The sequence below is a fragment of the Mycoplasmopsis primatum ATCC 25948 genome (assembly GCF_000702785.1).
GTDB lineage: Bacteria > Bacillota_I > Bacilli_A > Mycoplasmatales > Metamycoplasmataceae > Mycoplasmopsis > Mycoplasmopsis primatum.
This window is the reverse complement of the sequence record NZ_JNJV01000002.1, coordinates 1-48568: the sequence shown is the minus strand read 5'-3', so window position 1 is coordinate 48568 and position 48568 is coordinate 1. Positions and strand designations below refer to the sequence as shown.

At 27.8% G+C, this 48568-nt stretch carries 40 protein-coding genes, 1 tRNA gene and 1 pseudogene; 29 read left to right on the top strand and 13 right to left on the bottom strand.

Annotated features, from left to right (window positions below; genetic code table 4):
• Positions 1-344: 344 nt before the first annotated feature.
• Positions 345-1247 (bottom strand): MAGa3780 family membrane protein, encoded by a 903-nt coding sequence (locus T386_RS0100530; RefSeq protein WP_029513229.1) that lies wholly within the window; start codon positions 1245-1247, stop codon positions 345-347.
• 185 nt (positions 1248-1432) lie between these two features.
• Positions 1433-2803 carry a phosphopyruvate hydratase gene (gene eno / locus T386_RS0100525; RefSeq protein ID WP_029513228.1) on the bottom strand — a complete coding sequence of 457 codons (1371 nt, stop codon included), beginning with the start codon at positions 2801-2803 and terminating at the stop codon, positions 1433-1435.
• A gap of 411 nt (positions 2804-3214) precedes the next feature.
• On the opposite strand from eno, the gene tuf reads away from it, so the two are divergent.
• The 5 genes from tuf to T386_RS0100500 all read left to right on the top strand — a co-directional run bounded on the left by tuf (position 3215) and on the right by T386_RS0100500 (position 8678).
• On the top strand, positions 3215-4405 hold the full coding sequence (gene tuf / locus T386_RS0100520) for an elongation factor Tu (protein ID WP_029513227.1): 1191 nt from the start codon (positions 3215-3217) through the stop codon (positions 4403-4405).
• A 415-nt stretch (positions 4406-4820) separates the two neighbouring features.
• A complete protein-coding gene (gene tsaE / locus T386_RS0100515; protein WP_029513226.1) occupies positions 4821-5225 on the top strand; it encodes a tRNA (adenosine(37)-N6)-threonylcarbamoyltransferase complex ATPase subunit type 1 TsaE in 405 nt (134 codons plus the stop codon).
• Positions 5226-5783, top strand: coding sequence for a tRNA (adenosine(37)-N6)-threonylcarbamoyltransferase complex dimerization subunit type 1 TsaB (gene tsaB / locus T386_RS0100510; protein WP_029513225.1), 558 nt, complete (start codon positions 5226-5228; stop codon positions 5781-5783). It begins immediately after the preceding gene.
• On the top strand, positions 5783-6721 hold the full coding sequence (gene tsaD / locus T386_RS0100505; RefSeq protein WP_029513224.1) for a tRNA (adenosine(37)-N6)-threonylcarbamoyltransferase complex transferase subunit TsaD: 939 nt from the start codon (positions 5783-5785) through the stop codon (positions 6719-6721). Before tsaB ends, tsaD begins: the two co-directional genes overlap by 1 nt.
• Before the next feature lie 49 nt (positions 6722-6770).
• Positions 6771-8678, top strand: a complete 1908-nt coding sequence (locus tag T386_RS0100500) for an MAG3240 family lipoprotein (protein WP_029513223.1) — start codon at positions 6771-6773, stop codon at positions 8676-8678.
• 46 nt (positions 8679-8724) lie between these two features.
• Here T386_RS0100500 and T386_RS0100495 read toward each other — a convergent pair whose 3' ends face one another.
• Entirely contained in the window at positions 8725-9099 is a 375-nt protein-coding gene (locus tag T386_RS0100495; protein ID WP_029513222.1) for a PTS sugar transporter subunit IIA, read from the bottom strand.
• Positions 9100-9247: 148 nt separating this feature from the next.
• Here T386_RS0100495 and trpS point away from each other — a divergent pair, with 148 nt between their 5' ends.
• From trpS to hpt, 9 genes are all read left to right on the top strand, one after another.
• Positions 9248-10246 (top strand): tryptophan--tRNA ligase, encoded by a 999-nt coding sequence (gene trpS, locus T386_RS0100490; protein WP_029513221.1) that lies wholly within the window; start codon positions 9248-9250, stop codon positions 10244-10246.
• Between the two features lie 20 nt (positions 10247-10266).
• The gene (thrS, locus tag T386_RS0100485) at positions 10267-12015 is read left to right on the top strand and encodes a threonine--tRNA ligase (protein WP_029513220.1); all 1749 of its coding nucleotides are present in this window, start codon (positions 10267-10269) and stop codon (positions 12013-12015) included.
• Positions 12008-12517: an MAG3450 family membrane protein gene (locus tag T386_RS0100480; protein ID WP_051622756.1), complete on the top strand. Its 510-nt coding sequence runs from the start codon at positions 12008-12010 to the stop codon at positions 12515-12517. The genes thrS and T386_RS0100480 overlap by 8 nt, the downstream gene beginning before the upstream one ends.
• A 112-nt stretch (positions 12518-12629) precedes the next feature.
• Complete coding sequence (gene mnmA, locus T386_RS0100475) at positions 12630-13757, top strand: tRNA 2-thiouridine(34) synthase MnmA (protein WP_029513218.1); 1128 nt, start codon at positions 12630-12632, stop codon at positions 13755-13757.
• 11 nt (positions 13758-13768) lie between these two features.
• On the top strand, positions 13769-16411 hold the full coding sequence (gene alaS, locus T386_RS0100470) for an alanine--tRNA ligase (protein ID WP_029513217.1): 2643 nt from the start codon (positions 13769-13771) through the stop codon (positions 16409-16411).
• Positions 16404-16844 (top strand): Holliday junction resolvase RuvX, encoded by a 441-nt coding sequence (gene ruvX, locus T386_RS0100465; protein ID WP_029513216.1) that lies wholly within the window; start codon positions 16404-16406, stop codon positions 16842-16844. Before alaS ends, ruvX begins: the two co-directional genes overlap by 8 nt.
• Positions 16834-17535, top strand: coding sequence for a BC85_0335 family putative methyltransferase (locus T386_RS0100460; protein WP_029513215.1), 702 nt, complete (start codon positions 16834-16836; stop codon positions 17533-17535). Before ruvX ends, T386_RS0100460 begins: the two co-directional genes overlap by 11 nt.
• A gap of 75 nt (positions 17536-17610) precedes the next feature.
• A complete protein-coding gene (gene greA / locus T386_RS0100455) occupies positions 17611-18099 on the top strand; it encodes a transcription elongation factor GreA (protein ID WP_029513214.1) in 489 nt (162 codons plus the stop codon).
• Complete coding sequence (hpt, locus tag T386_RS0100450) at positions 18089-18649, top strand: hypoxanthine phosphoribosyltransferase (protein WP_029513213.1); 561 nt, start codon at positions 18089-18091, stop codon at positions 18647-18649. The genes greA and hpt overlap by 11 nt, the downstream gene beginning before the upstream one ends.
• A 26-nt stretch (positions 18650-18675) precedes the next feature.
• Here hpt and T386_RS0100445 read toward each other — a convergent pair whose 3' ends face one another.
• From T386_RS0100445 to T386_RS0100400, 10 genes are all read right to left on the bottom strand, one after another.
• Positions 18676-19335 carry a hypothetical protein gene (locus T386_RS0100445; RefSeq protein ID WP_029513212.1) on the bottom strand — a complete coding sequence of 220 codons (660 nt, stop codon included), beginning with the start codon at positions 19333-19335 and terminating at the stop codon, positions 18676-18678.
• A 211-nt stretch (positions 19336-19546) separates the two neighbouring features.
• A tRNA-Trp gene (locus T386_RS0100440) sits at positions 19547-19620 on the bottom strand.
• Between the two features lie 14 nt (positions 19621-19634).
• Positions 19635-20738, bottom strand: coding sequence for a redox-regulated ATPase YchF (ychF, locus tag T386_RS0100435; protein ID WP_029513211.1), 1104 nt, complete (start codon positions 20736-20738; stop codon positions 19635-19637).
• A gap of 53 nt (positions 20739-20791) precedes the next feature.
• Positions 20792-21574: a YgjP-like metallopeptidase domain-containing protein gene (locus T386_RS0100430; protein WP_029513210.1), complete on the bottom strand. Its 783-nt coding sequence runs from the start codon at positions 21572-21574 to the stop codon at positions 20792-20794.
• A complete protein-coding gene (locus tag T386_RS0100425) occupies positions 21564-22229 on the bottom strand; it encodes a nuclease-related domain-containing protein (protein ID WP_029513209.1) in 666 nt (221 codons plus the stop codon). Before T386_RS0100425 ends, T386_RS0100430 begins: the two co-directional genes overlap by 11 nt.
• Positions 22230-22246: 17 nt before the next feature.
• Positions 22247-25078, bottom strand: coding sequence for an excinuclease ABC subunit UvrA (gene uvrA / locus T386_RS0100420; protein ID WP_029513208.1), 2832 nt, complete (start codon positions 25076-25078; stop codon positions 22247-22249).
• Between the two features lies 1 nt (position 25079).
• Complete coding sequence (gene uvrB, locus T386_RS0100415; RefSeq protein WP_029513207.1) at positions 25080-27098, bottom strand: excinuclease ABC subunit UvrB; 2019 nt, start codon at positions 27096-27098, stop codon at positions 25080-25082.
• Between the two features lie 90 nt (positions 27099-27188).
• Positions 27189-28064 carry a putative PEP-binding protein gene (locus tag T386_RS0100410; RefSeq protein ID WP_029513206.1) on the bottom strand — a complete coding sequence of 292 codons (876 nt, stop codon included), beginning with the start codon at positions 28062-28064 and terminating at the stop codon, positions 27189-27191.
• A gap of 10 nt (positions 28065-28074) precedes the next feature.
• Positions 28075-28542 (bottom strand): MAG0130/MAG3770 family membrane protein, encoded by a 468-nt coding sequence (locus T386_RS0100405; RefSeq protein WP_029513205.1) that lies wholly within the window; start codon positions 28540-28542, stop codon positions 28075-28077.
• A gap of 10 nt (positions 28543-28552) precedes the next feature.
• Entirely contained in the window at positions 28553-30109 is a 1557-nt protein-coding gene (locus tag T386_RS0100400) for a TrkH family potassium uptake protein (RefSeq protein WP_029513204.1), read from the bottom strand.
• A gap of 363 nt (positions 30110-30472) precedes the next feature.
• On the opposite strand from T386_RS0100400, the gene T386_RS0100395 reads away from it, so the two are divergent.
• From T386_RS0100395 to T386_RS0100325, 15 genes and pseudogenes are all read left to right on the top strand, one after another.
• Positions 30473-32131: a glycosyltransferase gene (locus T386_RS0100395; RefSeq protein WP_029513203.1), complete on the top strand. Its 1659-nt coding sequence runs from the start codon at positions 30473-30475 to the stop codon at positions 32129-32131.
• A 3-nt stretch (positions 32132-32134) separates the two neighbouring features.
• Positions 32135-32794: a hypothetical protein gene (locus T386_RS0100390; protein WP_029513202.1), complete on the top strand. Its 660-nt coding sequence runs from the start codon at positions 32135-32137 to the stop codon at positions 32792-32794.
• Between the two features lie 154 nt (positions 32795-32948).
• Positions 32949-33617, top strand: a complete 669-nt coding sequence (locus T386_RS0100385; protein WP_029513201.1) for a potassium channel family protein — start codon at positions 32949-32951, stop codon at positions 33615-33617.
• Positions 33618-34080: 463 nt separating this feature from the next.
• Positions 34081-34509 carry a division/cell wall cluster transcriptional repressor MraZ gene (gene mraZ, locus T386_RS0100380; protein ID WP_029513200.1) on the top strand — a complete coding sequence of 143 codons (429 nt, stop codon included), beginning with the start codon at positions 34081-34083 and terminating at the stop codon, positions 34507-34509.
• A 2-nt stretch (positions 34510-34511) separates the two neighbouring features.
• Positions 34512-35414, top strand: coding sequence for a 16S rRNA (cytosine(1402)-N(4))-methyltransferase RsmH (gene rsmH / locus T386_RS0100375; RefSeq protein WP_029513199.1), 903 nt, complete (start codon positions 34512-34514; stop codon positions 35412-35414).
• Between the two features lie 46 nt (positions 35415-35460).
• Entirely contained in the window at positions 35461-36675 is a 1215-nt protein-coding gene (locus T386_RS0100370) for an MAG3720 family protein (RefSeq protein ID WP_029513198.1), read from the top strand.
• Between the two features lie 35 nt (positions 36676-36710).
• On the top strand, positions 36711-37877 hold the full coding sequence (locus T386_RS0100365) for an FtsZ/tubulin family protein (protein ID WP_029513197.1): 1167 nt from the start codon (positions 36711-36713) through the stop codon (positions 37875-37877).
• A 106-nt stretch (positions 37878-37983) separates the two neighbouring features.
• On the top strand, positions 37984-38694 hold the full coding sequence (locus tag T386_RS0100360; protein ID WP_029513196.1) for a 16S rRNA (uracil(1498)-N(3))-methyltransferase: 711 nt from the start codon (positions 37984-37986) through the stop codon (positions 38692-38694).
• Entirely contained in the window at positions 38676-40625 is a 1950-nt protein-coding gene (locus T386_RS0100355) for a M13-type metalloendopeptidase (RefSeq protein ID WP_029513195.1), read from the top strand. Before T386_RS0100360 ends, T386_RS0100355 begins: the two co-directional genes overlap by 19 nt.
• A gap of 16 nt (positions 40626-40641) precedes the next feature.
• A complete protein-coding gene (locus T386_RS0100350) occupies positions 40642-41148 on the top strand; it encodes a single-stranded DNA-binding protein (protein ID WP_029513194.1) in 507 nt (168 codons plus the stop codon).
• 124 nt (positions 41149-41272) lie between these two features.
• Positions 41273-41899 (top strand): uracil phosphoribosyltransferase, encoded by a 627-nt coding sequence (upp, locus tag T386_RS0100345; protein WP_029513193.1) that lies wholly within the window; start codon positions 41273-41275, stop codon positions 41897-41899.
• On the top strand, positions 41886-42584 hold the full coding sequence (locus tag T386_RS0100340) for an MPN527 family putative ECF transporter permease subunit (RefSeq protein WP_235732231.1): 699 nt from the start codon (positions 41886-41888) through the stop codon (positions 42582-42584). Before upp ends, T386_RS0100340 begins: the two co-directional genes overlap by 14 nt.
• Positions 42585-42617: 33 nt before the next feature.
• Positions 42618-44960 (top strand): class I tRNA ligase family protein, encoded by a 2343-nt coding sequence (locus T386_RS0100335; protein ID WP_029513191.1) that lies wholly within the window; start codon positions 42618-42620, stop codon positions 44958-44960.
• Positions 44961-45175: 215 nt separating this feature from the next.
• On the top strand, positions 45176-48175 hold the full coding sequence (gene lon, locus T386_RS0100330) for an endopeptidase La (protein ID WP_029513190.1): 3000 nt from the start codon (positions 45176-45178) through the stop codon (positions 48173-48175).
• A gap of 157 nt (positions 48176-48332) precedes the next feature.
• A pseudogene (locus tag T386_RS0100325) lies at positions 48333-48568 on the top strand (hypothetical protein); the annotation flags it as partial.

The following is a 48568-nucleotide window of genomic DNA, read 5'->3' as shown; positions in this document are numbered from 1 at the left end:
TTTAATAAACTTTTTGACATTTGGTTTATATCATCGATATAACTTTTTAATTCTTTCATATTGTTCCTCTTTATTATTAAATAATATTAATATTTTAATTATAAATATTTAATCTCAAATCAAGTCTATAAAGTTGCTGATTGGCAAAGTAGTATATACATCATTAGTATAAAAAAATAGTTATTTGATTAAATGGCATTTCACTTATGCTATGTTTGTTAGATGAATCATAGTTTCACTTGCCACCAGTATACTAATAACTTTTAGCAAATAAAAACTTGTTATTATAAACAAGTCAATATTTTTGTTTAATTTGTAAAAAGAATTTATCATCCTTACTAAAATTAGTTTTCATAAATAGTTTGAGACACTGCCTCACTCAGTTTTTGGTTTATATTTTGTTTGATTTCTGGATTTTTAATTTTAAGACTATATTTTCAAATAAAACCTATTGTTGGTGCAATTAAAATACCCACAGAAAGCGCTAATAGGTCGAGTATAACAACAATTGCAACATTTCCGCCTTTATAAAAGAATGGGTGTCTAAAATTCAAAAAGGTATAAATCACAATATTATATTTAGAATATAACTTAGCATTAGATTTATCATCCACGAGTTGATCACCAATGAAAAAAGTTATAAAACCAAATAAAAAATAACCTGAAATAACAAGAGACATCATTCAAATTTGCTTGTTTGAAATACTAATTTGTTTTCTTAACAATATTAATGCAACAATTCCAAACAATGGATTAATTGCGTGTAATATAAAACTAGGCAATGCTGATTTTAAATCATTTCAAATGCCTTTTTTTAATGAAACAAAAAATATAAGTGTTCAATAAATTAAAAAAGTTATTGAGATATAAACAACAGTAGCCATAAATCAAGCTTGTGTTTTTTGATTGTCTTTTTTAAAAGGCAAAACAACCATAGTTATAGCAAGCATTCAGTTACTAATCATTGTAAAAGTCATTGTTTGAGATCAAATTGCTTGTAAAGCATTTGGATATACAACATTGTTAAAGACGATTGTACCTTTATCAATAGCTTCTTTGAATTCTGGCCTGTTGTATATTTTTTTAAGCGGACCAATCCCATGATACTTAAAAGAATGAATAAGGATTATAAAGTCTGCTAATAAAATAATAAGTCCAAAAATGAAGACTAATTTATATGTTAGGTTTCAATTTTTAAATGTTTGTGCAAATTTACATTGTTTTTTTGCTAATTCTTTGTTTTCCATAATGAAATTTATTTTACTCCTTTACAAAATACTGATTTTTCAAGTAAATCCTAAACAAAATATATTCATTAAAAAGGCGTTTTTGCGAGATGAGCCTAATTTAAATAGTTAAATTTTACCAAATGCCCTATTAATAAACAAATTAAAAACTGTGTTTGAATAACACAGTTAATTTATATTTATTATTATTTATTATTAATGTTGTAAAAAGCTTTTTCACCTTCAAATTCACTTTGAAAATCGAGTTCTTCTTCAATAACTAATAATCTATTATATTTAGCAATTCTGTCAGTTCTTGACATTGATCCTGTTTTAATTTGGCTTGTATTTAAAGCTACGGCTAAATCAGCAAGTGTTGTGTCTTCGGTTTCACCTGAACGGTGTGAAACTACACAAGCCATATTTGCTTTTTGTGCTTTATTTATAGTATCAAGAGTTTCGGTCAAGGTTCCAATTTGATTAAGTTTAATTAAAATAGCATTCATAGATTTTTCGTTGATTGCTTTTTCAAGTAGTTTTGGATTTGTAACAGTTAAGTCATCACCAACAATTTGAATTCTATCGCCGAATTTTTTAGTCATTTTAGCAAATCCAGCTCAATCGCTTTCTGCTAAACCGTCTTCGATTGAAATAATTGGATATTTATTAATTAATTTTTCAAAGTAATCAATTAACTCATCAGTCGTATATTCTAATTTAACATTGCCTAGATGGTCAAAGCCAGCACGTTTTTCACTAATAGCATTTTTTAATTTTTTAAATGTATAAACCTTTTTCTTTTCATCGTAAAGTTCACTACATGCAGCATCCATAGCAATAGCAACTGCATCTTCCCCTTTTGTAGCAGGTTTATAGCCGGCAGCTTTAATAGCAGCTACAAGGTAGTCAAGGACTTCTTCATGACTCTTGCAATTAGGCGCAAAACCACCTTCATCCCCCACTTGTGTACCGTGTCCATCTTTATGTAATAATTTAGCTAGATTGTGAAATACTTTATTAGCCATTTGCAATGCACTTCTTAACGATTTTGCCCCAACAGGCATAATCATAAATTCTTGAAAGTCAACAGTATTTGAAGCATGTTCACCACCATTCATAACATTAAGCATTGGTAATGGTAATATATGAGCATTTGGGCCACCTAAATATTTATATAGTGGCAATCCAACTTCTTGTGCTGCGGCTCTTGCAACAGCTAATGAAACACCTAAAATAGCATTTGCACCAAATTTTGATTTTGATGCAGTTCCATCTAATTTAATCATTGTTAAATCGATAGCTCTTTGGTCAAAAACTGAAAAACCAATCAATTTTGGGGCAATGTGTTTATTAACATTATCTACTGCAGTCATAACACCTTTACCACCAAATCAGTTATTTTCGTATTTCGTACCTTTATCTCTTAATTCTAATGCTTCACGGCTTCCGGTGCTAGCTCCAGATGGAACATTAGCTATTCCACATACGCCATAATCAGTTCACACTTCAACTTGAACAGTTGGATTTCCACGTGAATCTAATATTTCACGTGCATGAATTTTTTCAATAATTGGCATTTATCCTCCTAAAAATTTTTATATAAAAAATATTATATATTATTAAAAATTAATAATTTAAGCCAACTATTTTAATAAGCCATATAAATATGGAAATATAAACATAAATAATAATTATTTATACAAATAAAAATTCCATTTTAGTCTATAAATCAGTGTTTTTTAAGTAAATGATTAATCAAATTTTTATGATAACAAACTAAATTATTTTTAATAGTAGGTTTGCTAAAACTTCGCATTCATTGGGTGAGGCAAAAATTCATTTATTAAATATTTGTATTATGTTAAAATAACTATTGCTATTTAGTATTTTAAATATTTAGATAGCATGGATAGGACATGGTTGAAAGGCCATGCTTAGGTTGGTTTTAGCGCTAAAATTACAACAATATTTTACGAAAGGATTTTAATATGGCAAAATTAGATTTTGACCGTAGCAAAGAACACGTTAATATTGGAACCATTGGCCACGTTGACCATGGTAAAACCACATTAACTGCTGCTATTGCTACTGTTTTAGCAAAAAAAGGATTGTCAGAAGCTAAATCATATGATGCTATTGACAATGCACCAGAAGAAAAAGCACGTGGTATAACAATTAATACCTCACATATCGAATATAACACAGAAAAACGTCACTATGCACACGTTGACTGTCCAGGTCACGCTGACTACATTAAGAACATGATTACCGGTGCTGCTCAAATGGATGGTTCTATTCTTGTTGTTGCTGCAACAGATGGTGCCATGCCTCAAACAAAAGAACACGTTCTTCTTGCAAAACAAGTTGGTGTTCCAAAAATGGTTGTTTTCTTAAACAAATGTGACATGATTAAAGCAGAAGACGCTGAAATGATTGATCTTGTTGAAATGGAAGTTCGTGAATTACTTTCAAAATATGGTTTTGATGGTGACAATACACCTATTATTCGTGGTTCAGCTTTACAAGCTCTTCAAGGAAAACCAGAATATGAAGAAAACATTCTTGAATTAATGAATGCTGTTGATACATGAATCGAAACTCCTGTTAAAGATTTTGATAAACCATTCTTAATGGCTATTGAAGATGTTTTCACAATTTCAGGTCGTGGTACAGTTGCTACTGGACGTGTTGAACGTGGTAAATTAAACCTTAACGAAGAAGTTGAAATTGTTGGTCTTAAACCAACTAAGAAAACAGTTGTTACTGGTATTGAAATGTTTAGAAAGAACCTAAAAGAAGCTCAAGCTGGTGACAATGCTGGTCTATTACTTCGTGGTGTTGAAAGATCAGCTATTGAACGTGGTCAAGTTCTTGCAAAACCTGGTTCAATTATTCCTCACACAGAATTCACAGCTGCAATCTATGTTCTAACAAAAGAAGAAGGTGGTCGTCACACTCCATTCTTCCAACACTATAAACCTCAATTCTACTTCCGTACAACAGACGTTACTGGTGGTTTAGAATTTGAAAAAGGTCGTGAATTCGTACAACCTGGCGAAAATGTTAACTTAACTGTTAAACTTATCGCTCCTATCGCCGTTGAAGAAGGAACAAAGTTCTCAATTCGTGAAGGCGGTAGAACTGTTGGTTATGGTTCTGTAACCAAAATTATTAAATAATTTCAAATTTTTATATCTCCCCCTTTTCTTATATATTTAGAGATTTATTTTTGTTTATCAATTGTTAAATAATTTCAAAGTTTTATATATATCTATCCCTTACTCAATCTATTTTTTAAAGTTCATTTTATAATTTTTGCTATCAAATTATTAAATGATTTCAAAGTTTTATACCTTTCTACTCCATTTAGTTTAAAGTTCATTTTATATGTTTGAATTTCATATTATATTTTTATATGTTTACTCCTTTCTTTTCTAATAATCAAAAAAGATTATTAATAAATAATAAAAATAAATAATAAATAATACAAATTCCAAATAAATAATACAAGAGCAAGCTTATGCTTGCTTTTTGTTTGATTTATAAATACTAGTTTATGTCTAAATGGTAAAATATAAAACAGATTGGATTTAAATGAAAATAAATAAAATTTTTGCAACAAAAGAAAACGAGAATATTTGCCATATAGCACAGTTTATATTGCAAAATTTGACTAATAGTAAAGTCATTTTATTAAATGGTGAATTAGGTTCTGGCAAAACCACACTTTTAAAGCAAATTGCATTGCTAATTAATATCACTGAACCAATAACTTCGCCAACTTTTAACTATATGAAAACATATAAAGGCTTAGTGCACATCGACGCATATAATTTAAGCGGTGAAATCGATGAATTTGTAGATTATAAAAGCGATGATGATATTTTAGCAGTTGAATGACCTAACAAAGTCAATCTATACTATACAGACTATGTCTTAGTTAATATTTCATTATCAGATAATAATGAACATATTTTTGAAATTAAGGTGGTAAATTAAATGAAATTATATTTAGATACAACTTATGATGATTTTATAATAGCTGCCTATAACAATAATTTTGATCTTGTGTACAAAGAAGTACTTCCTAATTATCAAAAAAAGGTTGAACTTATTCCATTGTCAGTAAGCAAAATGCTTGAGAATTTAAAGTTAAACATTAGCGATTTTGATGAATTTTATACTAATTTGGGACCTGGTTATTTTACTGGCGTTCGCATTTCATTAGTATATTTACGCACAATAGCAACCGTTAATAAAATACCTATTTTTACAATAAGTTCAATGCAAATTTTACAACAGCAAAATCCAAATGCTAAGGCATTTTATTTAAATGCTAAGGGTGAAAAATACTTTGAATTTATTAATAGTAAAAGTGTCTTCGATTTATCACAAATTACCTGTAAAACAGGTAAATTAGATAAATTTGATAGAATTAATTATGATGAATTTTTAAATAATTTTAAATCATATAAAACATTGTTTAAATCATACAAAGATCTTAATGATATTGAGCCATACTATATTAAAATGCCACAAATAGGAGCTAAGAAATAATGAAGATTTTAGGTATAGAAACTAGTCATGATGATACTTCAATAGCTATTTTGGATGATAACAAAGTAATAGTGCAAGAAACTATTAGCCAAATTGATATTTTTAAGGAATTTGGGGGAACAATTCCTGAATTATCATCACGTGAACATGTAAAAAACATTAATTTAATTTTAGAAATTTTGCTTAAAAAACATGATTTAAAGACAGTGGATTACATTGCTTATACAAAGGAACCGGGATTGGTAGGAACATTGCAAATAGGTTATTTATTTGCCAATGCACTTTCGCTAGTTTATAACAAGCCACTTATTCCAATCAATCACCTTCAAGGGCATTTTTATTCATGTGCTATTGAAAATACTATTGCATATCCATCATTATGCCTATTAGTTTCTGGCGGACATACACAATTAATGCTTGTAAATAATCCTTTTGATTTTAAAATTATTGGTCAAACATTAGATGATGCCGTAGGCGAAGCATTTGATAAAGTAAGTTCAAAATTAAACCTTGGCTTTCCTGGTGGCCCTATTATTGATAAAATTTATCAAAATTATAGTGGTGAATATATTAAATTCACTGAACCTAAAACTGATGGCGAATTTAACTTTTCATTTAGTGGATTAAAGTCACAAGTTATTAATTATTATCATAATATGATTCAAAAAAATATTTCAATAGATGAGAAAAAAATAGCAGCCAGCTTTCAAGAATGCGCTATTTCATATTTGATTAATCAAACTAAAAAAGCAATGAAAAAATATAAAGTAAATTCGCTGGTTTTAGCAGGTGGTGTTAGCGCTAATACTGAATTAAGAAAAAGATTTTTATCTCTAAGTTCGAAAGCCATGATTCCAAATTTAAAATATGCTACTGATAACGGTGCTATGATTGCATCTTGTGCTTATCAGATGATGAAATATAAAAATAAAGATTAACTATAAAATATATGTATGTAAATAATATTTATGTAGAAATTAATAAATAATGAAAAAGAAAATACTAATTAACAATCTTATATCATTAACATCTTTACCAATTGCATTTGCACCAGTTGTTTTGTCGGCGCAATGTAATTCAACTGAGGATGATATTTTTAATTTAAAAAACAATGATAAAGTCAAAACAAGCAATATATTTTATAAGACTTATTTAAGCCAACTTCAACAACATACTTTAACAAGTTTATATGAATCTTTGCAAAACAAAATAATCACATTAAACCTTGATGAAAAGGTATCTGAATTTAAAATCAGTAATAATAAAAACGACATTGAATTTAAATATAAGAGTAAGTGATATTCACTTAAAACATATGCTAATAAAATAGCAAATTTTAATTTTGATGAAATTTTAAAACCTTTTACATATATAACTAAAAACAATAAATTTTCTGTTATTAGAGCAAATAGAATAAATAATCCTACTGATATAGATATACTATTTGCATTTTCATTAGATGATAATCATAATTTGTTAGCTTATGAATACAAAAAATTGATATTTCAAAAAGTATTCGACAAGGGAATTCTTGGCGATTATAGTATTCCTAACTTACAGTACTTAATTTATAAGGCTATAACTTTACCAAGCCAGAAATTTAAATTATTAACATCGATCAAAAACATTAGAGCAAAAGGTTTCTTTAATGCACAATATCAACATAGACTATTAGAAAAAAGATTACTTGATGAGTTATCAATTTATAACTTCGAAAAAAACGGTAAAAAAATAAAAGATGTAAAAATCAAGAATCTTAAAATAAAAAATTCGCAGGTAAGTTTCAATGTGGATTTATTAAGCGAAGATGGGAATTCACTATTAAGCGAAGAACAAAAAAAACAATTTTTTGCAATTAATGGTTTTAGCAATGGTGAATATAGTAATTATAAAAATTTACACGATGGCAAAAATTTAATGATTGATCCAAATAAAACATTATTCAGTGAATTGCTAAATATGCCTGAATTATTATTCAAATCCAACCCTTTAAATTATCATACAATTGATGATTTAATGCACCCAACAAAAGAATATGAAAAATATAATCTTAATAGTTTAAATATGCTTATTTCAGAACTAAAAGATGAAATTGAAATTATTAATAGTGAAGACAAATTTAACTTTAAAATAGGCACTTTTGAAAAAACAAATTTATTAAATAATTCGTATTCTATTGGTAAATTAGAAATTAAAGATCCAAACACTAATTCAAAATACGACTGATATTCAATTAATTTCACAAAACATAATCATATAATGACACAAGGTTTTTATTTGGTCAATGAATTAGGTAAAATTGATCAATCAAATAAAAATTCATATTTTAGTTATTACAACAATAATGGAGCGTTTGATGCTAACCACAATTTAGCATTACCAACTGGAACTAAGGCTATTAATGCTAATGATTTTGTTAAAAAATCATTTAATGATATTGTAAATTTTTTAATTTACCAACATATTGATAATTTGCAATTATGAGACAACAATTCAATGTTCAACTGCTCAGTTTATAATATTTTGAAAAATAAAACCTTTTACGAAAAGTGATTATCGATCATAATTTCACAATATGTTTTGTTATATAACATTAATAATGATAGCAATGAAAGCGGTTTAATAAAAAAAGTGACTGTAAATATAATTAGTCCTGATAAATATGATGCCGCTGTTCATGGCTTAGGCAATTTGCCAATTGAAATTGATTTTATCAATAACAATAATAAGTCTATGCTCAATAAAAAACACAAATTCATTCTAACTGGTTTCAAAGGCTATGATAAAAATGAAATAGAAAAAGCTAAAGCACTATTTACAAATGACGAATATAAATCATCACTCCCATTAGAAAATAAGACATTGCCTTTTTTAATCTCACATGAGTGGCAATAAGGAAAATAATATTTAAAAATGAGGTCTTCTAACCTCATTTTTCTAATTATTTATTCATGAATTCTTGATTCATAATTTCATTTATTTTTTTAGCATAGTCGCCGACAACTAATGATATTCTGCTAGTTGACACCATAATTCCTGTTACATATTTTAAACTTTTAATTTTCTCCACATTAATTAGATCTTTATTCTTTACAGTACATTTTAGTGTTGAAATTGAGCTTTCTACAGCAGTTATATTATCGCTTGAACCAAGCAACGAAATTAATTCATCAATTTTTATAGAAGGATCTAATTTTTTAATTTCACCTTTTTTAATTTGTTGAATTTTTTTGTTTTTTATGTGTCAATGTAATCAACAAAATCCTAATGTAATTATAGTAAGTAAAACTATTATGAATTTATCTTTTTTAGTCATTGATAACCACCTTAATAAAATATTTTACCTTAGAATTTTAAATTGCTAATATATGAAATCTTTATATAAAATTTTAATTAATTAAAATTAATTTTTACTCTAAGTCTATAATATTATAATAATTAATTTATAAATAATAGGAGAAACAATGAACAAAAAAAGATTAATAAGTGGTATAAAACCTACTGGTGATTTAACACTAGGAAATTATATCGGTGCTCTTAAAAACTTCGTTCAACTTCAAGATGAATATGAAGCATACTATTTTGTTGCTGATTTGCACTCATTAACTATGGGTGATAGCGATCCCAAAGAATTAGAACAAAGAAGAAAAGAAATTGTGGCCACATATTTAGCATGTGGACTAAATCCAGATAAATGTACAATTTTTTATCAATCAGATGTACCAGAACACACACTTGTTCAATGACTCCTAACATGTGAAACAACAATGGGCGAATTAAGCCGTATGACTCAATTTAAAGACAAAAGTCAAAGTTTAGCTAAACAAGCAAACGGAACTGAAAAAATACCTGTGGGGCTTTTTATGTATCCAGTACTTATGGCAGCAGATATTCTTATTTACAATGCTGACTACGTGCCAATAGGTGAAGATCAAATTCAACATCTTGAATTAGCCAGAACAATAGCCGAAAGAATCAATAAAAAATATGGCATGAGTTTCAAATTGCCTGCTGGCATTGTTCCTAAAGTGGGTGCTAGAATAAAATCATTAACTGATCCAAACTCTAAAATGTCTAAAAGCGATAAGAGTTTAAAATCAACCATTTATTTAAAAGATAACCCAGATGATGCTTATCAAAAGGTAATGAAAGCTGTCACAGATTCTGAAAATAAAGTGTATATATCTGAAAATAAACCAGGCATTTTAAACCTATTGAACATTTATGCTTCATTAAAAAATATTTCTTTACAAGAAGCAGAAGAAAAGTTTAAAGATGCTAATTATGCTATTTTCAAAAAAGAAGTTGCCCAAACAGTTAAAGACGAACTTATAAAAATACAAACAAATTACCAAAAAGCCTTAAAAATAGTTGAAAAGGTCACAACAAATGGAGCACAACAAGCAAAAAAAATATGTGATCCGATTGTTATGGAATTAATTAAAAAATTTGGTTTTAAATAATTATTTATAAAAGAGGAATTATGAAAATACAAGTAAATAAACAATTAAATCATACAACAAGTCATTTATTAGGAGCCGCTGTTGAAATGCTTTATCCTAACGTTAAATTAGGTTTTGGGCCTGCTACTGATGAAGGTTTTTATTATGACTTTGATTTCGACGAGCCATTTAGTGAAACTGAATTAGCAAAAATTGAAAAGCTCATGAAAAAATTAGCTAGTAGAAATTTAGTCACAATTCAAATCGATGAAAGCGACTATGATTTTAACAATAAGCCTTATAAAAAAGAATTATATGACGAATTAAAATCTCAAAATAAAAATATTACATTCTACGCCCTGCAAGATCCATTAAGTAAGGAAATTATTTTTAGAGACTTATGTGCTGGCGATCATGTTGAAAACACAAAAGCTATTAGGAATTTTAAACTTTTAAATATTGCGGGTGCATATTGACGAGGCGATAGCAACAATAAACAACTCACCAGAATTTATGGAACTTCATGACAATCAAAAGATGAATTAGAAAATTATTTAGCTATTTTAGCTGATAGAAAAGAAAGAGACCACAGAAAAATTGGCAAAGAAATGAAAATTTTTACATTCAGTTCATTATGCGGTCAAGGCTTTCCTATTTGACTTGAAAATGGTATGTATATTCATAATGAAATCCACAATTTAGTTCTTAAATTAGATAGAAAATACGGTTTTACAGAGGTTCTCACTCCACATTTTGGTGCCGAAGAATTATACAAAACAAGTGGGCACCTAGCGCACTATAAAGAAGATATGTTTAAGCCTCTTTTAGTTGAAGGTGAAGTATTAATTCCTCGTCCTATGACTTGCCCTCATCATATTGTAGTTTATAATACTGAAAAAAGATCATATAGAGACTTACCTATTAGATATTCAGAACAGTCTCAACTTTATCGCTATGAAAAATCTGGGGCTTTAACTGGTCTTGAAAGAGTTAGAGGCATGCTTTTGACCGAAGCACATTTATTTGTTAGAGAAGATCAAATAGAAGATGAAGTTAAAAGAATGTATAGCCAAGTTAAAGAAATTTTAAATATTTTTAATATCAATATTAGTTATATATCACTTTCATTGAGAGATCCACAAAATAAAGAAAAATACTTCAATGATGATGTGATATGAAACCGTGCTGAAGCAATGCTTGAAAAGGCACTAAAAGATATTAATGTTGAATATAAAAAAGTTGAAGGCGAAGCGGCATTTTATGGCCCAAAAATTGATATTCAAATCGATACAGCACTAGGGCATGAAATCACAGTTTCTACAATACAATTAGACTTTTTACAACCAGAAAGATTCAACCTTTCGTACATAGATAAGAATAATCAAGAAGTGCGTCCAGTTATGATTCACAGAGGTTTAATCGGCACATATGAAAGATTTGTAGCTATTTTACTTGAACAAACAAAAGGTAATTTACCATTTTGAATCGCTCCAAAACAAGTAACTATTATTCCGGTTAATAATGATGAAAATCTTGAATATTGTAAAAAAATTGCTAAGAAACTTTTTGATAATGAATTTAGAGTTAAGATTGATGATTCTGATGAAAGACTAAATAAAAAAATTAGAAATGCTCAAATTTCAAAATCTAAATATCAATTAATTTTAGGTGCTAATGAAATGAACAATAACACTATTTCATACCGTGAATATGGCAAGGAAGATACCACAACAGTTCCATTAGTTGAATTTATTAAAATGCTTAAAAAATTAAGAAAAAATTATGAATAAAAAGCAAAAAAGACGCGAAAAAAACAATAATTTTATTGCCTATGGTCCATTTTTAACCATTTTATTTAACTCTATTTTCGTAATTATTCCAATGGCTTCTATTTGAGTTTTGGTTTCTCCAGAGTTTAATAATGTCAAAATTCATCAAGCAACATGGATTATTTTAGTCCCACTATTGATTTCTATTTTTGCATTGCTTATTAATTTTTTATTTGTTTATTTTAAAATAATAAGTATTAGAAGCTTTAATTTTACCATTCCGTCTATTTTTATTTTTTATACAATAATTTGATTCAATTTAGCTCCAATAGAGTATTGAATTAAATATATTATTGCGCCAATTTTAGGAATAATTAGTGCAATAATAATCAATATTATTATTGGCAAAATAGAAGATTATTTAGAATATAAAACTAAGGCAAATCTTGCAAAAGCAAAACAGAAGGAAATTGTTGAACTTAAAAAACAAATTGACAGACCTAATGAAAACGAAATTAATTAATAACGCTGTTTTGCAATAATATTAGACAAGTTTAATTATTTTAATCATAGACAACATTAATCAGGCTAATGCCTTATTTTGTTTGCTTTTAGTGGTAAAATTAAACAATATTATGAATGATAATAGAAAAAAGGTTATTTTAGGCTTATCAGGCGGTGTAGATTCATCTGTCTGCGCTTATTTATTACTTCAACAAGGGTATAATGTTGAAGGCCTTTTTATGCGCAATTGAGACTCAATGCTTAATAATGATTTTTTAGGAAATGAGAACATTTCACAGGACATATGTCCACAAGAACAAGACTACCAAGATGCTCTTAAAGTCGCAAATAAATTAAATATAAAACTTCATAGAGTTGATTTTGTTAAAGAATATTGAAATGATGTATTTAAAGTTTTTGTTGATGAATACCAAAAAGGCAGAACTCCTAATCCTGATATTTTATGTAATAAATTTATTAAGTTTAAGGCATTTAGTGACTATGCTTTTAAAAATTTAGGTGCTGACTATATAGCTATGGGACATTATGCCAAAGTAATCGATGGAAGACTATATAGAGCTAAGGATCAAAATAAAGATCAAACTTATTTTTTAGCACAATTAAACCATCAGCAATTATCTAAAGTAATTATGCCATTGTCTGATGTATATTCAAAGGATGAAGTGAGACAAATAGCTAAAAAAATAGGTTTAGCAACTGCTAATAAAAAAGATTCTACTGGAATATGTTTCATCGGTGAACGAAGATTTACGGAATTTTTAAAAAACTATATACCAATGCAACCAGGCAATATTGTCGATATAAAAACAAATAAAATTATTGGAAAACATGATGGATGTTATTATTATACAATTGGTCAACGTAAGGGTTTAAATCTTGGTGGGCAAACGGAGCCTTATTATGTTTGTGGTCATAATGTTAAGGATAATATTATTTATGTATCTCCAGCAAGTGATCAAAGTTATTTAATTTCGGATTCTTTATTAGCATCTTCTGTTATGTTAAATCATGAAGATTTTGATATAAATCATCTAAGCGCTAAGTTTCGTTATAGACAAAAAGATATAAAGGTTAATGTTGAATTTTTGCCGAATAATACTATGAAAGTGTATTATCCAAGTGGTGCACAAGCTATTACACCAGGTCAACAAGTTGTTTTATATGATGGTGAAAAATGTCTTGGCGGTGGCATTATTGATAAGGTATATTATCAAGGAATAGAAAAAACATATTTATAAAGGAAACAGTTATGGAAAAATTATTATCAAGTGATATTAGACGTAAATGATTAGATTTTTTTAAATCAAAAGGTCATACCGAAATTGAAAGTAAGTCATTGATTCCAGTTAATGATTTATCTTTATTATGAATTAATTCAGGTGTAGCTACTTTAAAAGATTTTTTTTCAGGTAAAAAAATACCGCCTTCAAAAAGATTAACTAATAGTCAAAAAGCTATTAGAACTAATGATATTGAAAACGTGGGAGTGACATCAAGACATCATACATTTTTTGAAATGCTAGGTAACTTTTCAATAGGAGATTATTTTAAAAAGGAAGCAATTGATTTTGCAAAAGAATTTTTGATTGATGTTTTAAAAATGGATATTGAAAAGCTTTATATCACATACTATGAAGATGATATCGAAACCAAAAATTTCTGAATTAATAAAGGCATCAAGGAGTCACACCTAATTAAAGGAAATAGAGAAACCAATTTTTGAGACTTAGGTTCAGGCCCTTGTGGACCATGTACTGAAATTTATTATGATCGTGGTGAAAAATACGACAAAAGAGGCATTCAATTATTACAAGATGATATCGAAAATGATAGATATATTGAAATTTGAAATATTGTTTTTTCTCAATTTAATAATGATGGCGAAGGAAACTATACTGAATTAAAACAAAAAAATATTGATACTGGTGCAGGACTTGAAAGATTAGCAAGCATTATGCAAGATGTGCCTACTAATTACGATTCTGATTTATTTATGAATATCATTCATGAAATTGAGAAATACTCACCTTATAAATATAAAATGGATAATTACTTTATTAAAGATAAAGAACAAACTGAAATTAATACAAATTTTAAAATTATCGCTGACCATATTAGAACTGCTACTAATGCTATTGCTGATGGTGCAAAAATTTCTAATGTGGGTAGAGGATATATTATTAGAAGGTTAATAAGAAGAGCTTGTTATAAAGCCATGCAATTAAAAATTAATGGTTTATTTTTATATAAACTTGTTAAAGTTGTAAAGGATAATTTACCATATGACTATGATGAAAAAGATGTAGCTAAACAAATTAAGGAAGAAGAAAAATTATTCAATAAAACAGTTGAAAATGGAAAATTATTGCTTGAGTCACAATTAAAAACAAATAGTAAAGTTTTTGATGGATCAATTGCTTTTAATTTATTAGAAACATATGGTTTTCCAATTGAATTAACAGAGGAAATACTAGCTCAAAAAAACATCAAAATTGATATGCAATCTTTTAATGAAGCTAAGGAAAAACATATCTTAGTTTCCAAAGGTAATAAAGCTTCCGGAATGGAAAAAGTGATTAATTCACTAGCATTAATTAAGCGTAAAATGGATACATTTGTAGGTTATGAACATTTATCATATCAATCAAAAATTCGCAAAATTTTTGATGAAGAAAAAGAAGTAAAAACATTAAATGGTAAAGGCTATATAGTTCTTAATTACACGCCTTTCTACGCCACTGGTGGTGGTCAAAGACACGATAAAGGTTATATGACACAGGATGATAATAGAATTGAAATTCTTGATGTATTTAAGGATAAATTTGGTAATCATATACATGTTGTTAAAGGAAAGATTGATATTTCTAAACCTATAAATTGTTTTGTTGATACTGGGGTTAGAATGGGGCTCGCTCGTAATCACACAGGGACTCACTTATTATTTTGTGCACTAAGAAAAGTACTAGGCCCACATATTGAGCAATTAGGTTCTGATATTACAGAAGACAGACTGACTTTTGACTTTCCATCTGATGAAAAGCCAACTGATAAGCAAATAAAGGAAATTGAAAATCTGATGCATGAATATATTCAAAGTCATACAAAAGGCGAATTTATGCATACTACGATTGAAAAAGCTAAAGAGTTAGGCGCTATTATGACACTTGATGAAGAAGAGTATATGGATCCAAAATGCGTAAGAGTTGTTCGTTTTGGAAATATTACAAGTGATTTATGTGGTGGTACGCACTTAGATAATACATCAATGCTTGAAGATTTCAAAATCACACATGTTGAAAGAAAACAGGCAGGTGTTTATAGAATTAGAGCTGTTAGTTCTTACAAGTTAGTTAATGACTTTTTAATCGAAAATAATAAGAAAAACTGAGAAGAATTAAAAATTGCAATAAATAAAGTTAAGGAAATTAATCCTCAATATGAATTTAAATATAATGGTAAAAAGTTTGATTCATTGGAGCAAGAAAGCAAATATGTGATTGAAGCCATTAATCAAGTTAGAAACGATTTTAAAAACGAATTAAAAAATAGTTCAATAGTTGAATTTGACTATAATACAGTAAAATTTGAAAAAATTGGCAAATATAATGTTTATATTAATCTAAATGTTAAGCCTTCACAGGTGAAGATAATTACTGCAACAATTAGAGATAAATTCACAGAACCAAATAACATTGTCTTAATTGGCGCTAAAAATGATAAACAACTACTTATTGGAATAGCATCACGAGCTATTGATTCAAATATATTATTCAAAGCTATAGCTAATAAATTAAACGGAAAAGGTGGTGGCTCATCTATTTTAGTGATGGGTAAGGTTGATTATGATGAAAATATTGAATCAATTATTAAGGAAGCGTTAATTAATGCGTAAGTTGGCTTTTGATTTAGGCACTAAAACATGTGGTTTTGCAATTACAGATATTTTAGGAATTAGTGTCAACCCGCTTGAAACTATTTATTTCGAAGAAAATAATTTTATGGACGTTATTGAAAAGGTTCGTTTTTATTTAGAAGAATATCAGAATTCAATAGATGCTTTTGTACTTGGTTATCCATTAAGAAGCAATGGCTCAAAAAGCGAAAGAACTCTTATGGTTGAAAATTTTTCTTCCATATTACGCAATCACTTTAGTGATATAAACATCTATTTTACAGAAGAATATGGTTCAACAATCAAGGCTGAAAGAATTTTAAAAGATGCTAAAATGTCTAATAAAAAAACAAGAAAAAACAAAGACACATTAAGTGCTGTAATTATACTAAGCGATTTTTTAAACTATGGAGGAAGAAAATATGAGCTTTAAAGAAAAATTAGTTATAGATAATCATCCAACAGCACTTGGTTGAGGTTTAATTGCTTCTGTAATTGTTCTTACAATAATCAGTGTTATTGTTTCAATTGTTATTTTTGTAAAAATTAGAAAAATTAAAAAAGAAATTGACGCCGATTATAACAAAAAAGCTAATGACGCTATTTTAGCTATTAAAGGTTCGCCGTTAGAAACTAAACCCGATTATATTAATCAGGCGTTTAAGACAAATATTGATGAATTAGATGAAATACATATTGTTAAATCTGTTTACCTGAACTATGTAAAAGATGTTTTATTAACTGGTTATAATTTGGAAAATTTATATTTGACACTTAAAGAATTAACTCTTGCCAATATTCATATTGAATCTAAGGCAATTAATAATCAATTATGAAATGATGCTGTTTTGGATTTACCCGACAAAATAAAAGAAAAACCTAACTTTGTGCAAGATGATGATTTACAATACAGATTAATAGTTAGTGTTAATGAAAAAGCAACCAATGATGAAATTTTTCAAAAGTTTTATCCTAAATTAACAACTGGTGGCATGTTAATGGTTGTTCAAAATGCGGATACTAAAAAAGATTTAAAATCCATTAAAACAGACTTAAAAATCAAAAAAATTCGTTTTGAAGCTTCAAAAAATAAAGCATTGTTTTTATATATAGTTAAATCATAAGAAATAGATTAAAATAAAGTTTCTAATATATAATTTAAAAATTAAATTATTAATAAATATTTTAAGGTGGTATATATGGCAAAAGTAAATAAAGAAAAAGTGTACTTATCAAGTGAAACACTTGAAAAGTACAAAAATGAATATAATCAGTTAGTTACAATCGAACGTCCAGCAGTTCAAGCGGCTCTTAAAGAAGCACGTGCACAAGGCGACCTTTCAGAAAATGCTGAATATGACGCAGCACGTGATCGTCAAAGTGAAATTGAAGGCAGAATTGTTGAACTTGAACATATTCTTGAAAATGCTGAAATTATCGACAATAATGATGTTACAAACAACAGCGCTGGAATTGGTGCAACTGTAAAATATTTAAATATGAAAACCAACAAAGAAATGATAGTAACTATTATGGGTATTCATGATAGTAATCCTATTGAAAACAAAATTAGCAATGAATCGCCAGTAGCTCGTGCTATTATGGAAGCAAATATTGGTGATGTTGTTGAAGTTGAAGTTCCTCAAAAATATAATATTAAGATATTAGAAATTTCATATGAAAAATAAAAAAATAGATTATAGAATTTCAAAAGTAATATTTAACGAAGAAGAATTATCTGCAAAAATTAGTGAGCTTGCGAATTGGGTAAATGAAACATATGCCGATTCAAAAGATTTGATCATAGTTGGTTTATTAAAAGGTTGTATCCCTTTTTTAGCACAATTAATTAAAGATGTTAATGTTGATCACAAATTAGATTTTATGATAGCTTCAAGCTATTCTGGTAAATCAAAGTCATCTGGTAGCGTAAAGGTGATTATGGACTTAGCAGAAGAAATACTTGATAAGGATGTTTTAATTGTTGAAGACATTATCGATTCAGGTATTACATTAAACAAAATTAAGGCAATGCTTTTAACAAGAAAACCTAAGTCATTTAGAATTCTTTCTTTATTAGATAAACCACATAACAGAAAAGTTGACTTAGTACCTGATAAATTTGGCTATATTGCCCCTGATGAATTTTTAGTAGGTTTCGGTCTAGATTATGATGAAAAACTTAGAAATCTCCCTTATATTGGTGTTTTTGACCAAAAATATGTAGAAAAAAAATAAAGCTTGTTTTATTTACAAGCTTTATTTTAATTATATTTTGACTTTCCTTTGGTTGGCTCGCCGAATATAGGTTCGGGTGTAACTAATATATTAGTTACTATTTCAACATCTTCAACTTTTTCAGTTTTAAATTCATCAAAAGTATTTTTAGCTTGAGAGCCGCCATCAAAAACATTGTTATCTAATTCTCACCTATAGCCTTGAATTCTATAAGGTATTAATTTTGTTTTTAAATCATTCAATAACATAATTGAACAAGCCATTGTTAATGTTAGTGCTGTAAAAATACCTATAATGTAGAGAACTACATAAATGTACCATTTTTTATATACTAAATTAACAGTTAAAATCGATATGCACACTAACGTTGAAATAAATGAAATCGAAACAGCAACAGTTGATAATATTTGATAAATTTGACTCCCGACTATCAATGAAACAAAAATATTTATTAGAGCAAAAAAGAAAATGCTATTGAAGGTCATAGTAGTAATAATTAAACGTCTACCATTGATATTTTTCTTTTGTTTTGAACTATTCGAACTATTTTTAGTTTTCCTTCGTTTTTGGTTAAAATTTAAATCTTCACCAAAAAACATATTTTGCTGTTCATTTTGTGGCCCTTGTTGATTTTGTTGATTAGAAAAACCGGCACCAAAGTTATTGAAATTTTGATTGTTTTGCATAATTCTAATTATAATAAAAAAATAATATTATGATAATAGATGCATAGCGAATTAATCACTTTTTTGCTAATTAATATCAAATATAACATTTAGTATTTTTACTATATATGCAAAAGTGCACATTTATAGTACACTCCTAAATGCTTATTGTTTAAGAACAAAAAATATATTAATTTTTTCATCTACAAATTGTTAATGGTCTAAAAAGATTTGGCAGGAGTTAAAGGAATCGAACCCTTGCAAGCAGTTTTGGAGACTGCAGTACTACCACTATACTAAACTCCCATAAAAAAGCAAGACTATTTTCCAAACTTGAAGTGGCAAATATCACCATCTTGCATTATGTAATTTTTTCCTTCACTTCTAATTTTTCCAGCTGCTCTAACACCTTGCTCACCGTTATATTTTACATAATCTTCATATTTTATAACATCTGCTTTAATAAATTTTTTTTCAAAATCACTATGAATAATACCAGCACATTGAGGCGCATACATACCATTTTTAAAAACTCATGACTTGACTTCCATTGGGCCAGCAGTAAAATATGTTCTAAGATTTAGCAGATCAAAAGCTTCTCTGGCCAAAATATCTATTCCACTTAATTTAATGTTATATGAATTTAGCCATTCATTCATATCATCATTATTTAGCTGACTAATTTCTGATTCTAATTGCACACAAATAGGTATTATCTTTTCATTAGAATGAAGCGAATTTTTTAACTGATTAAATAATTTATCATTTTCATAATTGCTTATTTGATCTGTTGATAAATTAGCAATATAAATAATAGGCTTAGCAGTTAATAAATGATAATTTTTCATTAACTTGCTTTCTTCATCTGATAGTGCTGAAAGCAAAGACCTTGCTGGCTGTTCATTCTCTAAAACATTTTTAATTTTATTAACTAGATTAAATTCTAATGCGGCTGCTTTATCACCCGATTTAGCTTTTTTGCTAATTCTATTCAATACATTATTAAGCGTTTCAAGATCGGCGAGCATTAGTTCATAGTTAATTACATTTTTATCATTAACTGGATTAATTTCATTAGCAACGTGCAAAATATCCTTATTTTCAAAGCATCGAACAACATGAATAATTGCATCAACTTCTCTAATGTTTGCTAAAAATTTATTGCCTAAACCTTCACCCTTTGAAGCTCCTTTAACTAATCCTGCAATGTCAACAAAATCAAATGTGGCAGGAACTATTCTTTCTGGCTTAACTATCTTAGCTAATTCTGTTAATCTATTATCTTTTAAAGCTACACTGCTTATATTAGGTTCTATTGTAGTAAAAGCATAATTAGATGCTTCTACTTGATATTTTGTTAAAGCACTAAAAAGAGTACTTTTGCCTACATTAGGCAATCCCACAATTCCAGCTTTTAAGCTCATAATTAAACTCCTTTTTTGATTTATTTTATTGTTTTATAGTAAAAATTGTAAAATTAGTTGGCAATGAATTTAACAATTATTTTATTTAATTCTCTATTAACTTTCTTGAAATCATTCATAAATAATGCACCACAATTGTAAAACTTATCGCTGTGATCTCTATGAATTTCATGCACTAATTCATGTAATATTACACTATCTATATATTGAGTTTCAAGTGCCACTATTTTAACGTCATATGATATATTACTATTTCTTAGAACTTTTTTATAATTAGTTCCTCATGCTGTTTTTTTTAAGTTAATTTTAAATATTGGATTGATAATATGAAACCCAGCATTTTGCATCCGCACAACATATTTAGCTTGTTTATTATAAATGTATTCTTCAAGAATTCTTGACAGCACATATATAAACACTTTTTTTCTTTGCTCATCATTATTTTGCAATAATTTATTACACCATATTTGAATTGTATTTATATTATGATCAATTTTATAGCTATAAGCAGTTCGAAGGTGATAATTTCATTTTAGCAGATATTTTTGTCCAAATAATTCGATATTATGGTCATATGCTGAATAATCTAAATATTTATAGCAAATTTTATCTTTTTTCTTGTCTATTTTGTTTAATAATTGAATAACTAAGGTTTCCAAATTCAGTTCATTTCAAATTCTATCATTCAATGATTCAAATGGTCCTTTAATAAGAATTTGGTCGCTCTCAATAAGCGAAGCAGAAATATGAATTAACCTAGCACTATATAAATATGAAATAGAAAATATTTTTTCATTAAAAAATAGTTTTTTGTATAAAATACCTTTATTTTTCATTTTGATTAATTATTTTGCCAAACTTTTTTATATCTTTAATTGATGATGTTCTACTTAAATTCACAGCATCGCTGACTGCTTTTAGTGTTTCAAATGAAAGGTCTTGTTCATCTGCCATATCAACTTCAACGTCTTTTAGTTTTTGATCAATTTTATCTTCATTAGCAATAATTGATCAAGATTCTTGTTGTTGTATGTCAAATGTAGTTTCTGATGGAAAGATAAGTAGTGAAAATACTGGTATATTGAAGTTACACATTTTATAGAAATGCTGTATATGCTTAAAGTTTTGAATGAGTGGATTTTTTACTTTTATTTCTTTTTTATAGTTTTTTATGTTTAAATAATCACTGAACGAATCACCATAAATATGGCCATTGTAATATTTAACTTCAATTATGTAAACGGCCTTATTGCCAAGTAATAATCCATCTATTTCAAAGAGTTGATTAGAAGCATATTTAAATAGTCCGCCATTCAAATACTTATAATTATTATTTTTAGCATATGTTATTAATTTGTTCTTAATGTATGCTTCAAATTTAAATCCCGCGGTTTTCTTCTTTTTATTTTTTAGATAAAAAACAATTATGGAAGACAAAATACCAAATAATATTACTGATGTTACTAATATTGCTATTATTAATCCAATCATACTAACCTCATTATATTTTATAAATTTAATATTTTTTTCAAATACTGTCCTGTATAGCTATTTTCACATCCAGCCACTTGTTCTGGTGTGCCTGTTGCTATAACAGAGCCACCATTTTTTCCGCCTTCAGGGCCTAAATCAATTATATAGTCACAATTTTTAATAACATCAAGATTATGTTCAATCACAACAACAGTATCACCATTATCTACTATATTGTTAAGTACTTCAAGCAAATTAGCAATATCATAAGGATGTAGCCCTGTTGTAGGTTCATCTAGAACATACATAGTTTTACCCGTAGCAGGCCTTTGTAAATATGTTGCTAATTTAACTCTTTGAGCTTCTCCACCACTTAAAGTTGTTGAAGGTTGACCTAATTTAATGTAATTTAGACCCACAGCACTTAGAGTTTTAAGTTTATTTTTTATATTTGCTCGCGCATCAAAGAATTCAAGAGCTTCTTCCACGGTCATATCAAGCACTTCTGCTATATTTTTATTATGGTATTTAATCTCTAATGTTTCACGATTATATCTTTGTCCTTCGCAATCATCGCAGGGCACATAAACGTCAGGTAAAAAATGCATTTCAATTTTTAAATAACCATCACCCCAACATTTTTCGCATCTGCCACCAGATACATTGAAGCTAAATCTTCCTTTTTGATAACCCCTAGCTTTTGATTCTTCCACAGAAGCAAAAATATCTCTAATATCATCAAAAACAGATGTATATGTAGCTGGATTTGACCTTGGTGTTCTACCGATAGGACTTTGGTTAATAGCAATAACTTTGTCAATATTGAACGTGCCTGAGAATGATGAAAATTTACCGACCTTACCTTGTGATGTTTTAGATAAATACTTAGTTAAACCTTTAACTAAAATTTCATTAACTAAGCTACTTTTACCACTACCAGATACACCAGTAACACCTATGAATTTTCCTAATGGAAATTTAACAGTAATCTTTTTTAAGTTATTCTCCGCTGCATCTTTAATGATTAATACTTTACCATTTCCGCTTCTTCTTGTTGCAGGAATAGGAATAGATCTAGTTCCATTTAAATAATTTCCAGTTATTGATTCTTTACAATTTTGAATATCATTTAGCGAGCCTTGAGCGATAATTTCACCACCGTGAACACCAGCATATTTTCCTATATCAACTATATAATCAGCATTCCTGATAGTTTCTTCATCATGTTCAACAACAATTAAGGTGTTACCTAAGTCAACCATATTTCTAAGCGCTTGAATAAGTTTTTCATTATCTCTTTGATGAAGTCCAATAGAAGGTTCATCAAGAACATATAATACACCTGTTAAATTTGAACCAATTTGCGTTGCTAATTTAATTCTTTGGCTTTCACCTCCACTTAATGTTTCAGCATTTCTATTTAATGTTAAATAGCCTAACCCCACTTTTTTTAAAAAGGAAAGACGATTGTATAATTCATTTAATATTAACTGAGATATATAGCTTTCTTCTGGACTTAGTTTTAAATTGTCTAAAGTTATCAATACATCATCAACGCTCATTTTCATCAAATCATAAATATTGTAATTATCTATTCTCACGCTTAGTGCATACTTGTTTAGTCTTGAACCATTACATTTTGTACATACAAATGAACCCATATACTTTCTTAACCAATCACGCACACGCTCACTTGATGTATTAAAATAGTCATATTCAACTTTTTCAAGAATACCTTCAATGTGTCTATTTCTTCGTGTTTTATTACCACTAGAAGATATTAAAACATATTCTATATCCTCTTTTGAGCCATATTTTATAATATCTAATTCAGCATTTGATAATGAATCAATCGGTGCGTTTTTGTCTATTTTATAGGTATTTAGTAAAATTTCAAATTCTTGTCATTCAAGGTTTTGAGTATTTACTGTGTTTTTAAAAATTGCGATTGCGCCATCATTAATTGTTCTTCATTTATCAGGAACAAGTGCGTCAAAATCAGCTCTTAAATTAACTCCCAAACCTTTACACATAGGACAAGAACCAAAAGGAGCGTTGAATGAAAAAAGTTTTGTGTCAATTTTTGGCATATCAAAGTCTTTATAAATACATGAGTGCATTTTTGAGAACTTTTTTATTTCTCCTTCTGTTGTTTCAATTTTTAATAACCCTTTTGAATACTTAAGTGCAACATCAATAGCCTCAGCAATCCGATTACGATTTTCTTCATTTAAAACGATTCTATCAACTACTATATCAATAAAGTGTTTAATATTTTTTTCTAATTTAATTTCATCATCCAGCGAATAAATTTGTCCATCAATTTGCACACGTAAAAAGCCATCTTTTCTAAGTTTTTCTAATAGGTTAGCATGAGTACCTTTTTCTCCATCAATTACTGGTGAAAGTATAAATATTTTAGATTCGTTTGGAAACTCATAAATACTTTTTAATATGTCGCTATTAGTTTGACTAGCAATAGGAATATTATGGTTAGGGCAAAATGGCTTTCCTATACGAGCAAAAAGCAATCTAAAATAATCATAAATTTCAGTTACTGTACCGACAGTAGAACGCGGATTGTTATGTGTTGTTTTTTGTTCAATAGAAATTGATGGACTGAGTCCTTCAATAGAGTCAACATTTGGCTTGCTAGTACCACCTAAAAATAAACGAGCATAACTACTTAGACTGTCAACATATCTACGGCGCCCTTCTTCATAAATAGTATTAAATGCCAAACTACTTTTACCACTACCTGATAAACCAGTAAAAACGATGAGTTTATTTTTAGGTAATGTTAAGTCAATATTTTTTAAATTATTTTCCTTGGCTCCATGAATTATTATTTGATCTTTTACTGACATATTACTCCTTGCTAATTTTTACCTTTTTATCTGTTTCATTGCTTCTTAAGTCAATTATTAAGTCTCTAATTTCCATTGCTTTTTCATAGTTTAATTCCTTAGCTGCTTGTTCCATCTGTTTTTTGAGTTTAGCAATTAATTCCTCTTTTGATATATTACTATCAGGATTTTTGTTTTTTGAATTTTTAAAATAAAATGAAATAGCATCATTAAGAGCATGTCCTTGAATAGGCTCCTGTATTGGCTTAATAATTGTTTGCGGGATAATGTTATGAATCTTATTATATCTTTCTTGGATCTCTCTTATTTCACTATTTTGTTGCATTGCTTCATGCATACTTCTTGATATTGAATCGGCATAGAAAATTACACGTCCGTTTTTATTTCTAGCGGCTCTACCTGTGATTTGGATCAGGCTTCTTGTCGATCTGAAAAAGCTTTCACTATTAGCATCAAGCACCATAATCAAACTTACTTCAGGTAAATCGATCCCTTCCCGAAGTAAGTTAATCCCAATCACGCAGTCATAAATCCCTTTACGTAGTTTTCTCAAAATTTCGTTTCTTTCAAAGGTCTTATGCTCACTATGCAAATAAGCGATCTTTTCATGTTTTTCCATGAAATATCTAGTTAATTCTTCTGCAAACGTTTTGGTTGTAGTTAGAATAAGTGACTTCTCTCCTTTTTCTTTTTGCTTTTGCAATTCATCATAAATATCTTCTACTTGGCCTTTTGCTGGTCTTACCTCAATAATTGGATTAAGCAAGCCCGTTGGACGCACAAATAAAGGTATAACAGCACCATGAGTTTTATCTAATTCATATTCATCAGGAGTAGCAGAAATATAAACCTTTTGATAATCAAATTCATCTTCAAATTCATCAAAGGTTAAAGGTCTGTTTTCTAGTGCACTTGGCAATCTAAAACCATAGTCAACAAGAGTTTGCTTACGTGATCTATCGCCTTTAAACATTGCTCTTAATTGTGGAATCATCATATGTGATTCATCAATAAAAACCAAAGGTTGCTTGCCTTTAAAATAATCTAATAATGTATATGGTCTTTGTCCAAATGTTCTATTATCAAGATACATAGAATAGTTTTCAACACCAGGGCATGTACCGAATTCAGCTAATGAATCAAGATCTCTTTCAACTCTTTCTTTGATCCTTTGAGCCTCTAATAATCTATTATTTTTTTCAAAAAATTCGATTCTTTCTTTTAATTCCATACTGGCTAATGTCACAGTTTTTTGCAAAATATCATTATTGACTGTATAGGCATCACCTGGGAAAATTAAGAATTCGTTATGATTTTGTTCAACTTCCTTAGTTATTGGATTTATAGTTTTGATTGAATCGATTTCATCACCAAAAAAATCGATTCTAATCACAAATGAATCATCATAAGCAGGATAAATATAAATAACATCACCTTTAACAGCAAATATACCCATGTCAAGTGCTACATCATTTCTTTCAAAATTTCTGCGAATTAATTCTTTAATAAAATCATTTCGTTTAATTTTTTGGCCAACATGAATAGTCATAAAGTTATTTTCATATTCATTGGGATTTAAAGCACCATAAATAGCTGATACAGAAGCCACAACTATTGTGTCGTTTCTTGTTAAAATGGAATTGACAGCGCTAATTCTCATAGCATCCAATTCTGCATTTCTCTTACTAGTTTTATCAATGTATGAATCACTAGATGGTATATAAGCTTCTGGACGATAATAATCAAAATATGAAACAAAGTATTCCACTTTGTTTTCAGGAAAAAAACTTTTTAGCTCGCTATATAATTGGCTAGCCAGCGTTTTATTATGTGATAAAACTAAAACAGGCCGGTTAAATTCTTTAATAACATTAGCAATTGTAAAAGTTTTACCGCTACCAGTTACACCTTGTAAAACTTGTTCTTTTACATTGTTTTTAATGCCTTTTACTAGTTCATTAATGGCTTTGGGTTGATCACCAGCTGGTTTGTAAGTCGAATGTAATTTGAAGCTATTCATATTATTAAAATTATAATTATTAATAAATTATTAACTACTAAAATATTGCATTAGCAATAATTTATAAATTTGTTATAAATAAATGATTTTTTATAAATCATCGTTGAATTTTTGAATAACATCAACAACTTTTTTATTGGTATCAGCACTATAAATAATGTTTTCAACTAGTTGAGTTGCATACTTTTTAGGAATTTTATTAATAATTTTGCAATAATTATCAACATTGTTGAAAGGTACATAAATTTGATTAATGTCAAGCCCAATAATAAGCGGCAAGAATTTAGGACTATTCAAAATTGAACCATACAAGCCGCAGAATTTTTGGTGTATTTTAGCACCTTGTGTTGCTATCTTTAATAAATTAATAAATGATGGATTGTTATAATTAAATAATTTTGAATTCTGGTCGATTACTAAACTATTGGCTAATAAATTATCTGAGTTAATAATAACGAAATCAGCATAATTACAAATACGATGGCAATGGAGTGCAGCAGACGCATTATCGACAGAAAAGCCTATTTTAATGTCTTTTCTGTCATTTTTTGAATCTGTCGTAACTACTAATAAATCAATTAATTCCTTAACTTCAACAAATTCGTCAATTGTTGAAACATAAGGGATAACAATGTACAACTTTTCATTAACATTGTTTTCTAATATAGCACTAATTTGGTCAATGAATAATTGTTTATTATGATCTAATGATCTAATACCTGATAAATTGATTGATTCTTTTGTATCATAAAGTTTATATAATGTTTTATAGCCTCTTGTTGTTGGAGCAACTTCTTGATAAAAACTTTTTAAAGTTTCATGCTCTATTCCATCAGCGCTGATCAATAAAGAGTCCACATATTGATTTTTTAAATTTAGTAAATTGTTAATATTTTCTAAATCAAATGAATTACCTATTTCTAATAAAACATTGTCGCTAGTTATAACTTTCTTTTTTTGAGTCATTATTTCTCCTTTATTTTTCAAATTTTTGTGTTACTGAAATATCATCATTTTGATTTAATAAATACTTAACTATTAATTTTCTTTCGTTATGTGAAATTCAATTTGATTTTTTATTAATTAAGTTGTAGGCATAAATAGCAAAAAATACTTGAAATTTTAATATTCACGAATATGGTTTTTTGCTCCTTCATGGGTTACTATCATCATTGAGTGCTCTAAAAACAATAAATGACAGATTAAACATTTGTAATAATGGCCCAAGTAGCAATATTCATAGTACAAAAATGATTGCTAATGAGATAATTAGGCTCAAAGCAATATGATTTCATTGTCTATATGCTATTAATGCTATCACTGATGCAATAGTGTATAAAATTACAATTAAACCAATAAAAAAAACTGGATAAAGAAACTTTTTATTTCTTGAATACTGTGAGAACTTAGTCAATTTATTTATTGGCAATGATTCATTTTCCATATTAAAGCTCCTATCCTATTGTGACTGATTCAGTTATAAAATCATATTTATAAGCATAATTTTTCTTACTGTTTCATACTAACACGCTACTGCTAATACCAAATTGACCGATAAACATTAATATACTAATAGCAATTTTTGAAGCAATATTCAATTGGCTTGTAATTCCCGTTGAAAGACCACAAGTTCCAAAGGCTGAAAATACTTCAAAGAAAATATGTGTTGAGTTGAAATCACGAGAAGAAATCCGTCCGCCGTAATTGTCAAAACTAGTCATAGTAATTAAAAAGGTTGTGATAACTAAAATAATACTAATCACAGAAACAACAGCACTCATTCTTACAGTATCATCATCAATTTTACGCTTAAAGGCTCTTACGCTTGGACGACCTAATATTTTACTAATAATAGCTAGAATTAAAATTCCAAATGTTGTTGTTCTAATTCCACCACCAGTAGAAGCTGGTGCGGCACCAATAAACATTAATATACCTAAAATTCACAATGATGGCTCACTTAAATGATGCAAATTAAAAGTGGTGAAACCAGCACTACGTGTAGACACAGTCATGAAAAATAGTGATCAAACTCTGTAAGCATCATTAGTATAAAATGAATCGTGCGATTTAAATATTGAATTTTGTGAAGTTGTTTCAAAAGTTATAACTAAAATAAAACCTATTAATGTCGCTAAGAAAAATGTAACAGTTGATATTTTTGTAAATAAACTTCAATTAAAAAAGGCTTTTTTATTCTTTCTTTTTACACGAATATAATTCATAATATCATGAATCACAGGATAGCCAATTCCGCCAATAATAAGTAAAATAAGAAAAATAATTTGGAGTCCAATGTTTTTATAATATGGCATTAATGAGCTGTCACCTATAATATCAAAACCAGCGTTATTAATAGCAGTTATGGAATGAAAAAATCCATATCTAAAACTTAAACTTCAATTTCCTACTGGTGATATAAAGCTACTATTTGAAGAATTAATTAATGCATTTTTAATTTCATTTAATGAAGATTTGGGTGGTACATAGTAGAAATAAAATGAAAGTATAAACGATGATATGATTAAAACAATGGCTAGAAATACCATTGAATCAGTAATCATTTTTTTGTTCTTAAAAAAATCAGAATTGCCGCGTTCATAGGCCACTAATTCAACATCGCTAAGACTCATATGTGAGTGCATAAATATGACATTTATAAATAATACTTTTAGTGCAAAAATACCAAAACCACCAGCTAAAATAGAAATTGCTATTAAACATTGACCAAACATATTTCAAGCATAATAAGTGGGATGGCTTACCAGCCCAGTGTCACTAAAAGCACTGCAAGCAGTAAAAAAAGCATCTCAAAATGTTATTTTTTCTTTATATTCTGGATTTCATGTAATAGGCGTTGATAAAAAAATAGTAACCAATGTTACCACAATGGAATAAACAAGAAAGATGTATTTAACTTTCATGCTATTTTTTGACCAGAGTCAAATTTTTACAAAAAAGGCTTTGATTTTATTATTTCTTAATCATTTTGATAATTTATTTAGCTTCATATTAATTAAATTTAAGTCCTTAATTTATATTTAGTATTTTAACATTTTTAAATAATATTTATATTGATATATTATTCATCCTTCGATTATTATGTGTTATGAATTGTACGTTGTAAAAGAAGCTTAGACAAAGGAAATCAGAATAAAAAAATTCAACATTAATAATGGTTAATTTGCGATTATTATTTTTTCTATTTATTGGCATTTTACTATATAATAAACTTTTATTTTATATTTATAAGTTAGAATATTATAGAATATTGGTTTATATAATACTATCTTAGCTGATATTTTCATGCTAAATATTAAAATATAGAATACACTAATAGATATGATGCACTTGTAAAAGGACAAAACATAAAAATGAAAAAATTAGTTAAACAACGCAAAGTATTTTTTATTTCAATAGTGTTATTTTTTATGATTTCAGCATTTTTATTTTATTTATCATCTAATTCCATTATTACATATTTTAAAAATGAAAATTTTTTTAATGCTGATACATGAACTATTGTAAAACAGATATCTATGACAATTCTTTTTGTAATAAATATATTTATCATTTGTTACTTTTGATGACTTGGGATAAATGATTTAATGCAATATATTATTGGTTTATTTGAAAAAAGAAATAATTTAAAAATTATTAATGAGATACATTCATTACCAATATCTTTAACCGATAAAAAAGTCATTTTAGCATATTGTACTTGTAATGATTTCAATGAAGAAGCATTATTAACTTCTTCCATCCAAAACTATTTAAATTATAAAGTTGTTATTTTAGACGATAGTACAAATAAAGAATACATAGATAAAATAAATGAATTTGTCAAGAAATATCCAAATATTGAATTAGTAAGGAGAAAGACAAAAGAAGGATTTAAAGCTGGAAATATAAATAATTATTTTTTAAACAAAAGCGACTACGATTATTTAGTAATTTTAGATTCTGATGAAATAATTCCAACAAATTTCATTATAGAATCACTTAAATACTTTAAATATTATTCAAATGTTGGTATCGTACAAGCAAATCACAAAGGCAGAAGTACAGGAATCACTAATAATTTTCAAAAGTGGTTTAGTGTTTCTATTCTTCCTTCACTCTTTAAATCATTATGGCCAAGAAATAAAAATGGTTTAGTAAATTGTTTCGGTCACGGAGCAATGATTTCAAAAGAATGCTTTGATAAAGTGGGTGGTTTCCCACAAGTTGTCTCTGAAGATAATGCTTTCACATTGAAAATGTTATATGAAAATATTTTTGTTGTTTTTGCTCCTAACATTATATGTCAGGAAGATTTTCCTATAAATTTATCAGCTTTTATAAAAAGACAAGGTAAATTTATTAATGGAAACATTGAGATGTCTAAAATGATTGTTAAAAAAAGAAAAGGAAATTATCCAAAATGACTAAAATTCGAGTTATTTTCACATGTATCTATGATTTATTTAACAATTATTTTTGGGTTTATTTTTCAATTTAATAATGTTTTAATCTTTACATTCAATAGAGATTTTATTAATCACAACATATACATATATTTAATATCGTTATTTTTTATATTTATACCATGAATAAAAGAAATTCTCAATCAACATAAATACATATCTTTTTTTTCTACTATTTTTTACTTTATTATCTCATTTACTATTATTTTCTCAATATTTATATGTTCAATCAAAATGATTCTTTTTTCTATTTTTCACAAAAAACCTAATTTTATTGTCACTCCTAAAAAAAATTATAAATTTAAATTATTGATGTTTATTAAACAATTTTGATTTGAATTTTTATTGTGTGTTTTAATGATTGTATTTTGTTCACTGCCAATGTGTATTTATGGTACTGACAAGTGGCATACATTATTTTTTGCCTTTCCATTTGTATGAGGTTTTTTTGGAGTGTTATTTTTATCTATTGCAGGCAATAATAATAATTCATATCTTAAAATTTATGAAAGCAAATTACTATCTAAAATTTTTAAAGAGGGTCCAAAAGGTCAAGTGAGGTCTTAAAAAATGATTAATATATTTTTTTCATGTGGTGAATTTGATGAAGTTAAAAAAATAAATAAAACATTAAATTGTTTTTGAAAGATAAATAAAAAAATATATAAAAAAAATAAAAGTTTTCGTTCTTTTTTACAATTAATTAACTATGTGCCAATTATTCAACTTAAAAATCATGATCATATTAACAAAATCAAAACAGTTTATGATATTTGCACTGTGACTTTGGACAATGACGATGAAATCGTTCCCAAAATTAATGGAATAAGCACCATAAAGTATAATTATTTTAATTTAGATAACTACAAAGATCATTTAGAAAAACTTGCCAACTCTTTGAAAAAAAGTTTATTGTTAAATATAACACCTATCATAGATCTCAGCAGCGATAATTTTATTAATCAAAAATTCTTTCAAATATGTCAAAATATTGGTATTCCCGTTCATGTTATGATTTTTTCTTCTGTTGAAAATATAAACTTATCATCAGATTTTAAATTTTTTACTAGATATTTTAATAAAGCTAAATATTTAGATACATTAAAAGTCGAATTTAAACCAATAGAATTTTGAATGATTAGCAACCCTATAAATTGTCAAGAAGCAGTAAATAAAATTATTGAGTTTGTTAAAAATAATTTTGAAGATTTTTGTAATAAGAACTTCTAATCATCATCAATTTATTTTTTGCTGTTTTATATTAACATTAAAAATCCTTATATGAAGTATGAAGAATATAAGATTTTTACATTGCATTAATTTTTCAACTGTAGCTCTTATTAATTAAGTATGTATAATTATAAAAATATTTTACGGAGTAAATATGGCGAAAAAAAGAAATCAAGATATTTGTGTAATTGGAACAGGACGTTTTGGCTCTGCGGTAATTAGCCAACTATCAAAAATGAATTGTTCTCTTTTATTAATTGATAAAAATGAACAAACACTTAACGAATATAAAGATGTTGCACAAAAAATAGTTGTAGCAGATGCTTCTAATACCAAGGCATTAAAAGCCCTTAATATATCAGAAATGGATACAATTGTAGTTGCAGTTTCAGATAATATTGAAATAGTCGCAGCACTTTTAGAGTTAAATATAGAAAATCTAATTGTAAGAGCAAAAAGTATCAGACATGCAAGAGTTTTACAACAAATAGGGGTCAATGTAATCATAAAACCTGAATATGAAGCGGGTATTCGTACTGCTTTAATTGCTGCTAACCCTAATTTCATTCGTTTTAGTCAGAACCTACAAGAAATTGGCGATGGTTTTGTTATGGGAACAACAGTCTTAAATAACCAAAAATATGAAGGTAAGACCATCAAAGATATAAAATTTTACGACTTTGGTGTAAGTGTTGTATTAATTAAAAGGGGTTCGCAAAATATCTTACCAAGTGGTTTAACTACACTTGTTAAAGGTGATTTATTAACGCTTATTGGCAAAATTGAAGATGTTACATCAGCATTAGGTTTTTTAAACAAATAATTTCAATTTTACTTTAAGGCCTATGTTATAGCCATTTTTAGTAAAAAACACACTATTAAATAATAAGAGCCAAATATAAATATTTGGTTCTTTTAATTAGCATAGGTTCTTTGTTTGCCTCTAACCTTTCTAATAATAGATTGCATTATTTATCCAACTTATACGACCATAGCTTTACGAATCCACTATTTCTGACCAATTAATTAATTTCAAATACCATTTACATGCAAAATTTCAAAAATTCCACATTTTGCCACACAAAAAAGCAATAGATTCGATTCTTTAAATCGACTTTTTAAAGTGCTTTTTTTCTTTTCTTGCTTTTTTACAATATAAAAAGTTTCTTTCTGCGTAAAAAATAAAATTTTCTAAAAATTCCTAAAATTTTTTTAATTTAATTTTTGCTTTTAAAATAAAAATTCTAATGTGTATAATAGTGGTGGATAGTGGAGGAAAGTGGAAAATGTTCGGTGAATTTATAAGATCAATTGACGATAAAAACAGAATAGCGATTCCAGCCAAGCTTCGTGATGGTTTGGGGTCAAAATTCTATATCACAATCGGGCTCGATAATGTAATTGAGCTCAGAAGTGAAGAGACTTTTAAAACTTTCAGTGAAAAGTTAATTTCACAAAGTCAATTTAGTTCTGAAGCTCGTTTAATAAGACGTGCTTGATTAGGAAAAAGTCAAGAAATCGAAGTTGATTCACAAGGTCGTTTTATCTTACCAAAGCAATTTTTAAGCTATGCCGCTATCCAAAAAGAAGTATTACTAATTGGTGTAGGTGATATTGTTGAACTATGAGGAGTGGAACAGTATCAAAACTATGAAACAACATTAGATAAAGATGCTATAGCAAAAGCTGCATCTAAATTAGCAGAAAAAGAATAACTATGAAAAATTTACATGTTCCAATTTTGCTAAATGAAGTTATCGATTCGCTAAATGTTAAATCTAATGGTATATATTTAGATCTAACACTTGGAATGGGCGGTCATGCTAGTCAAATTAGTCAAAAAATTACTTCTGGTTGTTTAATTGGTTTTGATAAAGATCTTTTTGCGATAGAAGAAAGTCGAAAAAGATTAAGTCAAATCAATAACAATTTTCATTTAATTCATTCAGACTTTGCAAATATAACTAGTGAATTACAAAAAATGAAAATTGAGCAAGTAGATGGGATTTTAGCTGATTTAGGTATTTCTAGCCCACAAGTCGATAATTCTGAAAGAGGTTTTAGTTACAATAAGGATGCAATTCTCGATATGAGAATGGATATTAGTCAAAAACTTGACGCTTTATATGTTGTAAATAATTATAATCAATCACAATTAAGACAAATTTTTAATGATTACGCAGAGGTAAAACTTGCTAATCAAGTTGCGAATGCCATCATTAAAAATCGTCCTATTGAGAGAACATTACAATTATGTGAAATTATAAAAAGTGCTTATCCAGCAAAATTATTAAAATTAAAAAATCCTTGTAAAGCAGTTTTTCAAGCAATTAGAATTGAAGTCAATAATGAATTTGATTCTATTAAGTCTATGTTGTCGCAAGCAATAGCCCTTTTAAAACCAGGAGCTAGCTTGGCAATTATTACGTTCCACTCATTAGAAGATAGGATTGTAAAAAATTTTTTTGGTAATTTAATAAAAAATAAATTGCCATCAAAACTACCAATCAATGAAGTTAAACAATATAGCGTTAAAGTAATTAACCCTTCAAAAGAAGAGTTGCTGAATAACAACAGAGCACGAAGTGCTAAATTAAGAGTTTTAACAAAATTATTTTAACTTTGTTATATATCAATAATTTACAAAATTATGGAAAGGAGTTATTATGACATCTATTGAAAAAACAAATTATTTTGTTTCTTTATACATCAAGGAAAAAACTATTGAATACAATTTTCTTGAATGAAATGGTTCTAATTTCATGACAGTTTTTAATGACTACTTTACATACAATATTGAAAACAAAGATGAAATAAGACAAAAACTCAATGAGATTAAATCTTATTTAGTTAAAAAGAGACCTTTTTTAAGTAAAAAAACCAAAAAAACCTTTTTTTATTCTCTTATCGTAGATGATCAATTTGCTAACAGCACTGATGGTGGCATAATAGTTGAAAAAGATAAGTTATCATTTGATTTGCCTAATAATGAAGTTACAAATGAAATTGTTAAACAATATCAAGGTGAATTAAAAAACAATTTCAAGCAAAATGATAATTTTGTTATTAGTTATAATACATATTTATATGAACTTTTAAATCGTGATGGCATTTCAACAAAACAATATGGTGTTTTGCCAACAAGTAAAAAAGCAAGCAAATTAGTAACTTATCAAATGAAAATTTCTATGTTGCCTAATTCAAATGTAAGCAAATTGCACAATTATTTTAAAAGCATAGGTTATGAATTTAATCAAGTTTTGCTTAAATCTCAATGTTTAGATAGCAATTTAAAAATGAATAAATTCAAATTAACAGTTGACTTTTCATGAAATTATGTTTCATTAATTGGAAAAGTTAATAACGTGCCTTTTTTCTACGATAAACATGAAATTAAAATAGCAAATATATTAAATCAATTTCCAAGAGAAATTAGAAAAGGTGATTTAGTTTCGAATCTTATGTTATCAGCATTAGCTGAAAACTATGATCTATTTGATCAATACGATAATCACACATTAGAGAAAAATACATTAAATGTTTTAAAAAATATTATTAAGGAGTTAGCCTTAAAAATTAAAGACCATTTACAAAATGAAATTCAATTTCCAGATGTTGAGTTGTTAGTTTATGGCAAAAATACTAATCTTGTTTCTAATGAATTAAAAAATGAAATTAGAAATACATTAATTGTCAAAAACGACAATAAGGATGTCCAAGTTCTAGGAACTAATAATTATTTTTTAGGTGCAGCATATCTTTCAAATGCTCTTCCTATTAAATGAAGTGAAAATATGATGGACACTATTCCATTATGTGATCTTAGAACTCCAACAATTAATAAATTAATTCATTCATTTAATAAATTAGTTAGACATTAATTGTGACAACTATAAAAAAGAAAGGGGTGCAAGTTATGAACACTTTATCTAAAGCAAAAAATATCAAAGTCAAGGTATTAGGAATTGGCGGTGCTGGAAATAATATGATCAATTCAATAATTCAAAATAATGAATTTAATACTGAAAACATTGAATTTTGAGCTTTGAACACAGACTTGCAACACCTTAATAAAGATGACAATTTTTGCAATAACAAATTGTTATTAATTAATTCGCATAATAACGGTGGTGGTGCCGGCGGAAATCCTTTGATCGGAAAAGAATGTGCCTTAAATACCAAAGATGAAATTCTTAAAATATTGCAAGACACAGAACTTTTAGTCTTAGCAGCAGGTCTTGGAGGTGGAACCGGCACAGGTGCTACACCTGTTATAGCTGAATGAGCTAAAAAACTTGGCATTATAACAATAGCAATTTTAACAACACCTTTTGAATTTGAAGGATCGGGAAAATTTAACATTGCGCTAGATGGTTTAGGTGAAATCAAAAAGCAAACTAACTCATTTTCAATTGTGCAAAATCAAAGTATGCTTGATAATTATCCTGATTTACCTTATGATGATGCGCTTAAACTAGCAAATAATAAACTAAAACATTTAATTTACAGTATTTCTAAAATTTTATATTCTAGTTGATCAATTAATATTGATTTTAATGATTTAATAAACACTATTAAAAATGGTTCTAATCTTTTTGTTGCTCATTCACGTTATTCAGGAACTAATAGAGTCAAAAACGCTATAAATAATATTATTAAGGACAATCCTTTCAAGATTACGCCTAATAATACATATAAAAGTGTTCTAATCTTTTTTGAGCTTGATTCAAGAGGATCTCTAAAAGAAGTTAATGATGCAATATCAATGCTCAGAAACTATTTTGGAGAAAACGTTTATATTAAGTTTGGAATAATTAATAATTGCTGAAATCATAAAAATGATGACTTCTTTGCAATAAGCGTTATAGCTGGGCAAGATTCTTTTATAGATGAAAGCCAAATAACACTACAAAACATTAATAATAGTCTAAAAAATACTATTAAAAATGATGATTCTCAAACTTATGAAACAAACAGCGATCACCAAGAAATCGGTCTTGAAATGATCAATGACAAGAGTCATAAAAATAAAGAATCATCTGATGAAGATTATTCTGACAACATACCTTCATTTTTTAGTTAATACTTTAAAAGTAAAGAGAGCGGCATAGGCTGCTTTTTTCTTACTTTTAAAATTGAAAACGCTCTTATAGTATAATTAAAATATTAATAATAATTAGAAAGGCGTAATGCATAAATTTTTTGTAGACAAACAAGACGGTGATTATTTCATTTTAGATGATAAAGTTCGCAAACATATTAAGAGCGCTAGATTACAAAATGATAATTTTTTATGTAATTATAATAGTGAGTTCTTCGAGTGTTTTTTTGACCAAAACAACGCTAAAATAGTCAAAAAAGTTGAAATAAATAACGAATTTAATATGCCAGTTATTTTAGCTGCCCCCATTATCAAAATCAAAAGATTTGAATGGTTAATTCAAAAGGCTACTGAATTAGGTGCTACTAAAATAATTCCTATGAATAGTGAATTCGTGGATCAAAATCTTATTAAATATGAATTTAATAAAAAACTTGATAGATTTAATGAAATAATTAAAAACGCTGCTGAACAAAGTTTTAGAAATGTGGCACCAGAGCTTGTTAGTGTTCAAAACTATTGCGATATTATTTTAAAAAATCAAGACAAAAATATATACATAGCATATGAAAACGAAGATACAAAAAATCAATTAAATGATTTAAAAACTAACTGCATTTTAATAGTCGGACCAGAAGGTGGTTTCAGTACTAATGAAATTGATTTTGCAACTAAAAATGGCTGTAAAATAGTTTCATTAGGCAAAACTATTTTGCGAGCAGAAACCGCATGTATAGCTATGCTTTCTAATATAAGGGAAAATAATCAAGGAGAATATTTATGGAAAAAGAAAAAATAAGATTAGAAGATGACTTCTATGAATCTATCAACCATGAATGATTGAAAAAAACAAAAATACCAGTTGATAGAAGTTCAACAGGTGCTTTTTATGAAATACATGATCGTAATGAAAAAGCTTTAATGACAGAAACTAATGATTTAATTGAAGCAAAAAACAAAAATAAAAATAAAATTAAAGATAACGTAATTTTAAATTATGCTCTTTTAGCTGAACTGGCTAAAAACTTTGACCAAAGGGAAAGATTAGGAGTTAAACCATTAGTTCCTATTCTTAATGTGATATTAGATCTTAATAATAAGGATGATTTGCTCGAAAAATATAAGTATCTAATACTAAGAGGAATTCCTCTTCCTTTTGAATTTGCAATTATGCAAGATTTCAAAAATATAGAAGATCAAATTTTAGCTTTTTCTGGCCCTGGTTTAATTTTGCCTGATACAACCTATTATGATGAAAATCATCCAGCAAAAGAAAAATTACTTGAAGCATACAAAACTATGTCTAAAAAGCTACTTAAATTCTATTATTCAGACGAAGAAAAGAATAATAAAATTATTGAACAAGCACTTGCTTTTGATTCTTCATTAGTTGAATTTACTCGAAGTGCGCTTGAAAGTGCTGACTATACAAAAATTTATAACATATATGATATAGATAGCGCCCAACAATTTTCACAAAATTTAAATTTTAAAAAATTAGCTGAAGAATTAGTTAATAAAAAACCTGAAAATATACTTAAAAGTGTTGATAAATTAAATGTAATATATCCTAAATTCTTAGAAAATATTGACAAAATATTTAATGATGAAAACTTTGAAAATATTAAATCATGAATGTTTTTACAAACAATTATTCATTTTTCAGGTGCACTAAATGAAGAATCAAGAATTATTTCTGGCGAATTTTCAAGAACTCTAAGTGGTCAAGAAGAACCAATGAATAAAGAAAAAGCTGCTTTTTATTTAGCATATAGTAAATTTAATATCCCTTTTGGTTCATACTTTGCGAAAAAAACCTTTAAGGCTGTTGCTAAAAAGAATGTAGAACATATGGTTAAGGCTATGATTAATATTTACAAAAAAAGACTTATTGTAAATACATGATTAAGCCAAGAAACTAAATTAAAAGCTATTCAAAAACTTGAAACTCTTGGAATGCATGTTGGTTATCCAAATGAAATTCAACCATTTTATAAAAAGATTAAAATATCAAATTCTGATTTTAGAAGAGATAACTTAGTTAAAAATATACTATCTATAAATGTTGTTAAAAACACATGGGAATTTGAACAATACCAAAAACCAATTAACAGAAACTACTGAGGTATGTCACCAGCAGAAGTAAATGCATATTACAATCCATTTATGAATCACATTGTTTTTCCAGCAGGAATATTAAATAAACCTTTTTATTCATATAATCAATCAGAGGCTACTAATTATGGCGGAATAGGTGCTGTTATAGCGCATGAAATAAGCCATGCCTTTGACAATAACGGTGCTCAATTCGATGAAAAAGGAAATCTTAATTCATGATGAACTGATGACGATTTTGCTACATTTAAAGAAAAAGCAAAAGATATGATTGCTTTATTTGACGGTAAAACAACTGAATATGGAAAATGTAATGGTCAATTAACAGTATCAGAAAATATAGCAGATGCCGGTGGAATTTCATGTGCTCTTGAAGCAACGGTATCAAATTATAAAAATGATATAAGAGAATTCTTTACTAATTGAGCTACTGTATGAAGAAGTATTTATAAACCTGAAACAGCAAAACAATTATTAGTTATTGATGTTCATGCACCCGCTAAATTAAGAGCAAATGTACAATTACAAAACCTTGACGAATTTTACACAGCTTTTGGTATCAAATCAACCGATAAGATGTGATTGCCAAAGTCAAAAAGAGTAAAGATTTGGTAAACTAAAAGGAGACAACATGAATTTAAATAAAGTAATTTTAATTGGTAGAATATCAAGTGATGTACGCTTTAATAAAACACAAAGTGGTGTTTCGATAGCAAGAACTAGATTGGCCGTAAATAGAAATTATAATAATGATAATGATACAACTGACTTTATTCCTTTAATAGCATGGAGAAATGTAGCTGATTTTTTAAATCAATATGCACCTAAGGGTTCGCTTGTAGCTATTGAAGGTGTAATTGTAACATCAAATTTTGAATCAAATGGGCAAAATAATTTTGTGGTCGAAGTTAGAGTAGATAATTTACACTTACTAGAACCTCGCCATGTTAGAGAGCAAAGACAAACAGGTGAATTTACTGTTAGCCAGTCTAATTTCAATGGCTTTCAAAATAAAAATAAAACAAAAACGACTAATGGTGCTGAGCCAAAATTCAATGGTAAAAGTGCTGCTGCTAATCCAGAAGTTGATAATGCTTTTGATAATATCAATTTTAACCTTGATGATGATTTTGAATAATAAGCACATTTTTGCTGAACAATAATGATTAAAATAAGCATTTTTATCAAAATAATGCTTATTTTTAGTTTTAATATTAATAATTAAAGTATTATTATTAGAAATAAAAATATAGGAGATTAATATGCTTAAAGTAATAGATCATCCGTTAATTAAAATCAAATTGACAAATATGCGAAATAAAAAAGTTGGTCATTCATTTTTTAGGCAAAACCTGAATGAAATTGCTTCATTAATGGTTTATGAAATTTTAAGAGAATATAAAACTAAATCTAGGACAATTGAAACACCTTTAAATCAAAAATATACAGGCTATGATTTTGATAAAGAAATCGTTTTTGTGCCTATTTTAAGAGCAGGTCTTGGAATGATTGATGGTTTACAAAAACTTATACCAGAAGCAAAGATTGGCCATATAGGAATGTATCGTGATGAAACCACACATACTCCTGTTGAATACTTTTATAAAATACCAGAAGTTTCAAAAGATAGTTATGTTTTTGTGGTTGACCCAATGCTTGCGACGGGAAATAGCGCACTTGATGCTATCAAAAGATTGCAAAATGATGGTTTTACAAACATTAGTTTAGTTTGTTTGGTGGGTGTAAAAGAAGGTGTTTCAAATATTGAAAAACATTTTGGAAACCAGTTTAATATTTATTTAGCTTCATTAGATGAAAAACTAAACAAGGATAAATATATTGAACCGGGCTTAGGTGATGCAGGAGATAGAATCTTTGGTACAAAATAAAAGAAACATAATTTATTATTCAGATAATGTCACCTTAAAATTAACTTATACAGGTATTTTGCTTGCTATTACTATTTTAGTTAATTTTATCAGCAGTAAATTTTTTACGGTTCCATTTGCCCCATTTTTAAAATTTGATCTTGCTCTTGTTGTAATTGTGGCCACCGCAACATGAATAGAATTAAAATACGCTTTTTTAATCATTATTTTACTTTTCATTATTGGGCCTAGTTATGGCTCAATGGGTTATAGTCTCCAAGGAATACTTGGACGATTGATTTTGGCCACATCTCAAATATTATTCACTATATTTTTTAGCCTGTTTTATAAATTGATAAGTAAAATAAAAAAATTATCAAAAATTAAAATTATTTTTAGTTTATTTGTGGCTTTAATTAACACCACTATTGCATTAACTGCATTGAATATATTTGCTTTCAACCCTTGATTTTTTAAACTGTATGGGATGCTTGGTACCAAACCTGGAACTTATCAATCTATGGTGAGCGAATATAATAAATTCAAACCATTTTTCTTGAATTTGCCTAATTACTTTTTAGGAGCTCTTGTAGTTTATTTTGCTTTTAATATTATTAATCTCAGTCTTAATTCAACAATAATTTATATTATTATGAAACTTAACGAAAAAAATCTTTTTATTAATAAAAATTTATCATTTATATAATTTATATCAGTTTTCGAATTGAAAGGATAATATATGCCAAATTATAATTCATCAAAAATTGAAAAAAAATGGCAAAAACATTGGTTTGATACTAAATATTTTGAACCAAAAAACAGCATTAGTATGCCCAAAAAATATGTTTTAAGTATGTTTCCATATCCATCAGGTAATATTCATATGGGGCATGTTAGAAACTACACCATAGGCGATGCTTTAGCTCGCTTTTATAGACGCAAAGGATATAATGTTTTGCACCCTTTTGGCTGAGATGCTTTCGGTTTGCCAGCTGAAAATGCTGCAATTAAAAATGGAATTCATCCAAAAGAGTGAACTTATAAGAACATAGCATCAATGAATAAAAACATTAAAAAACTTGGTATTTCATTTGCGTGAGATTATGAATGCATCACTAGTGATGAAATTTACACACGCTGAGAACAAGAAATTTTTATTAAAATGTGAAAAAAAGGACTAGTGTATAGAAAAAAAGCACTTCTAAATTGATGTGAAAAAGATCAAACAGTTTTGGCTAATGAACAAGTTATAAAAGGTTTATGCTGAAGATGTGACAGTCCAGTAGTGTTAAAAGAAACTGATCAGTATTATTTAAAAATTAGTAATTATGCTAAGGAATTGCAACAAGATTTAGAACTACTTAAAGACAACTGACCTGAAAAAGTTTTAACTATGCAACATAATTGAATTAATTATCAAAAAGGCTTTAAAGTGTTTTTTGAATCTTACAATCATGAGCTCGAAACTAAAATTGATATCTTTATACTCAATAAAAGCGAACTTGAAAATGTTGATTTCATTAGTATTAGTGCTAATCATGATATAGTTGATGAACTTATTGCAAAACAAATTTTTGATACAGATACAACAAATAAAATTAATCAAATAAAAGTCTTAGCAAGAAGCAAAGACTTTTCACAAAAAATGGCTGTAAAATTACCTTATTTATTTGTTTTACAAGGAAATAAGGAAAAAAGCGTCTCTGTGTATATCACTGATTTCGCCACATCAAATAACAAGAATAATTCGTTGTTAATCAATGTTGATAAATTACAAAGTTATGCAAAATTCGCACAAGACAATGAAATTAATTCATCTCACTTTACAGTTAATGATTTAGCAAACATTGAATTAAAAGAATTTGAAAAAATCAATATGCAAGATTGAGGTATTAGTCGCCAAAGATATTGAGGTGCTCCTATTCCAATGATTCATTGTGACAAATGTGGTTTAGTTCCTGAAAAAACAAGTAATTTACCTATTGTATTACCCAGAAAAGTTGATTTTTCAGCAGCAGGCAACCCCTTAAAAACCAATAAAACCTGATTAAAAACAAAATGTCCTAAATGTAATCAAAAAGCGACAAGAGAAACAGACACATTTGATACTTTCTTCGAATCAAGCTGGTATTTTTTAAGATATACATGCCCACCTGCTTTAAGAAATATAAAAGCTTTAGACAAAAAATGAGTTGAATACTGAAATTCTGCGGATAATTATATTGGTGGTATCGAACATGCTATATTACACTTACTTTATGCTCGTTTCTTTACCAAAGCAATGGCTGATTTAGGATATATCTCATTTAGAGAACCATTTTCAAGCTTACTAACACAAGGCATGGTACTTAAAGATGGTTCAAAAATGTCTAAGTCAAAAGGTAATGTAGTATCACCCACTGATTTGATAGCTAAATACGGAGCTGATGCAGTAAGATTATTTATTCTTTTCGCGGCACCACCAACAAAAGAATTATCTTGATCTGATGATGGTGTCGATGGATGCGATAGATTCTTAAACAGAATTGTTAATTTATCAAAGAAAGTTCAACTGATTAAAAATTTTGATGCTAAAAAGCATGTGAATGCCATTGAAATAGATGAATTTGAAAAAGAAGCAAGAAAAAAACTTTATCAATCATTAATTAAACAAGAAGCAATTTACAATGATAATAAAAACGAATATGCATTTAATACTTTGATAGCTTGAATTATGGAAGTTTTAAATTCATATGAAAAAATAAATAACAACATTCTATTAAATGAGTTTTTATATGTGGCGTTAAATATACTTGAGCCTTTTGTTCCGCATATCGCTTGGGAATTAAGTTTTAAACTTTTTGAAGGCAAAAATTTAACTGATTTTAGTATTGATCAATCATCATTAAATAGCAGTTCAATAAATTATGGCATTACAATTAATGGTAAGGTAAAAGGACAAATTTCAGTTTCAGTTGAAAACAATCATAAAGATTTTGTGCTTGAAAAAGCCAAGGAAACTGTGGCAAAGTGATTAGACAATAAGCAAATAATTAAAGAAATTTTTGTACCTAACAAGATAGTTAATTTAGTAATTAAATAATTTTTTAGCAATTAGGCCATAAGAGTGCTAAAATTGTAATAATAACTTTTATTTTAATAAAGGAGACCAATATGGGAAGACCAAAGAAAAACGATAGCCAGAATAAAACAAAAAAGAGTTCTAATTCATATTCAACATTTACTCAATTTATATTTCTAAATGTTTACAGAACTCAGTTATATAGCAAAGCAAATGATCCAGTTCATAATTCAATCATGCTTTTTGACTATGAAAATGCAAAATTAATCTTAACTCCTGAATTAATTGCGCAAAACGAATTTCTAAAAAAAGCAATTAAAGACTATACAAAAAATAATGGAACAGGTATTGAAAAAGTTAAAAAAGAACAATTTTTACTTATGTGATACTTGCCTTCTGATGATAATGGTGTTATTTTTAAATCAGAACTTGAATCAAAAAAGGATGCTACATATAAAGATGTTTTGGAAAATATCACTATTTCTAATGTGAATCAATCAACTGCTTTGTGTCAAATAGATAGTATCGAAACCATATTTGACCCAAAAACGGGCGATCCTGTTTATATAGCAGATATTAAAGCATTACATAAATATGATTTAGTAAATGTTTTTGGCGGCAAAGAAGTTAAAGTAGGAAAACATAGTGCTAATGAAGAACCAACATTAATTAATATTGAATATGTTGAATGTGAAAGATATGTTCCTGTGGATGACAAAATTGCTATTGGAGATCCAACAATAGATATAAACGGCTTTGAAGAAGCTATGAATACATTAATTAAAAATAGAGTTTGAGGCGATGCATTAGTTTTATATAGACATATAAGAGGAAGCTCATTTGACGATATACAAAAATGATCTGAATATGCAATGTCTAATCATAGCTCAATTGTCGGCAATCTTGACAACCCAATGGATTCATTAATTAATGCATTGTGCAACTTTTTCACTGTTCCCCCTTATGAAAGAAACAAAATTTTTGAAGCTAATTCACTTGTAGAAAAATTTGCTTCTCTTAGATGAATTCTTGCTTTGATGGTTGATGTGATTAAAAAATTTGTTGAAACTCATAAAAAAGAATTTGCTAATGATGCTGACTATATGATCAATCAGCTAACTGAAAGTGCACTTTACAAACAAGTTAAAGAGGATAATGAAGAGAGCCTATTTGTTGAACTTAACAGTACTTATGATGATTTAGTTAATGAATTGTGCAAAATGTACGATGAATATCGTAAATTAAATTATGTTTCTGAAAAAGACTTAAGTACAATTATCCTTTCTATTAAAAGTAGCAAAAATAATTCACCAGTTAATAAAAAACGCGCTGATGAAAATATAAAAGATCAACTAGATAGAGAACTTAATAGAAAAATTCAAAATAATTTAGACAAGCAACAAAAAGAATTTTTACTTCGCGAAAAAATGAAGGCTATTAAGGAACAACTAAATGAATCAGATGCTCCAGAAGACGAAGAGGATGAATTTACTAAATCAATTAATGATCCTGTTTTAAGACAAATTTATCCTGAATTTGTTATTAAAGCTATTAAGGCAGAAAAAGAAAAACTAAAGGGCATGATGTCATCAAGTCCTGATTCAAATATTATTCAAACCTATATTAACAACATCAAAAAACTGCCATGAAGAAAAGTTGAAATTGAAAATCTTGATATCAAACATGCTCGAGAAGTACTTGATAAGAATCACTATGGCCTAAAAGAAGTTAAAGAACGTGTAATTGAATATTTATCATTAATTATCAATCATAAAAATAATAATAAAGAAGCTGCAGAAAAAGACTTAATCAATATTGATGAAAGACATCAAATTGATTTGCAATTATTTAAAGAAACTAAGAATAATAGAGTGCAAAAGCAATTTAATAATGTACCTATTTTAACTCTTGTTGGTCCTCCTGGTACTGGTAAAACATCTCTTGCCAGATCAATTGCTGAAGCGCTTGATAAAAGTTATGTCAAAATTAGTCTTGGTGGTGTGCATGATGAATCAGAAATAAGAGGCCACAGAAAAACATACGTTGGTGCTATGCCTGGAAAAATCATTAAAGGTATTCAATCAGCAGGTGTTTCTAACCCACTTATTTTACTTGATGAAATTGACAAAATGTCAAGTGATATTAAGGGTGATCCAACTTCAGCTATGCTTGAAGTTCTTGATCCTGAGCAAAATACAAAGTTCCAAGATAATTATGTTGAACACGAATATGACCTTTCAAAAGTCTTATTTATAGCTACAGCTAATTATTATGAAAATATTCCAGCGCCTTTATTAGACCGTGTGGAAATTATTGAATTAAATAGCTATACAATAAGTGAAAAAGTCAAAATAGCTAGAGAACATTTAATTAACATTGTAATCGAACAAGCGGGACTTACTAAGGATCAATTCCAAATTGATGATAAATCAATTGAATTTATCATTAAGCACTACACTGCTGAAGCAGGTGTTCGTTCTCTTAAAAGAAATTTAGACAAAATAGCGCGTAAAATAGTTACAAAAATTGTAGCCGGCGAAAAAATTCAAAATTTTGTTATTAACGAAAAGAACATTTTAGACTTGTTAGGCACTCCAAAAATTAGTGATAGCGAAAATGATAAAACACCTCAAATTGGTTCGGTTAATGGTCTTGCCTTTACTTCTATTGGCGGAACAACATTACAAATTGAAGTATCTTTATTCAAATCTAAGCAACCAGGCATAAGACTAACTGGCCAACTTAAAGAAGTTATGCAAGAATCAGCTAAAATTGCCCTTTCATATGTTCGTGCTAATGCTGAAAAATTCGGTATTAAGAATATTGACTTTGACAATACCGAAATACATGTACACGTTCCAGAAGGTGCTGTGCCAAAAGATGGCCCAAGTGCTGGTGTAACTTTTACAACTGCTTTAATTTCAGCACTAACTAAAATTCCTGTCTCACAAAAAGTTGCTATGACCGGTGAAATTACGCTAAGAGGTAAAGTGCTTGAAATAGGTGGTCTTAAAGAAAAATCATTTGCTGCATACAAAAAGAATATTGAAACTGTCTTCATTCCAAAAAGCAATGAGAAAAATCTAGCTGATATTCCTGATGAAGTAAAAGAAAATGTAAAATTCATTCCTGTTTCTCATTATGATGAAATTTGAGATAAATTATTTGCAAAGCAAGTTAAAACTAATTCCACAAATGATAAATTGACTAAAACCACTAAAAAACAGTCAAAATAAGCAAAATAAAGCTATTAGCTCAATGAGTTAATTTACTATAATTTTTAAATCAAGTAAATATGGTTATACATTAAATAATAATTGTATTGGACTTGATTTTTAATTTACTATAATTGAATAAATATATTGAAATAAGGTCAAAATAGAAGAGATATTTATGAAATTTTTAGAAGAAATAAGCGACATTATTCATGGTAAATTACCAAATGTTGATGAAGGCAAAAAAAGATTTATTGTTGAATATATTGCTTCAACAAAAGCTAGATCAAAAAATGATATAACCAAAGCCTTTCGATATGCTAATGATGATGAATGATATACCACTAAGGAAGATGTTCAGCATTTTATTAATAAAGCCAATATTTCAAAAGATAAAGTTATTTGATGTCCTTT